A 56,652-nucleotide genomic window follows, 5' to 3' on the forward strand; every position below is an offset into this window, starting at 1 on the left:
CGCCCGGTTTACATTCCGAACCCGGAAGCTAAGCCTTTCAGCGCCGATGGTACTGCAGGGGGGACCCTGTGGGAGAGTAGGACGCCGCCGAACAACCCGCCCTTTTAGCTCAGTCGGTAGAGCGTCTCCATGGTAAGGAGAAGGTCAACGGTTCGATTCCGTTAAAGGGCTCCAAAGAAAAGGCCCCCGCCTCTTGGCGGGGGCCTTTTTGCGTTTCCGGGGGCCCTCTCGGCCACCGGACGGGCGGGCTGTGCCACGACTCTCTAACATGGGCGGCAAGGGGTGAACCCCTGGGAGGCGTGATGACCGTTCCCTTCGACGCGGCGCCGAAGCACACGCAGAGCGACCCCGAGGACGTCCTCAAGCAGGTAGGAGGCTCCTGGCACTGGGCACTCGGCTTCGCCCTCGCGACCCTGATTCCCGGCATTCTGATTCTGGTGTGGCCCGACGAGACGCTGCACATCCTGGCCGTCATCATCGGCCTGCAGCTTCTCGTGGCGGGTGTCTTCCGCTTCGTCACCGCCTTCTCGCACGGCAACGACGGCAGCAGCAGACTGGCGGGCGTCCTGGTCGCCGTGCTCGCGCTCCTGGCCGGCGTCCTCGTCCTGCGGCATCCGATGCAGACGATCGGCGCGCTGTCCCTGATCCTCGGGGTGTTCTGGTTGGTGAGCGGAGTGCTCACGGCCTACACCGCGATCGCGGATCACACGCTCGTGCACCGGGGCCTGCTCTTCGGCCTGGGCGCACTCGCCACCGTCGCCGGCATCGTCGTGCTCTGCTTCCCGGTGGATTCCGCGGTCGCGCTCACCCGGCTGCTGGGACTCTGGCTGGTCCTGCTGGGCGTGTTCGAAGTGGTGATGGCGTTCGCACTGCGCTCCTCGATCCGCCACACCGGGTCCGGCTAGTCGCCCTTGCGCGGCTGGGGGACGCGGAACGCCAAGATGGCCATGTCGTCCGAGGCGGGTTCGGCCGCGAAGCGTTCCACCGCGCGCAGGACACGGGCGGCGACGGCGCCTGCGGTGAGACCCGTGCAGGTGGTCAGGACCTCCGTCAGGCCGTCGTCGCCCAGCATGCGGGTGCCCTCGCGGCGCTCCGTGACGCCGTCCGTGACGCAGAGCAGCACGTCGCCCGGGTCCAGGGTGAGGGTCTGTTCGTAGAGATCGAGGTCGTCGATCACCCCGAGCAGGGGCTGCGGGTCCGCGGCCGGGGTGACCCGGCCGTCCGGCCGCAGGCGCAGCGGGAGCGGGTGGCCGGCGCAGACGACCTTCATGAGGGCGCCGCCGTCCGGCTGCGGGTGGAGTTCCCCGTAAAGGAGGGTGAGGAAGCGGCTGCGGGCGCCCTCGTCGAGGATGGCCGCGTTCAGCCGCTCCAGGACGGCCGGGCCGCCGAGTCCCTCGCGGGCCAGCAGGCGCAGGGCGTGCCGGGCGAGGCCGGTGACGGCGGCCGCCTCGGGGCCCGTACCGCAGACGTCGCCGATGGCGAAGCCGTACGCGCCGTCGCGGATCGGGAAGACGTCGTAGAAGTCACCGCCCACCTCGTTGCCCTCGCCGGCCGCGCGGTAGATGACCTCGACCTCCATGCCGGGGATGGCGGGGGAGCCGGGCGGGAGCAGGCTGCGCTGCAGGGAGCGGCTGATCGCCGTGCGCTCGGAGTAGAGGCGGGCATTGTCGAGGGCGAGGGCGGCCCGGCGGGAGAGGTCCTCGGCGAGTTCGAGGATCTCCTGGCGGAAATGCTCCTCGGACGGCTTGCCGAGGGTCAGCATGCCGATGACGCGGTTGCGTGCCAGGAGCGGGAGGACGACGGTCTCCCCGCCGACGGCCTGGGCCGTCGCCGGCCAGGGGCGGGCGCCGGCCTCGCGGACCGGGTCGGGCGGGCTGACGCGGGAGAGCAGGGCCTTGAGGCCGTCGATGCGCTCCTCGTCCTCGTGCAGCACGTACGCGAGGTACGGGTCCGAGGACTGGTCGGCGATCGTGTAGACGGCGCACCAGGTGGCCAGGGTCGGGACGGTCATCTGGGCCATGAGGGCCAGGGTCTGGTCCCTGTCGAGGGTGCCGGCGAGCAGGTCGGAGGCCTCGACGAGGAAGGAGAGGGAGCCGCGGCGCAGTCGTTCCAGCTCGCCGAGGCGGGCGGACTCGACGGCGAGCGCGATGCGGTCGGCGGCGAACTGGAGGCGCAGGGCCTCGGCGTTCGAGTAACGGCCGGGGCTCTCGGCGGCGACGCCGAGCGATCCGGTGAGCCGGCCTTCGACCTTGAGCGGGACGGTGATCACCGAGCGCATGCCGGTGGCCTCCAGGAGCGGTACGGCTCCCGGGACGGCCGAGAGGTCGTCGTGGACGGCGGGCATGCGGGCGGAACCGTACCGGTTGGTGCCGGCTTCGACGGGGACGCGGGCGAAGCGCTGGCGGGTGGAGGGGAGGCCGGTCGTCGCGCGGACCTCCAGCTCGGTCTCGTCGTCGGTGGCCAGCAGCAGAAAGGCGGAGTCGGCGTCGAGCATGTCGCGGGCGCGTTCGACGGTGCGCTGGAGGAGTCCGTCGAGGTCGTCGGGGGCGGGGGAGCCGATGAAGACCTCGAAGGGGTCCGCGGGACGGGGCTCGGTGAGCTGGAGGCTGTCGGCCGAGGCGACCCGGACGGGGGTCTGGAGCAGGGCCCGCTCGTCGTCGTGGACCAGCAGGCAGACGATGGACGGTTCTCCGTGGGCATCGCGGACGCGCAGGTGGGAGGCGTACACGGGGATCACGCGGCCGTCGGCGCCGCGGATGCCGTAGCTGCCCTCCCAGCGGGACAGGCGCAGGGCCTCGGCGATGCCGGTGCCCGTGCCGGGGGTCTGGGGCCAGGCGGCGAGCTCGGCCAGGGGGCGCCCGATGACCTTCTCGGCGGCGTAGCCGAAGACGTGCTCGGCGTCATCGTTCCAGGCGGAGATCGCGTCCGAGGCGTCGATCTGGAGGACGGCGACGCGGACGCGGCTGTCGGCGAGGGGCAGGAGGCGGTCCGGTACGACGGGTCCGGCGGACCGGGTACCGACCGGCCGGTCCGGGAGGTCGAGCCGGAACCACACGTGTTTGTGGGTGGCGGTGTACTCGACTCCCCAGCGGGTGGCGAGGGCGGCGCAGAGCATCAGCCCGCGGCCGTTCTCGCGGTCGGGGTCGGCGTACGGGCGCTCGCCGGGATGTTGGAGAGGAAGCTCACGTTCCGGGTATCGGTCGGCGATCTCGACCCGTACCCCGTCCCCGGAGCGCAGGCACAGGACCTCGGCCTTGGTGCCGGCGTGGACCACGGCGTTGGTGACGAGCTCGCTGGTGAGGACCACGGCGTCGTCGACGATGTCCGCGAAGCCCCATCCCTGCAGGGTGTCGCGGACGAACGCCCGGGCCGCGGCGACCGAGCGCCCGAGGGGGTCGAAGCTGGCAGCCGCCCGAGCCGTGATCACGAATCTCCTTCGACGCGGTTGGACATCGGGTGCCAGGTTACTTACCTTCGCGGTCGGCATGGTGCCGTCGTCCGGGATTCCACTCGCAGGGTGCGGCCGGTGTGCGATGGTGCCGAAGTGTTATGGCCGGGTTCGGCCGGGGTGAAACACTGGGCAGGATGGGATAGCCGGGCGTCGACTCGCCGGGTGTCGGTGGAACAGCGGTCGACCCTTTCGGGAGGGACACGGTGGAGTCTGGCGCAGCGGTGCGGCGTACGGGAACGCGCCCGAAGGGCGGGAGGTCCCGCCGCAACGGCACGACGGAAGTCGATACCGCGGCCCTGAACCGGCTGCTCACGGCCCTGGTGTCGATGCGGGACGGGAACTTCCGCAAGCGGCTGACGGTGTCCGGCGACGGTGTGATGGCGGAGATCGCCGCCGTCTACAACGAGGTCGCCGACCGCAATCTCCATCTGACGGGAGAGCTCTCGCGGGTGCGGCGGATGGTGGGCCGCGAGGGGAAGCTGAGCGAACGGCTGGAAACAGGCGCCTGTGAGGGCTCCTGGGCGGCCGCGATCGACGCCTCGAACCAGTTGGTCGACGATCTGGCCCGGCCGGTGTCCGAGGTGGGCCGGGTGCTGTCGGCGGTCGCCGAGGGTGATCTCGACCAGCGGATGGACCTGCGGACGCAGGCCGCGGACGGGGCCGGGCATCCGCTGCGCGGTGAGTTCCTGAAGGTCGGGCGCACGGTCAACAACCTGGTCGACCAGCTGTCCGCGTTCACCGACGAGGTGACGCGGGTCGCGCTGGAGGTGGGTACCGAGGGCAAGCTGGGCGGTCAGGCCCAGGTGCGCGGGATGTCGGGCTCCTGGAAGGACCTGACCGACTCCGTCAACACGATGGCCTACCGGCTCACCGCTCAGGTGCGTGACATCGCTCTCGTCACGACGGCGGTGGCGAAGGGCGATCTGTCGCGCAAGGTCACGGTGCACGTGGCCGGCGAGATGCTCCAGCTGAAGAACACCGTGAACACGATGGTGGACCAGCTGTCCTCGTTCTCCTCCGAGGTGACGCGGGTCGCCCGTGAGGTGGGCACGGAGGGTGAGCTCGGCGGTCAGGCGAAGGTGCCCGGGGTCGCGGGTGTCTGGAAGGACCTGACCGACTCCGTCAACACGATGGCGGGCAACCTGACGGCCCAGGTGCGTGGGATCGCGCAGGTCACGACGGCTGTGGCCAATGGTGACCTGTCGCAGAAGGTACGGGTCAGCGCGCGCGGCGAGGTGGCGCAGCTGGCCGAAACGATCAACCAGATGACCGAGACGCTGCGGACCTTCGCGGACGAGGTCACGCGGGTGGCCAGCGAGGTCGGGGCGAAGGGCCTGCTGGGCGGTCAGGCGCAGGTGCCGGGTGCGGCGGGTACGTGGAAGGACCTCACCGATTCGGTGAACACGGTCTTCCGCAACCTGACCACGCAGGTGCGGGACATCGCGCAGGTGACGACGGCGGTGGCCAACGGCGACCTGTCGCAGAAGGTCACGGTCGACGTGGCCGGCGAGATGCTGGAGCTGAAGAACACCGTCAACACGATGGTGGACCAGCTCCAGTCCTTCGGTGCGGAAGTGACGCGCGTGGCCCGCGAGGTCGGCGTCGAGGGTGAGCTGGGCGGTCAGGCGCAGGTGCCGGGTGCGGCGGGTACGTGGAAGGACCTCACCGATTCGGTGAACACCGCCTTCCGCAACCTCACCGGCCAGGTGCGCAACATCGCGCAGGTGACGACGGCGGTGGCCAACGGCGACCTGTCGCAGAAGGTCACCGTGGACGTCTCCGGCGAGATGCTCCAGCTGAAGAACACCGTGAACACGATGGTGGACCAGCTGTCCAGCTTCGCCGACCAGGTCACGCGGATGGCGCGGGACGTGGGTACGGAGGGCCGCCTCGGCGGCCAGGCCCGGGTCGAGGGGGTGTCCGGGACGTGGAAGGAACTCACCGACTCCGTCAACTTCATGGCCGGCAACCTGACCTCGCAGGTGCGGCAGATCGCCCAGGTGACCACGGCGGTGGCCCGCGGCGACCTGTCGCAGAAGATCGATGTGGACGCGCGCGGCGAGATCCTGGAGCTGAAGAACACCATCAACACGATGGTGGACCAGCTCTCCGCGTTCGCGGAGCAGGTGACCCGGGTGGCCCGGGACGTGGGTACGGAGGGCCGCCTCGGCGGTCAGGCGCAGGTGCCCGGTGTGGCCGGCGTATGGCGCGACCTGACGGACTCGGTGAACGGCATGGCCGGGAACCTGACCTCGCAGGTGCGCAACATCGCCCAGGTCGCGACGGCGGTGGCCCGCGGCGACCTGTCGCAGAAGATCGACGTGGACGCGCGCGGCGAGATCCTGGAGCTGAAGAACACCCTCAACACGATGGTGGACCAGCTCTCGAACTTCGCCGAGCAGGTGACCCGGGTGGCCCGTGAGGTGGGCACCGAGGGGATCCTGGGGGGCCAGGCGGAGGTGAAGGGGGTCTCCGGCACCTGGAAGGACCTCACGCAGTCCGTCAACTTCATGGCGAACAACCTGACCTCGCAGGTGCGCAACATTGCCGAGGTGACGACGGCGGTCGCGATGGGCGACCTGTCCAAGAAGATCACCGTGGACGCGAAGGGCGAGATCCTCGAACTCGTCACCACCGTCAACACGATGGTCGACCAGCTGTCCTCGTTCGCGGAGCAGGTGACGCGGGTCGCGCGTGAGGTGGGCTCCGAAGGCATCCTGGGCGGTCAGGCCCGGGTCCGCGGGGTGACGGGCATCTGGAAGGACCTGACCGACAACGTCAACCTGATGGCCAACAACCTGACCTCGCAGGTGCGCAACATCTCGCAGGTCTCGGCGGCGGTGGCCAACGGCGATCTGACGAAGAAGGTCACGGTGGAGGCGCGCGGCGAGGTCGCGCAGCTCGCCGACACGGTCAACACGATGGTGAAGACGCTGTCCTCGTTCGCGGACGAGGTCACGCGCGTGGCCCGCGAGGTGGGCACGGAGGGCCGCCTGGGCGGTCAGGCGCACGTGCCGGGTGTGTCGGGCACGTGGAAGGACCTGACCGATTCGGTGAATTTCATGGCCTCCAACCTCACCGGACAGGTGCGGCAGATCGCCATGGTCACGACCGCCATCGCCAAGGGCGACATGACCAAGAAGATCGACATCGACGCGCGCGGGGAGATCCTGGCGCTCAAGACGACGATCAACACGATGGTCGACCAGTTGTCCTCCTTCGCCGACCAGGTCACGCGGGTGGCCCGCGAGGTGGGTACCGAGGGGATCCTGGGCGGTCAGGCGCGGGTCCGGGACGTGGACGGCACCTGGCGCGACCTGACGGAGTCCGTGAACGAGATGGCCGGGAACCTGACCCGGCAGGTGCGCGCGATCGCGGCCGTGGCCACCGCGGTGACCCGCGGCGACCTCAATCTGAAGATCGACGTGGACGCGGCGGGCGAGATCCAGGTCCTCCAGGACAACATCAACACGATGATCGCGAACCTGCGCGACACCACCTTGGCCAACAAGGAGCAGGACTGGCTCAAGGGCAACCTCGCCCGGATCTCCGCCCTGATGCAGGGCCGCCGCGAGCTGGACGACGTGGCCTCGCTGATCATGAGCGAGCTGACGCCGGTGGTCTCCGCCCAGCACGGGGCGTTCTTCCTGGCGCTGCCTTCGGGCGGCACCGCGGAGTTCGGGACCGAGGGCGGTCCCGACGGTTCGTACGAGCTGCGGATGCGCGGGAGTTACGCGTACGCGGGCGGCGCGCTGCCCACCTCCTTCCGGCCGGGGGAGGGGCTGATCGGGACCGTCGCCGAGGAGAAGCGGACGATCCTGGTGGAGAACACACCGCCGGGCTACCTGAAGATCTCCTCGGGGCTCGGGGAGGCGCCGCCGGCCCATGTGATCGTGCTGCCGGTGCTGTTCGAGGGGAAGGTGCTCGGCGTCATCGAGCTGGCGTCGTTCCAGCCCTTCACGCAGATCCAGAAGGACTTCCTGAGCCAGATCGCCGAGATGATCGGCACGAGCGTCAACACGATCAGCGTCAACTCCAGGACGGAGACGCTGCTCAAGCAGTCGCAGGAGATGACCGAGCAGCTTCGAGAGCGCTCCGACGAGCTGGAGAACCGCCAGAAGGCCCTCCAGGCCGCCAACGCAGAGCTGGAGGAGAAGGCGGAGCTGCTGGCCCAGCAGAACCGGGACATCGAGGTGAAGAACACCGAGATCGAGGAGGCCCGGCAGGTCCTGGAGGAGCGTGCCGAGCAGCTCGCGGTCTCGATGCGCTACAAGTCCGAGTTCCTGGCGAACATGTCGCACGAGCTGCGGACGCCGCTCAACTCGCTGCTGATCCTGGCCAAGCTGCTCGCCGACAACGCGGACGAGAACCTGTCGCCGAAGCAGGTGGAGTTCGCGGAGACCATCCACGGGGCGGGCTCGGACCTGCTCCAGCTGATCAACGACATCCTGGACCTGTCGAAGGTCGAGGCCGGGAAGATGGACGTCTCGCCGACGCGGATCGCGCTCGTGCAGCTCGTGGACTACGTGGAGGCCACCTTCCGGCCGCTGACCGCGGAGAAGGGCCTGGACTTCTCGGTACGGGTCTCCCCGGAGCTGCCCGCGACCCTGCACACGGACGAGCAGCGGCTGCTCCAGGTACTGCGCAACCTGCTGTCGAACGCGGTGAAGTTCACCGACACCGGTGCCGTCGAGCTGGTGATCCGGCCCGCCGGCTCCGATGTGCCGGCGGCGATCCGGGAGCAGTTGCTGGAGGCCGGTTCGCTGCGGGAGGCGGACGCGGACCTGATCGCCTTCTCGGTGACGGACACCGGGATCGGTATCGCGGCGAGCAAGATGCTGGTGATCTTCGAGGCGTTCAAGCAGGCCGACGGGACGACCAGCAGGAAGTACGGGGGCACCGGGCTCGGGCTGTCCATCAGCCGGGAGATCGCCCGCTTGCTGGGCGGTGAGATCCACGCGGCGAGCGAGCCGGGCCGCGGCTCCACGTTCACGCTGTACCTGCCGCTGCACCCGAGCGAGCTGCCGCCGCAGGGGTACGCGCCGCCCACGCCCGGCGGCGGGCGCGGCGAGGTGTACCGCAGGCAGGCCGACGGGGCGCGGCCCGCGCTGCCGGCGGCCCCGGCGCCGGTCTCCGCGGCGCAGCCGCAGCACGCGCAGCCCGTACGGCCCGCGCTTCCGGCCGCCGAGCCGGCCGGTCAGGGGCAGGGCGGGGCCGCGCTGTTCCGGCGGCGGCGCAAGGCGCTGAGCGACCTGGAGCCGCGTACGGCGGTGCCGGGGCAGCCGAACGCGCTGGGGCCCGAGGACGATTGGGTCAACCCGGAGGAGGAACTTCCGGTGCTGCCGAGGTCGTACGACTTCCACGGCGAGAAGGTGCTCATCGTGGACGACGACGTGCGCAACGTGTTCGCGCTGACGAGCGTGCTGGAGCAGCACGGACTGGCGGTGCTGTACGCGGAGAACGGACGGGAGGGCATCGAAGTCCTGGAGCAGCACGACGATGTGACGGTCGTACTGATGGACATCATGATGCCCGAGATGGACGGGTACGCGACGACCTCCGCGATCCGGCGGATGCCGCAGTTCGCGGGGCTGCCGATCATCGCGCTGACGGCGAAGGCGATGAAGGGGGACCGGGAGAAGGCGATCGACTCCGGCGCTTCCGACTATGTCACCAAGCCGGTCGACCCCGACTATCTGCTGTCGGTCATGGAACAGTGGATGCGGGGCAAGTGATCGACGGGCGAGCACTCTGATACCAATTGCTGACTGACTGTGGCGAAAACGGTGTGAAAGGGCGGGAGGCGGGGAACCTTCTGCTCTCCCACACCGTTTCTGCTTCGTGCACAGTGACATCTTGGTGACAGGGTGTGGCGATCTCGGGACTGGGGCTACGATGACCGGCACAAGGACGGACGGCGCAAGGATGCCGTCCTCTTCTGGGGCGGGGCCCGGCGTACAGGCCGGTGCCAGGAGCCGGGGAGGCCCCATGCCGGGGCGAGGAGGACAGGGCATGGTGCAGAAGGCCAAGATCCTCCTGGTCGACGACCGGCCGGAGAATCTGCTGGCGCTGGAGGCCATCCTCTCCGCGCTCGATCAGACACTGGTCCGGGCGTCGTCGGGGGAGGAAGCGCTCAAGGCGCTGCTGACGGACGATTTCGCGGTCATCCTGCTGGATGTGCAGATGCCCGGGATGGACGGTTTCGAGACCGCCGCGCACATCAAGCGGCGTGAACGGACCCGGGACATTCCGATCATCTTCCTCACCGCGATCAATCACGGTCCGCACCACACGTTCCGCGGCTACGCCGCGGGCGCGGTGGACTACATCTCCAAGCCCTTCGACCCGTGGGTGCTGCGGGCCAAGGTCTCGGTGTTCGTGGAGCTCTACACGAAGAACTGCCAGCTGCGGGAGCAGGCGGCGCTGCTGCGGCTCCAGCTGGAGGGCGGCGGCTCCAACGGCGACGGCAGCAAGGAGACGGCCGGCCTGCTGGCCGAGCTCTCCGCACGGCTCGCCGCGGTCGAGGAGCAGGCGGAGGCGCTGACCAAGCAGCTCGGCGAGGAATCGGCCGACGCGGCGGTCGTTGCGACCGCGGCCCATCTGGAGCGCAAGCTCACCGGACTGCGGCGGGCGCTCGACGCGCTGGAGCCCGGGACCGGCGGGGGTGCGCCGGTACTGCCCGCGCAGGGCTGAGCCCGTCGAGGGGCCCGGCGGCCTGGCCGCCCGCGGCGCCGCGGTGTCTGGCGGTGCGTCAAAGCACTGACGCGGCGCGCGACACGAACGGGTGAAGGGGTGGGCACGCGTGTCCACCGGCGCGCGCACCGGTAACCTCGGGCCCATGGCCTCACGTACGTCCGGCAAGGGTTCCCAGAGCGCAGCGGGCACCGCGAAGGGCCGCACCGGCCGGACGACGGCGCCGGCGAAGAAAGCGGCCGCCGCGCGCGGTTCCGCCGCGAAGAAGACCGCGGCGCCCCGGCGAGTCCCCGCCAAGAAGGCGCCGCCGAAGCCCGCGCCGTCCCCCACCGGGGGAGTGGTGCGGCTGGTGCGCGCCCTGTGGCTGGGCTGCGCGCACGCGGTGGGCGCGGTGTTCCGCGGGGTGGGCCAGGGGGCCAAGAACCTCGACCCCGCCCATCGCAAGGACGGCGTCGCGCTGCTCCTCCTCGCTCTCGCGCTGATCGTCGCGGCCGGTACCTGGTCGAACCTGAGCGGTCCGGTCGGGGATCTGGTCACCATGCTGGTCACCGGCGCCTTCGGACGACTGGATCTGCTCGTGCCGATCCTGCTGGGCGTCATGGCGGTACGTTTCATCCGCCACCCCGAGCAGCCCGACGCCAACGGCCGGATCGGCGTCGGCCTCTCCGCGCTCGCCATCGGCGTCCTCGGCCTCGTGCACATCGCCTGCGGGGCGCCGGGCCGCGACGAGGGCACCACCGCCATGCAGAACGCGGGCGGGCTGATCGGCTGGGCCGCCTCGAAGCCGCTGATCTTCACCATGGGCGCGCCGCTCGCCGTGCCGATGCTGGTGCTGCTGACGGTCTTCGGGCTGCTCGTGGTCACGGCGACCCCGGTGAACGCGATCCCGCAGCGGCTGCGGCGGCTCGGCATCCGGCTGGGGATCATCGCCCCGAACGAATACGACGAGGGGTACGGGGAGGGCGGCGCGGCCGAGCGGCACGACCCCGAGCAGTGGCGGGCCCGGTCGGGCGGCGCCGGCGGCGGCGCGGGTGCCCCGGCGGATCCCGCCGGTTCCGCCGATCCCGCCGACGCCGCCGAGGAGCAGGCGCTCGCGCGGCGGCGGCGCCCGCGCCGGACCCCGGCCCGGCCGGCCGCAGAGCGGGAGATGGACGCCGTCGACGTGGCCGCGGCCGCGGCCGCCGCGCTGGACGGGGTGGTCTACGGCGGAATGCCGCCTTCCCCGCTGGTGGCCGACCTGACGCAGGGCATCTCGGCGGAGCGCGAGGGGCGCGAGGGCCGCGAGGGCGCGGAGCTCACCGCTCCGGTGCCGCCGGCGCGGGCGGAGCGGCCCAGGGCCGCGGGTGCGGACGCGGACCGGGGCGCGGGCGCCGAGCCGGCGGCCCGGCCGTCCGAAGGACCGCACGACACCACCGCCGCGGCCTCCGGGACCCTGTCCGTCCCGGACCTCACCAAGGCCCCGCCGCCGGCCCAGCCGCTGCCGCCCCGCGCCGAGCAGCTCCAGCTGCGCGGGGACATCACGTACGCCCTTCCCTCGCTCGACCTGCTGGAGAAGGGCGGGCCCGGCAAGACCCGCAGCGCCGCCAACGACGCGGTCGTCGCCTCGCTGCGCAACGTGTTCACCGAGTTCAAGGTCGACGCGGACGTCACCGGCTTCACCCGCGGCCCGACGGTCACCCGGTACGAGGTCACCCTGGGCGCGGCGGTCAAGGTCGAGCGGATCACGGCGCTGACCAAGAACATCGCGTACGCCGTGGCCTCGCCGGACGTCCGGATCATCAGCCCGATCCCCGGCAAGTCGGCCGTCGGCATCGAGATCCCGAACACCGACCGCGAGATGGTCAACCTGGGCGACGTCCTGCGGCTGGCCGACGCGGCCGAGGACGACCACCCGATGCTGGTGGCGCTCGGCAAGGACGTCGAGGGCGGCTACGTCATGGCCAACCTCGCGAAGATGCCGCACGTGCTGGTCGCCGGCGCCACCGGCTCCGGCAAGTCCTCCTGCATCAACTGCCTCATCACCTCGGTGATGGTGCGGGCCACCCCGGAGGACGTCCGGATGGTGCTCGTGGACCCCAAGCGCGTCGAGCTGACCGCGTACGAGGGCATCCCGCACCTGATCACACCGATCATCACCAACCCCAAGCGGGCCGCCGAGGCGCTCCAGTGGGTCGTGCGCGAGATGGACCTGCGCTACGACGACCTGGCCGCCTTCGGCTACCGGCACATCGACGACTTCAACCAGGCGATCCGGGACGGCAAGGTCAAACTGCCGCCGGGCAGCGAGCGGGAGCTCAGCCCGTACCCGTACCTGCTGGTGATCGTCGACGAGCTCGCCGACCTGATGATGGTGGCCCCGCGCGACGTCGAGGACTCGATCGTCCGCATCACCCAGCTGGCCCGCGCGGCCGGCATCCACCTGGTGCTCGCCACCCAGCGCCCCTCGGTGGACGTGGTCACCGGTCTGATCAAGGCGAACGTGCCCTCGCGGCTCGCCTTCGCCACCTCCTCGCTCGCCGACAGCCGGGTCATCCTCGACCAGCCGGGCGCCGAGAAGCTGATCGGCAAGGGCGACGGGCTGTTCCTGCCGATGGGCGCGAACAAGCCGGTCCGCCTCCAGGGCGCCTTCGTCACCGAGGACGAGATCGCCGGGATCGTGCAGCACTGCAAGGACCAGATGGCGCCCGTCTTCCGGGACGACGTCACCGTCGGGCAGAAGCAGAAGAAGGAGGTCGACGAGGAGATCGGCGACGACCTGGACCTGCTGTGCCAGGCGGCCGAGCTCGTGGTCTCCACCCAGTTCGGGTCGACCTCGATGCTCCAGCGCAAGCTGCGGGTGGGTTTCGCGAAGGCGGGCCGGCTCATGGACCTGATGGAGTCGCGGGGAATCGTCGGCCCCAGCGAGGGGTCGAAGGCGCGCGACGTCCTGGTGAAGGCGGACGAGCTGGACGGGGTCCTCGCCGTCATCCGGGGAGAGACCCAACCGTGATTCACGGGCGGGCAACCGTTTCCCCCGGGCCCGCGTCAAGTTGAGGGAGATGGCGGCGCCGTGCCCCGGCACGGGGGCGCCACAGCACCCGGACTTCCCACACTGTTCGGTTTGCCATTCGGATGGCGTAGGAACTCCACCCTCCGGTTGCTCCACCCTTTCGTCACCCCCCTAGACTGGACATCCAGCAGGTGGCTACACGCTCGAAAGGCGCCCTCGTGTCCATCGGCAACTCCAACTCCCCCGAAGATGAGCGTCCTTCGACCGACGACCGGTCCGAGGACCGCATCATCGAACGCAAGGCCGAAGGACCGTCCATCGGGACGGCCCTGAAGAAGGCCCGGATCGCCGCCGGGCTCACTGTCGACGAGGTCAGTTCCACCACCCGCGTGCGCATCCCGATCGTGCACGCGATCGAAGCTGACGATTTCACGCGGTGCGGCGGCGACGTCTACGCCCGCGGTCACATCCGTACGCTCGCCCGCGCCGTCCACATCGACCCGGAACCCCTGGTCGACGCCTACGACGCGGCCCACGGCGGCCGGCCGGCCCCCACGCCCGCCGCGCCGATGTTCGACGCCGAGCGCATCCGTCCCGAGCGGCAGCGGCCCAACTGGACCGCGGCCATGGTCGCCGCCATCGTCGCCGTGATCGGCTTCGTGGGCTTCACCGCCTTCAGCGGCGGCGACGCCAAGGAGAAGCGGCCGGTGGCGGACGCCTCCGCCGCCCCGCAGGCGGCGCCCAAGCAGTCGGCCGGGAAGCCGGCCGCCCAGCCGCAGCAGCCCGCGAAGCCCGCCAAGCCCGAACCCTCGGACAGCGCGATCGCCGCCGCGCCCAAGGACGTCGTCACGGTCGTCCTGACCGCCAACGACGGCGAGAGCTGGATCTCCGCGAAGGACCACAGCGGCCGGCTGCTGTTCGACGGCACGCTGACCCCCGGCCAGTCCAAGACGTTCACGGACAAGGAGTCCATCGACCTCGTCCTCGGTGACGCCGGGGTCGTGAAGCTCTTCGTGAACGGCAAGGAGATCAAGGACGACTTCCAGCCGGGTCAGGTGGAACGCCTCACATACACGAAGGACGACCCCCGCCAGGGACCCGCCCAGGCAGGCTGATATGGCGCTGAATCCGTGATTCCGGGTCCCCGGGGTGCTGCGCCGCACCCCGGGGATCTTGGTTTACCGGGACTTGGGGCGGGGGTCGGCGTTTGGACAAAGTAGTCTTGAGTCCATGCCCGAACGCCGTACCGTCGCCCTTGTCACTCTTGGCTGCGCCCGTAACGAGGTGGACTCGGAGGAGCTCGCAGGCCGCTTGGCGGCGGATGGCTGGGAGCTCGTCGAGGACGCCGCCGATGCGGACGTAGCCGTCGTCAACACCTGTGGCTTCGTCGAAGCCGCCAAAAAGGACTCCGTAGACGCCCTGCTGGAAGCCAACGATCTCAAGGATCACGGCAAGACCCAGGCCGTCGTCGCCGTCGGCTGCATGGCCGAGCGCTACGGCAAGGAGCTCGCCGAGGCGCTCCCCGAAGCCGACGGAGTGCTCGGCTTCGACGACTACGCCGACATCTCCGACCGCCTCCAGACCATTCTGAACGGCGGCATCCACGCCTCCCACACCCCGCGCGACCGGCGCAAGCTGCTGCCGATCAGCCCCGCTGACCGCCAGGAGAGCGCGGTCGCGCTGCCCGGCCACGCGCAGGAGCCGGTGGCCGAGGCCCCCGCCGACCTGCCGGACGGGGTCGCGCCCGCCTCCGGGCCGCGCGCGCCGCTGCGCCGCCGCCTGGACAAGAGCCCGGTCGCCTCGGTCAAGCTCGCCTCCGGCTGCGACCGGCGCTGCTCCTTCTGCGCCATCCCGTCCTTCCGCGGCTCCTTCATCTCGCGCCGCCCCAGCGACGTGCTGGGCGAGACGCGCTGGCTCGCCGAGCAGGGCGTCAAGGAGATCATGCTGGTCTCCGAGAACAACACCTCGTACGGCAAGGACCTCGGCGACATCCGTCTGCTGGAGACCCTGCTGCCCGAGCTGGCCGAGGTGGAGGGCATCGAGCGCGTCCGCGTCAGCTACCTCCAGCCGGCCGAGATGCGGCCCGGCCTGATCGACGTACTGACCTCGACCCCCAAGGTCGTGCCGTACTTCGACCTGTCCTTCCAGCACTCGGCCCCCGACGTGCTGCGCTCCATGCGCCGCTTCGGTGACACCGACCGCTTCCTGGAGCTGCTGGACACCATCCGCTCCAAGGCCCCGCTGGCCGGCGTCCGGTCCAACTTCATCGTCGGCTTCCCGGGTGAGACCGAAGCCGACTTCAAGGAGCTGGAGCGCTTCCTCACCCACGCGCGGCTCGACGCGATCGGCGTGTTCGGCTACTCGGACGAGGACGGCACCGAGGCCGTCACGTACGAGAACAAGCTGGACGAGGACACGATCGCCGAGCGGCTCGCGCACATGCAGCGGCTCGCCGAGGAGCTCACCTCGCAGCGCGCGGAGGAGCGGATCGGGGAGACCCTGGAGGTGCTCGTCGAATCCGTCGAGGCGGTCGGCGGGGCCGATGAGGACGAGGTCGGTGCCTACGGGCGGGCCGCGCACCAGGCGCCCGAGACCGACGGCCAGGTCGTCTTCACGGACAGCACGGGCCTGGTGCCCGGCCGCATCGTGACGGCCAAGGTGGTCGGCACGCTCGGCGTCGACCTGGTGGCCGAGCCCCTGCACCTCGACGAGGAGGCGGCCGGATGACCGGAGCCCCGGCATCTGCGGCGGGCGGGACCGGCCGCCGGCCCGTGCCCGGCGCGAAGCTGGGAGCCGCGGCGGTCAATCAGGCCAGCCTGTGGAACATCGCGAACATCCTGACCATGGTCCGGCTCGTCCTGGTGCCGGGCTTCGTCCTGCTGCTGCTCGCCGACGGGGGCTATGACCCCGTCTGGCGGGCGTGGGCGTGGGCGGCCTTCGCCGTCGCCATGATCACGGACATCTTCGACGGGCACCTGGCCCGTACGTACAACCTGGTCACGGACTTCGGGAAGATCGCCGACCCCATCGCCGACAAGGCGATCATGGGGTCGGCGTTGATCTGTCTGTCCTGGCTGGGCGACCTGCCCTGGTGGGTGACCGGGGTGATCCTCGGCCGGGAACTCGGGATCACGCTCATGCGTTTCTGGGTCATCCGGTACGGAGTGATTCCCGCCAGCCGGGGCGGCAAGCTCAAGACCCTGGTGCAGGGAACGGCGGTGGGGATGTACGTGCTCGCGCTGACCGGGCCGCTGGCCTCCTTGCGCTTCTGGGTGATGGCGGCCGCCGTCGTGCTGACCGTGGTCACCGGTTTGGATTACATCCGTCAGGCCGTGGTGCTGCGTCGCCAGGGCCTGGAAGCGGAGCGGGCCGCGAGGTGACATACGCGGTGGGGGAATCTCCGGAGGTCGGCGGGGCGTCTTCGGGCGCCGCGGAGCCGGCGCCGGAGACGGGGACCACCGCCGCGCTGGCCGCAGAAGTGCTGCGCCTGCTTGCGGAGAGTGACCAGACCCTCGCCGTCGCGGAGTCGCTGACCGGTGGGATGGTCGCCGCGGAGCTCACGGGCATCGCCGGGGCCTCCCGGTCGTTCCGCGGTTCGGTCACGGCGTACGCCACCGAGCTCAAGCACCGGGTCCTGGGGGTGGACGCCGGGCTGCTGGCCGCGGAAGGTGCGGTGAACGCGCAGGTCGCGGCCGAGATGGCGGCGGGCGTACGGCGCGTGCTGGGGGCATCGTGGGGGATCGCGACCACCGGGGTGGCCGGACCGGGCCCGCAGGACGGGCAGCCGGTGGGCACCGTTTTCATCGCCGTGGCGGGTCCGGCGGGCAGGAAAACCGTCCCGCTGAGGTTGAACGGCTCCCGTGCGGAAATTCGTAGGGAGAGTGCACGGACAGTGCTCGAACTGCTCTCGAGCGAACTCCGCGAGAATGTGCGGGGGCAGGATACGGAACAGAACGGGGGGATTTGATGTTTGCAGCCCTGAGTGAACACGACATAGCTCCCCGCACGGCCGCGGCGCGAGGCGGTACGGTGGGGCGTGAAGGATGCGGCTACACGGTCAGAGGAGGGAGCCACCGATGATTCTGCTCCGTCGCCTGCTGGGTGACGTGCTGCGTCGGCAGCGCCAGCGCCAGGGCCGTACTCTGCGCGAAGTCTCCTCGTCCGCCCGAGTTTCTCTCGGCTATCTTTCCGAGGTGGAGCGGGGGCAGAAGGAGGCATCCTCCGAGCTGCTCTCCGCGATCTGCGACGCGTTGGACGTACGGATGTCCGAGCTGATGCGCGAGGTCAGCGACGAGCTGTCGCTGGCTGAGCTGGCGCAGTCGGCAAGCGAACCGGTCACGGTGCCGGTCCGCCCGATGCTCAATTCGGTCTCCGTGGCTTCGGTCACGGGTGGCCCGGAGCGGGTGACCATCAAGGCGCCTGCGGAAGCGGTGAATGTCGTAGCCGCGTGAGCCCCATGCGCGAGCTGTGAAGAAATGAGCGTGGCCGGAGCCCCGGCCGGTGCATCACGCACCGGCCGGGGCTCCGGGCCGTTCTGGGTGCGCTGCCGGGGGGTGTACGGGAGGATGGGGGCTCCGGCGGAGTCCGGATCGCGGCCTTGATCCCGGGAGGCAGCCGTGCGGCGTCACCTACGCATACCCCCGGTACCGGGCATACCCCCGGCGGCGGCCCTCGCGGTGGCCCTGGGCGCGCTGTGGTGGTGGGCGGTGCTGCGCCTGGCCCTGGCGCCGGGCGACTCGGGCCCGGTGGAGGGCGCGGTGGCCGTGGGCGGCTGGGGGCTGGGGCTGCTGCCGGTGCACTGCACGCCGGGGCCCCTGCGCAGGGCCCGGCGGGCGGCAGCGGAGCCGGACGACGGGGCGGGGGCCGAGCCGGCGGACGTGGTGCCGGGTGATGAGGCGCTCACCAGGGCATCGACACTCCGCCGTTCGGGCGGAGGATCTGGCCCGTCATGAAGGACGAGGCGTCCGAGGCGAGGTAGAGCACCGCCTGGGCGATGTCCTCGGGCTCGCCGACGCGGCGCAGCGGGGACATCCGGACCATCGCGGCCTCGGTCTGCTCCTGGACCTCGGGGCCGTGCCGGCCGGTCATGGGGGTGCGGATCCATCCCGGGGCGACGGCGTTGACGCGGATGCCGTGGGGGCCGGCCTCGGTGGCGAGCGTCTTGGTGAGCTGGACGACGGCGGCCTTGGCCGCGCTGTAGCAGAGCAGGCCGGGCTGGGCGGCGTCCACTGCGCCGGAGGCCATCGTGACGATCGATCCGGGTCGGCCGGCCGCGATCATGGCGCGGGCGGCTTCCTGGCAGGTGCGCAGGACCCCTTTGAAGTTGATGTCCAGGACCCGGTCGAGGTCCTCGTCGGTGGTGTCCAGGACGCTGCTGGTGTGCATGATCCCGGCGATGGCGGCGGTGATGTCGAGCGGTCCGGCGGCCGCGGCGGCGGCGCGGAGGGCGGCGCGGTCGGTGACGTCGAGGGGGTGGACGGTGGCGGATCCGCCGGCTTTCGCGACGAGGTCGGCCGTCTCGGCGAGGCCCTGTTCGTCGCGGTCCGCGCAGTGCACGGCGGCGCCCGCCTCGGCGAGGAGGACGGCGGTGGCGCGGCCTATGCCGCTCGCGGCGCCGGTGATCAGGGCGGTCCGGCCGGTGAGGTCGTACGGGGCTCTGGGTGTGGGCATGCCGGGACGGTACGACCGGATCTGACGGGGCGTCAACTAGTCGGCGGGCGTCGGCGGGTTCGGGCGGCCCGAGGCGGTCGGGTGGTCCGGCGGGGTGGGGCCGGACTGGCAGCGGGGACACCAGTACGTCGGCCGGTCGTCCTGCGGGGCCTCGCGGACGGGGGCGCCGCAGCGCAGGCAGGGGCGGCGGGCGCGGCCGTAGACGAAGAGCTCCTGCCCGCGCCGGCGCAGGCCGGTGGTGTTGCGGACCGCGCCGGCGCCGGTGTTGGCGCGCAGCAGGCGGTGCGCGGCGCCGGCCAGGCGGACGGCGGTGGTCTCGGGGTCGGGCAGGCCGCCGACCGGGGTCCAGGGGGTGACCTGGGCGAGGAAGCAGAGCTCGGACTTGTAGATGTTGCCGATGCCGGCCAGGTTGCGCTGGTCGAGGAGGGCCTCGCCGAGCGGGCGCCCGGGGGTGGCGAGGAGGTTGGCCGCCGCCTGCTGCGCGTCCCAGTCCGGGCCGAGGAGGTCGGGGCCCAGGTGGCCGACGGCCCGGTCCTCCTCGGAGGTGCGCAGCAGCTCGACGACGGGGAGGCGGTAGCCGACGGCCGTCCGCGCGGCGGTGCCGAGGACGGCGCGGATCTCGTAAGGGGGTCCGCCGTGCCACTTCTCGTCCGGGCCGAAGATCCGCCAGGAGCCGTCCATGCCCAGGTGGGTGTGGAGGGTGAGGCCGCCCTCGAAGCGGGCGAGGAGGTGTTTGCCGCGCGGGGTGACGTCCAGGGTGGTGCGGCCGGTGAGGTCGGCGGTGGCGAAGCGGGGGACGCGCAGGTCGCTGCGGGTCAGCTCGTGGCCGGCCAGGGCGGCGTGCAGCCGGGCCGCGGCGCGCCAGACGCTGTCTCCTTCGGGCATGGCGCCATTGTCGCCCCGCGGGGCGGGGCCGGGACGGCCGGAGCCCCCGCCGCGCCGTGGCGCGGGCGGGGGCCCGGTCGTGGGGCGGGCGCAGGCCCTACTTCCAGAAGAGGCCCTTGCCGTCGCTCAGGCTGTTGTACGGGTCGCCCCAGTACTCGGCGCCGACCACCTTCGTCTGGGCGGACGGGGCCAGGGCGATGGCGCAGCTGGTCTGCGTCTGGCCGTTGGTGAAGCCCTTCGGCAGCGACTCGTCCTTGCACTTCTCGAACTTGCCGATGACGGAGACGCCCTGGGCCTCGGAGCCGTCCGGGAGCAGGCCCTTCATGTGGCCGACGGAGGCGTAGGAGAGGTCCACGGTGCCGACGTTCTTGACCGAGTAGCGGACGTAGTAGGGGATCATCCCCTTGACCTTGTCGCCCAGCTTGAGCGAGTCGAGGTCGGCCGGCTGGCCCTGCTCGACGGCGGTGACGGTGAGGGCGATGGTGCCGCCCTTGGTGCTGCCGTAGTTGAACGGCACCTGCGCCGTCTCGCCGATCTTGAAGGTCTGGCCCGGCTTCGCCTGGCCCGCCGCGGGGGCCTGGCCGCCGCCGGCGGAGGGGCTGGCCGGGGTGCTGGGCTGCGCGGTGTCCTGCCCGCCCTGGCTGGGCTGGGCGGCCGGCGCGCTCGACTGGGCGGGTGCGACCTCTTCGTTGCCGTTCTTGCAGCCGGTCAGGGTCAGGGTGCCGGCAACCGCCAGACCGATGACGCCCGTTGTCGCTCGCCGCATGGTGTTGGTGCTCACTTTTCCGGTCCCCCATGAGTGTGATCTTTTGACGTGGCATCGTCAGGACTGATGCCTGCGGTGATCTTGATAGTCCAGAAGCGGGCGGGGGTGCCAGCTGAGAAGGGGTTCGTGACGTGCTCAAGACATAAGCGCAACATAAGCGGGATGGTCGAGACCGGAATGCCGGATTCCGTCACAGGATCCCCGCACCGGATTCACGAGCGCATGCGCAGCCCCCGAGGGGTGGCGTGGAATCCGGCCGCCTCCAGGACCGGACCCAGCGGGGAGGTCAACGCGGGGGCGGCGTTGATCCGTTCCACCGTGAGCGCCGGGAGCGTGCCGATCCGGGAGGCGGCCGCCAGGGCCGCGGTGGCCGCCGCGAGCCGGGGATCCTCCGCCGGGGGCCAGGCCAGCAGCGTCTTGCCGCCCCGCTCCAGGTACAGGACGAGCTCGCCGTCGACCAGCACCACCAGCGAGCCCGCCTTGCGGCCCGGCTTGTGCGTGGCCCCGGCCGGGGGCTCCGGCCAGGGCAGGGCCGCCCCGTACGCGTTCGCCGGATCGGCGGCCGCCAGGACCACCGCCGCCAGCGGGGGCGGATTCCGCTCGGCCGAGCGCAGCCGGTCCACCGCGCCGTCCATCGCGAACTGGGCCGCGCCCAGGCCCTCCACCACATAGCCGCGGCGTGCCTGACCGCTGTCCTCGAAAGCCGACAGGACCCGGTACACGGCGCTGAAGCCGCCCTCCACGCCCTCGGCGGCCACCGCGCCCCGCGTGACCACCCCGTGCCGGTCCAGCAGGGTCCGGGCCAGCGCGTGCGCCCGGTGCGTGGGGTCGGGGGACCGCGCGGGCAGCAGGGACCAGCGGCCGGAGACCGTGGGCGGGCCCGGACGCGACACCTGGGCGCTGAGCGTCCCGTACCGGCCGCGCGGGACGGTGCGCCGGGCCCGGTGGGCGGTCGCACCCGCCGTGCGGCCCGAGCCGAGCAGGGAGCGCAGGGGGGAGAGCGTGTCATTGGTGAGCCGGCCCGACCAGGCCAGGTCCCAGACGGCATCGGAGAGTTCGAGGTCGGTGGCCTCGGACCACTTGGCGCGCACCGACTCCGCGAGCTGGCGGAAGAACAGCCCGTAACCGCCGGACAGGGTGTCGAGGACCGACTGGTGAAGGGGCGTCAGCTCCAGCGGGTGCGCCGGGGGCAGCAGCAGCGGCGCCGCGTCCGCCAGGTAGAGCGAGACCCAGCCGTCCTTGCCCGGGAGGGCCCCGGCGCCCGCCCAGACCACCTCCCCGCTGGTGGTGAGCTCGTCCAGCAGGGTCGGGGAGTACCCCGAGACCCGCGAGGGGAGGACCAGCCGCTCCAGCGCCGAGGCGGGCACCGGGGCGCCCTGGAGCTGCTCGATCGCCCTGGCCAGGCCGTCGATGCCGCGCAGGGAGCCGCCCAGGTGCTGCCACTGCGGCAGGAAGGTGGCCAGGGAGGTCGGCGGGACCGGCTCCAGCTCCTGGCGCAGCGCCGCCAGCGAGCGGCGGCGCAGCCTGCGCAGCACGGTCGCGTCGCACCACTCCTGGCCGATGCCGGCCGGATGGAACTCGCCCTGCACCACCCGGCCCGCCGCCGCGAGCCGGTGCAGGGCGCCCTCGGTCACCGCCGCGCCCAGGCCGAAGCGGGCGGCGACGGCGGCCGTGGTGAACGGCCCGTGGGTGCGGGCGTACCGGGCCAGCAGATCACCGAGCGGATCCTTGACCGGTTCGGTGAACGCCTCCGGGACCCCGACCGGGAGCGCCGTGCCCAGCGCGTCGCGCAGTCGGCCCGCGTCCTCGATCGCCGCCCAGTGGTCCGCGCCGCCGATCCGGACCGCGATGGCCCGGCGGGCCCGGGACAGGGCCTGGGGCCAGGCCGGATCGGCCCCGCGCTCGGCCAGCTCGGCGGTGGTCAGCGGGCCGAGCAGGCGCAGCAGGTCCGCCACGGACTCGGCGTCCTTGGCCCGCCGGTCCTCCGTCCGCCACTGGAGCTCCCGCTCCAGCTCCTCCAGCACCTCGGCGTCGAGCAGTTCGCGCAGCTCCGCCTGGCCCAGCAGCTCCGCCAGCAGGCGGGAGTCCAGCGACAGCGCGGCCGCCCTGCGCTCGGCGAGCGGGGAGTCCCCCTCGTACAGGAACTGGGCCACGTATCCGAACAGCAGCGACCGGGCGAACGGGGACGGCTCGGGAGTGGTGACCTCGACCAGGCGGACCCGGCGCGCCTCGACGTCCCCCATCAGCTCCGTCAGGCCCGGTACGTCGAAGACGTCCTGCAGGCATTCGCGTACGGCTTCCAGCACGATCGGGAACGAACCGAACTCGGAAGCCACCTGGAGCAGTTGGGAGGCGCGCTGGCGCTGCTGCCACAGCGGGGTCCGCTTGCCGGGACTGCGGCGCGGCAGCAGCAGGGCGCGCGCCGCGCACTCGCGGAACCGGGAGGCGAACAGGGCGGAGCCGCCGACCTGGTCGGTGACGATCTGCTGGATCTCGCCCTGGTCGAAGACGACGTCCGCGGCGCCCAGCGGGGCCTGTCCGTCGTCGAACTCGAAGGAGGCGGTGTGCGCGGGGTCGTGGTCCAGCAGGTCCATCGACAGCAGGTCCGCATCGGGCAGCCGCAGCACGATCCCGTCGTCGGCGTGCATGACCTGCGCGTCCATGCCGTACTTCTCGGCGAGGCGGGCGCCGAGCGCCAGTGCCCACGGGGCGTGGACCTGGGCGCCGAAGGGGGAGTGGACCACGACCCGCCAGTCGCCGAGCTCGTCGCGGAAGCGCTCGACCACGATCGTCCGGTCGTCCGGGACGTGGCCGCAGGCCTCGCGCTGCTCCCCGAGGTACGCCAGGACGTTCTCCGCGGCCCAGGCGTCGAGCCCGGCCGCCACCAGGCGCAGCCGGGCGTCCTCCTCGGCCAGGCCGCCGAGCTCGCGCAGGAACGCGCCGACCGCACGCCCCAGTTCGAGGGGGCGGCCCAGCTGGTCGCCCTTCCAGAACGGCAGCCGGCCGGGGACCCCGGGGGCGGGGGAGACCAGGACCCGGTCCCGGGTGATGTCCTCGATCCGCCAGGAGGTGGTGCCCAGCGTGAACACGTCGCCCACGCGGGACTCGTAGACCATCTCCTCGTCGAGCTCGCCGACCCGGCCGCCGCCCTTCTTCGGGTCGGCCCCCGCGAGGAACACGCCGAACAGGCCCCGGTCGGGGATGGTGCCGCCGGAGGTGACCGCGAGGCGCTGCGCCCCCGGCCGGCCGGTGATCGTCCCCGCCACCCGGTCCCACACCACCCGGGGGCGGAGCTCCGCGAACGCGTCGGAGGGATACCGGCCCGCCAGCATGTCCAGCACCGCCGTGAACGCCGACTCCGGCAGCGCCGCGAACGGCGCCGCCCGCCGTACGAGCGCCAGCAGCTCGTCCAGCTGCCAGGTGTCCATCGCGGTCATCGCGACCAGCTGCTGCGCGAGCACGTCCAGCGGGTTCGACGGGATGCGCAGGGACTCGATCGACCCGCTGCGCATCCGCTCGGTGACCACGGCCGCCTGGACCAGGTCCCCGCGGTACTTGGGGAACACGACCCCCGTGGAGACCGCGCCCACCTGGTGCCCGGCACGGCCCACGCGCTGGAGCCCCGACGCCACCGAGGGCGGGGACTCCACCTGCACCACGAGGTCCACCGCGCCCATGTCGATGCCCAGTTCCAGGCTGGAGGTGGCGACGACGGCGGGCAGCCGGCCCGCCTTCAGATCCTCCTCCACCCGCGCCCGCTGCTCCTTGGAGACCGAGCCGTGGTGCGCCCGCGCCAGCAGCGGCGGGGCTCCCCGGGCGGCCCCCGACTGGGCCATGATCTCGGCCGGCGGCGGCGCCCCCTCGGCGAGCTGCTCGCCGGTGGCGCGCTCGTACGCGATCTCGTTCAGCCGGTTGCAGAGGCGCTCGGCGAGGCGGCGGGAGTTGGCGAACACGATCGTGGAGCGGTGGGCCTGGACCAGATCCGCGATCCGCTCCTCCACATGCGGCCAGATCGAGGGCTTGTCCCCGCCCTCCTTGCCCTCCGTGGCCGGCGAGCCGCCCAACTCGCCCATGTCCTGCACGGGTACGACCACCGACAGGTCGAACTCCTTCGCCGAGGGCGGCTGGACGATCTCGGCCCTGCCGCGCGGCGCGAGGTAGCGCGCCACCTCGTCCACCGGCCGGACCGTCGCCGACAGCCCGATCCGGCGGGCAGGACGGGGCAGCAGCTCGTCCAGCCGCTCCAGGGACAGGGCCAGGTGCGCCCCGCGCTTGGTCCCCGCGACCGCGTGCACCTCGTCCAGGATCACCGTCTCGATCCCGGCCAGCGCGTCGCGCGTCGCCGAAGTCAGCATCAGGAACAGCGACTCGGGCGTGGTGATCAGGATGTCCGGCGGCCGGGTGGCCAGCGCCCGCCGCTCCGCCGGCGGGGTGTCCCCGGAGCGGATCCCGACCCGGATCTCCGGCTCGGGCAGGCCCAGGCGGACCGACTCCTGGCGAATCCCGGTCAGCGGACTGCGCAGATTCCGCTCGACGTCGACGGCGAGGGCCTTCAGCGGGGACACGTACAGCACCCGGCAGCGCTTCTTCGGCTCGGCGGGCGGCGGGGTGGAGGCGAGCTGGTCGAGGGCGGCGAGGAAGGCGGCCAGGGTCTTGCCGGAGCCGGTCGGCGCCACGACGAGCACGTCGGAGCCCTCCCGGATGGCCCGCCAGGCCCCCTCCTGCGCGGCGGTGGGCGAGACGAAGGCCCCCGTGAACCAGGAGCGGGTCGCGGGGGAGAACGCGTCGAGCGCGGAGCCGGCCATGCCCCCATCCTGCACCCGGGTACCGACAACGGCCCGGACCTGGGCAAACGCCCGGGCCGGGCGGGGCGCAGAATGGGGGAATGGCGGACAGGGCGCAGGAGTCGGTCGAGCGGGAGTGGGCCCGGCACTGGCAGTACGCGGAACTGCCCGGCCTGGACCTGCTGCGCGCCCACTACGTACGCCACACCTTCCCGCGCCACGCCCACGACGGGTACGTCATCGCGGCCGTCACCGGCGGCATCGAGGAGGTCGGCCTGCCCGGCGGCATCGTGCGGGCCGGGCCGGGCAGCGTGGTCCTGATCAACCCCGAGGTGCCGCACACCGCCCGCGCCGGGGTCCCGGAGGGCTGGGCGTACGCGACCCTCTACCCTTCCCGGGAGCTGATCGCCGAGGTGGCCGCGGAGATCGGCATCCTGCGCGGGACCCCCGGGTTCACCACCGACCACGTCACCGATCCGCAGACCTCCTACGTGATCACCGAGGTGCACCGGGCCGCCGAGGAGGGCAACGCGCTCGCCGCCGACACGCTGCTGCGCGGGGCGGTGGCGAGGATGCTGACCCGGCACGCCGGGCCGCTCCCCGCCCGTACGGTCCGCGGCGCGGGCGCGGTCGACGCGGCGGCGGCCCGGGCGGTGCTCCTGGAGCGGATGGCGCTGCCGCCCTCGCTGGAACAGCTCGCCGCGGAGCTGGGGACCAGCCCGTTCGCCCTGCTGCGGGCCTTCCGGGAGCGGTACGGAATGCCGCCGCACACCTGGCTCACCGACGCCCGCGTCCGCCGGGCCCGGGCGCTGCTGGACGCGGGCACCACGCCGGCGGAGGCGGCCGTCGCCGTCGGCTTCACCGACCAGCCCCACCTGAACCGCCACTTCACCCGGATCGTGGGCGTCCCCCCGGGCGCGTACCGGCGGGAGCGGTCGGGCGGCGGGGGCGCGGCGGGGGGCTGAGCCCGGCGGACGGACGGGCCCGGCGGACGGACGGGCCCGGCGGACGGACGGGCCCCCGACGGCCACGGCCGGCGCCGCCGCGTGCAAGAACGTACAAGACCCGCTCCGGCCCGGCTGCGTACGGTCGCGGGGTGGGAGAACGACAGATGGTGATGCAGGAGAGCCCCGGCGGGTCCGTGGAGCGGCCGCGCGGGGCCGTCGTGCGCGACGCGCTCGGGGTCGGGGTGGCCGTCGGGCTGTCCGGGTTCGCGTTCGGGGTGACCGCCGCCGGAGCCGGGATCAGCGTGATCCAGGCCTGTGTGCTGAGCCTGCTCGTGTTCACCGGGGCCTCGCAGTTCGCGCTCGTCGGAGCGCTCGCCGCGGGCGGCAACCCGTTCACCGCGGCCGCCGGGGCCTTCTTCCTCGGTACGCGCAACGCCTTCTACGGGCTGCGGCTGTCGCAGCTGCTCGCCCTGCCCCGGGCCGTGCGCCCGCTCGCCGCCCACTGGGTGATCGACGAGACCACCGCCGTGGCGCTGGCCCAGCGCGACCGCAGGTCGGCACGGCTCGGGTTCACCGTGACCGGGCTGAGCCTGTACGTCCTGTGGAACCTCACCACCCTGCTCGGGGCCCTCGGCGCCGAGGCCCTCGGGGACACCTCCGCGTGGGGGCTGGACGCCGCCGGGCCGGCCGTCTTCCTGGCCCTGCTCGCGCCGATGCTCAAGACCGCCACCGAGCGGGCCGTCGCCGTGCTCGCCCTCGTCCTCGGGCTGGGCCTGCTGCCCGTACTGCCCGCCGGGCTGCCGGTGCTCGTCGCCGCCCTCGCCGCCCCCGCGGTCCTCTGGCTGAAGGGACGCCGCTCGTGAACGTCTGGATCGCCATCGCGCTCACCGTCGTCGGCTGCTACGCCGTCAAGCTGGCCGGGCTGCTCGTGCCCGCCGGGGTCCTGGAGCGGCCGGCGGTGCGCCGGCTCGCCGCCCTGCTGCCGGTCGCGCTGCTCGCCGCGCTGACCGCCCAGCAGACCTTCAGCACCGGGCACGAGCTCGTGCTCGACGCCCGCGCCGCCGGACTGGCCGCCGCCGGGCTCGCACTGCTGCTGCGGGCGCCGTTCCTGCTCGTGGTCGCCGCCGCGGTGGTCGTCACCGCGGGGGTCCGGGCCCTGGGCGGTTAGGCCGTGTCTTTCGGATCGCGGCGGGGCGGCGGCGCCCTCCGCGTCACGGCCCGGCCGGGTCCGCCGGGGGATCGCCGGTCAGCGGGCGGCCGTACGCGCGCAGGGTCAGCAGGGCCTCCAGGGTCGCGATCGGGCGCCGCTCCAGCGAACTGCCCGGCGCCCACGCGAGGCGCCGGACCGGCCAGCCGCCGTCCTGCTGCTGCCCGGCGGCCAGGAAGTCCAGCGAACGCCGCAGCTCCTCGTCGGTGAACCAGCCGCGCGCCAGCGACTCCGGCCGCCGGGCGACGTCGTGCGGGAACAGCTGCTCGCCCGGCGCGCAGCCGGGGTACGGCGGGTACTCGCGGCGCCGGCGCGGGTCGAGCACCACCAGCCGCTGCTCGCGTACGAGCCGTCCCAGCCGGTCCGCGGCGGCCACCGCCCGTGCCCGGTCGGGGGCGCCGTCGAGGAAGGCCACGGCACTCCGGATCTCGTACGGGTCCGTGCGGCGCAGGTTCTCGACCCGCTCCCAGCAGAAGTCGGTGGCCCGGAACAGCCACGCGTGCCAGATCCGGTTGCGGTGCAGCAGGCCGACCACCGGGCCCGTGGTCAGCAGCGCGCCCGGCGGATCGTCGTACACCGGGTGGTACGGGGCCCTGGGGTAGTCGTGCGGAGCCGGGAGGACCACCGGAAGGGCGCCGTCCGCGGTGGAGACACGGGTCAGGTGGCGGCAGAGCCGCTCGATCCGCTGGCCGGCGCAGCGGCCCAGGCCGTCCAGGATCCGCAGGGCGTGGGCGGTGTGCAGCGGATGGCTGAGCGGACCGCGCAGGTCCGGATCGAGGGCGTGGCCGTAGCCGCCGTCGGCGTTCAGGTACGAGCCGAGCGCGGTGTCCACCGCGTCGGCTTCCCCGCCGAGGAAGTGGAACGCGAACCGCCGCTGCTCCAGGACCCGGGCCGTGAGCCAGATGAACCGCTCGGCGCGGGCCAGGGGGGCCGGCGGTGGTGTCGGTGGGGATGCCGGTGGGGTTGGTCGGGACTGCGGGGTTGGTGGGGTCGATGAGTGTGGTGGGGTCAGCGAGGAAGCGTCGTCTCCAGGCATGCGTGAAACCGTAGGGCGCACTGCGGCGCGGGCGGGAGGCGAACGGCGCCGGTGCACTCTCCCGGGGCGGGATACTGGGCGCATGCGGTTGACGATTTTCTGGGAGCGGATGGCCGAGCACTTCGGCGCGGGCTACGCGGACTCCTTCGCGCGGGACCACGTCATGACGGAGCTCGGCGGACGCACCGTCCACCAGGCGCTGGACGCGGGCTGGGAGGCCAAGGACGTGTGGCGCGCCGTGTGTGCGGCGATGGACGTGCCCGCCTCGCTGCGCTGACGCGGGCGTCCGTTTCCCCGTACGCGGGGCGGGTGGGACAGACTGGGCGGCGTGGCAGCCACCGATGAGACGACCGTGACGACGACCGGCACGACGACGGATACGACGACCGACACCGCCGAGGGGATCGGGACGGCCGAGGCGCCCGGGCCCGCGGGGTCCGCGGCTCCTCCCGGCGGCGCCACCGCACCGCCGGCGGGGGCCGGGGCCCGGATGCCGCGCTGGCTGCCGCGCGCCGTCGTCCTCGTACTCGCCCTCATCGCCTGCTTCCAGCTCGGCAGCTGGGCCTTCCACCAGCTGACCGGGCTGCTCGTCAACATCCTGATCGCGTTCTTCCTCGCGCTCGCCGTCGAGCCCGCGGTGTCCCGGATGGCGGCCCGCGGCATGCGGCGCGGGCTCGCCACCTTCCTTGTGTTCCTGGGCGTGTTCGTCGCCGCCGCCGGCTTCGTCGTGCTGCTCGGCTCGATGCTCGCCGGGCAGATCGTCGAGATGGTGGGGGGCTTCCCGCGCTACCTCGACTCGGTGATCGCCGCGATCAACACCACCTTCCACACCAAGCTGTCCCGGCTGGAGATCCAGGACAGCCTGCTGCACTCCGACTGGCTCCAGAAGTACGTGCAGAACAGCGCGACCGGAGTGCTCGACGTGTCCGCCACCGTGCTCGGCGGGCTCTTCCGGCTGCTGACGGTCGGGCTCTTCTCGTTCTACTTCGCCGCCGACGGGCCGCGACTGCGGCGCGCGCTGTGCTCCGTACTGCCGCCCGCGAAGCAGTCGGAGGTCCTGCGCGCCTGGGAGATCGCCGTCGCCAAGACGGGCGGCTACCTGTACTCGCGGGGGCTGATGGCCCTGGTGTCCGGCATCGCCCACTACGTGGTCTTCGCGATCCTCGACGTGCCGTACGCGCCCGCGCTGGCGGTGTGGGTGGGGCTGGTCTCCCAGTTCATCCCCACCATCGGCACCTACCTGGCGGGCGCGCTGCCGATGCTGATCGCCTTCCCGGACTCGCCCTGGTACGCGCTGTACGTCCTCGGTTTCGTGGTGATCTACCAGCAGTTCGAGAACTACGTCCTGCAGCCGAAGCTGACCTCGAAGACGGTCGACATCCACCCGGCGGTGGCCTTCGGGTCCGTCATCGCGGGCACCGCCCTGCTGGGCGCGGTCGGGGCGCTCATCGCGATCCCGGCCGTCGCCACGCTGCAGGCCTTCCTCGGCGCGTACGTGAAGCGGTACGAACTGACCGAGCGGGCGGCCGGGGACTCCGCTAGGCCTTCCCGGCCCCGCCCTCGGCTTGGTCGAGGAACGCTGCCAGGGCCTCGTTGACGGTCGCCTCGGCGGCGGCCTTGTCGACGCCGAGGCCGCTGAGCGGGCCTTCGCCGTTCTCCAGTTCGAGGAGGGCGAGGAGGATGTGCTCGGTGCCGACGTAGTTGTGGCCCAGGCGCAGGGCCTCGCGGAAGGTGAGCTCCAGGGCCTTCTTGGCGGACGCGTCGAAGGGGATGAGGGCGGGGAGCTCTCCGTCGGCGGCCGGGGGCAGGGCGGCGGTCGCGGCGGTGCGCACGTCCTCCGCGGAGACCTGCTGGGCACGCAGGGCGAGGGAGGCCAGGCCCTCTGGCTCGGCGAGCAGGCCGAGGACGAGGTGCTCGGTGCGGATCTCGGAGTTGCCGGCGGCGCGGGTCTCGTTCTGCGCGGTGACGACGACGTTGCGGGCGCGCGGCGTGAAGCGGCCGAAGCCCTGGCTGGCGTCCATGCCGCCCTCGCCCTCCTTGTCGGCCTTGGGGACGAAGCGCTTCTGGGCGGCCTGGCGGGTGACGCCCATGCTGCGGCCGATGTCGGTCCAGGAGGCGCCGGAGCGGCGGGCCTGGTCCACGAAGTGGCCGATGAGGTGGTCCGCGACGTCACCGAGCGATTCGGCGACGACGACGGCGCCGCTGAGCTGCTCCAGGGTGTCGGTGTGGACCTTCTTGATGGCCTCGATCAGGTCGTCGAGGCGTACCGGGTTGGTCATGCGAACGGGTTCCACGGAAGGGTTCGTCATAGGTGCAACCCTAGGTTGACAGTCGAAGGGGTGTCAACCGTCGGTTGTCAGTCGGGTGCCCGGTGAGCCCGCTTGACAGGGAAATCGAACATCCATTCTGATGAGTTATCCACAGCCGAAACGGGTGTGGAAGCGCATTGTCAGTGGCAGGCGTTAGCGTCAATGGCGTGAAGCGATCGACTCAAGCAAACCGGGTGGAACCCATGGCAGGCACCGACCGCGAGAAGGCTCTCGACGCCGCGCTCGCACAGATTGAACGGCAATTCGGCAAGGGTGCGGTCATGCGCCTCGGCGACAAGCCGAACGACCCCATCGAGGTCATCCCGACCGGGTCGACCGCGCTGGACATCGCGCTCGGCGTCGGCGGGCTGCCCCGCGGCCGTGTGATCGAGGTGTACGGCCCGGAGTCCTCCGGCAAGACGACCCTGACCCTGCACGCCGTGGCCAACGCGCAGAAGGCCGGCGGCACCGTCGCCTTCGTGGACGCCGAGCACGCGCTCGACCCCGAGTACGCGAAGGCCCTCGGCGTCGACACCGACAACCTCATCCTGTCGCAGCCGGACACCGGCGAGCAGGCGCTGGAGATCGTGGACATGCTGGTCCGCTCCGGTGCCCTCGACCTGATCGTCATCGACTCCGTCGCCGCACTCGTGCCGCGCGCGGAGATCGAGGGCGAGATGGGCGACTCGCACGTCGGTCTCCAGGCCCGGCTGATGAGCCAGGCGCTCCGGAAGATCACCGGCGCGCTCAACCAGTCCAAGACCACCGCGATCTTCATCAACCAGCTCCGCGAGAAGATCGGTGTGATGTTCGGCTCGCCGGAGACCACCACCGGTGGCCGCGCGCTGAAGTTCTACGCCTCCGTGCGCCTCGACATCCGCCGTATCGAGACCCTCAAGGACGGCACCGACGCGGTCGGCAACCGTACCCGCGTCAAGGTCGTCAAGAACAAGGTCGCGCCGCCGTTCAAGCAGGCCGAGTTCGACATCCTCTACGGCCAGGGCATCAGCCGTGAGGGCGGCCTGATCGACATGGGCGTGGAGCACGGCTTCGTGCGCAAGGCCGGCGCCTGGTACACGTACGAGGGCGACCAGCTCGGCCAGGGCAAGGAGAACGCCCGCAACTTCCTGAAGGACAACCCCGACCTCGCCAACGAGATCGAGCGGAAGATCAAGGAGAAGCTGGGCGTGGGCGTGCGCAAGGACGCCGCCGCCGAGGCGGCCGCCGGTGCGCCTGCCGCCGAGGCAGCGGCCGTGCCCGCCCCCGCGTCGAAGGCCAAGACGACGGCCAAGTCCGCCGTCGCCAAGAGCTGACCCGTGCGGGAGCAGGAAAGGGGCGGCGGGAGCGGCGGCCGGGAGGGCCGTCGCGGAGGCGGTCGCGAACGCCGTCGTGAAGACGGCCTCGAAGACCGTCGTGACGGCGGCCGGGAAGACCGCCGGGAACTGCCGCCCCAGAGTCCCGAGGAGCAGGCGCGGGCGATCTGCCTGCGCCTGCTCACCGGGATGCCGCGCACCCGGCGGCAGCTCGCGGACGCCCTGGAGAAGCGGGGCATCCCCGAGGAGGTGTCGCAGGAGGTCCTCTCCCGGTACGAAGAGGTCGGCCTGATCGACGACGCCGCGTTCGCCGGGGCCTGGGTCGAGTCCCGGCACCGCGGCCGGGGCCTCGCCCGCCGGGCGCTCGCGCAGGAGCTGCGGACCAAGGGGGTGCACGCCACCCTCGTCCAGGAGGCACTGGAACAGCTGGACTCCGACCAGGAGGAGCAGACCGCCCGGGAGCTCGTGGAGCGCAAGCTCCGCTCCACCCGGGGCCTGGAGCGGGACAAGCGGCTGCGGCGCCTCGCCGGGATGCTCGCCCGCAAGGGGTACCCGGAGGGCATGGCCCTGCGGGTGGTCCGGCGCGCGCTGGAGCAGGAGGGCGCCGAAGGCGCGGACGAGGACGAAGACGGCCCGGGGTACTCGGGGTTCTGAGGGACGCGGGTTCTGGGGCCGGCCTCCGGGCTGCGGGGCCGCCGACAGTGCCCGGGGGTGGGGGTAGCCCCCGGGTCGAGACGCCGGGGTGCGTCACTGTCAACCAGCGGGCCCGGCGGCAGAGTTGGCCGCATGATGCTGCGTTACGCCCTCCAGACCGTCAGGGACCGCAAGGCCGGCTTCCTCGGCGCCTTCGTCGCGCTGCTGTGTGCGGCCGCCCTCGTCACCGCCTGCGGCACCCTCCTGGAAACCGGACTCCGCGGAAAGATCGCCACCGAGCGCTACGCGGCCACGCCGGTCGTCGTCTCCGCCGACCAGAACGTGCACCAGACCACGGTCACGGAGAAGAAGGGCAAGACCAAAACGAAGCACAAGGCCAAGCCCGTGGCCGAACGGGCCTGGCTCCCCGCCGCCACCGTGGACACCGTCCGGTCCGTGGCGGGCGTCGCTCGGGCGGTGCCGGAGCTCAGCTTCCAGGCCGTCCCGCTGGTCAAGGCCCCGGGCGGCGCGAAGCCCTCGTACGGGCACGCCTGGACCTCCGCCGCACTCACCCCCTTCACGCTCGCCGAGGGCCGCGCCCCCCGGAACGGCGACGAAGTCGTCGTCGACCGCGAACTGGCCGCCCGCGCGGGGCTGAAGACCGGCGCCCCGCTCACCGTGCAGGCCACCGGCGAGCCGAAGACGTACACCGTGAGCGGGATCGCACAGAGCGCCCGCGGCGACCTCGCCCGGCAGAACGCGCTGTTCTTCGGGGACTCCGAGGCGCAGCGGCTGGCCGCCCGCGACGGACAGGTCACCGCCATCGGGGTCCTGCCGGCTCCCGGGGCCGACCCGGGTGAACTGGCCGGGCGGCTCCGGCAGGCGCTCCGGAGTGCGGACGGCGATGGGGGCGGCGATGGGGGCGGCGCACAGGTCGCTGCGGGCGACGCACGCGGGCCCGTGGAGTTCCTCGACGCGTCCGGCGCACGCATCAAGCTCGTCTCCATGGGCGGGGCCATGGGCGGCACCTCGCTCCTCGTCGCGATCCTCGTGGTCGTCGGCACCTTCGCCCTCTCCGTCCAGCAGCGCTACCGCGAGCTCGCCCTGCTGCGGGCCATCGCCGCCACGCCGAAGCAGCTGCGCCGCATGATCGGCCGAGAGGCCCTGCTCGTGGGCCTGGCCGCCGGTGTCGCGGGGGCGCTCGCCGGACTCCCGCTCGCCGCCTGGCTCCACGGCCGGTTCGTCGCGAGCGGGGTCGTCCCCGCCAACCTGGAGCGCACGGCCGGGATCTTCCCGATGTTCGCCGCGGTCGGAGCGAGCCTGCTCGGAGCCTGGGCCGCGGCCAGGATCACCGGGCGGCGGATCGCCCGGATCCGCCCGGCCGAGGCGCTCGCGGAATCCGCCGTGGAGCGGGGGCGCCCCGCGTGGATCCGGATCGCCACCGGGGTGCTGCTGCTGGCCGGCGGGGCGGTGCTGGTCGCCGTACTCAGTGCGCTGCGCACCGAGCCCGCGTCGACCCCGGTGACCTTCCTCGCGGTCGTCGTGTTCGCCGCGGCGGTCTCGCTGCTCGGCCCGCTGCTGGTCCGGGGCGCGGCGGCGGTCCTCGCCGGGCCGCTTCGGCTGGCCGGCCCGGGCGGGTACCTGGCCACCGCGAACCTGCGCGGCAACGCCACCCGCATGGCGTCCGCCGTCACCCCGCTCGCGCTGCTGATCGGCATGACCTGCACCGTTGTGTTCATCACGCCGACGCTGGGCGACGCCGCCCGGGCGCAGGCCCGCGACGGGGTCCGGGCCGGCTGGGTGCTGGCCGCGCAGGGCCCGGGTGTCACCGGCGGCGCCGCGGAGCGGATCCGCCGGACCCCCGGGGTCACGGCGGCCACCGAGATCGTGCACACGTCCGTACGGGTGGGGCTGACGAAGTACGGCGCGCAGGGGGTCACCCCGGCCGGGCTGACCCGGACCTGGGACCCCGGCGTCACGGCCGGGAGCCTGGACGGGTTCGGCGAGAAGAGCGTGGCTGTGAGCGAACTGGCCGCCGATCAGCTGGGGCTGAAGCCGGGGAGCCCGCTGGAGCTCGCACTGGGCGACGGAACACCGGTCACCCTGACCGTCTCGGCCGTGTACGCGCGAGGGCTGGGCTTCGGTGACCTGACGCTGCCGCACGATCTCGTCGCCGCGCACGCGGACAACCCGCTGGCGGACAGCGTGCTGGTGGCGGCCGAGCCGGGGACGGGGCGGGAAAGGCTGGCCGCGGCGGTCGCGGGGTTCGCGGGGGTCGGGGTGCTGTCGGCGCGGGACGCGGACGCGGTGCGGGCGGAGCGGCAGCAGGCGGGTGCCGAGATCAACCTGCTGGCGATGGGACTGGTCCTGGCGTTCACCGCGATCGCGGTGGTCAACACCCTCGCCATGTCGACGTCGGAGCGGCTGCGGGAGTTCGCGATGCTGAGGCTGGCGGGGGCGAAGCGTCGGCAGGTGCTGCGGATGCTGCGGGCGGAGGCGGTGGCGGTGGTGCTGATCGGGGCGGTGCTGGGGTCGGGCATCGCGCTGGCCGTGCTGACCGCGTTCAGCGTGGGGATGACGGGGGCGGCTGCGCCGGCGGTGCTGCCGGTGGTGTACGTGGGGGTGGTGGGTGTGGCGGGGCTGCTGGCGCTCGCCGCGACCGCCCTGCCGGGGCGGGTCGCGCTGCGCGTGCCGCCGGTCGAGGTGGCCACCTCGCGGTAGCGGGCCGCTGCCGCCCGTGACCCGGGCCCGGGGCTCTTTCCGCCGAAGCGGTGGGGCCCCGGGCTAGGCCGGGCCGGGCTAAGAGGCGGGGGTGACGGGAAGCCCCGCGGACTTCCAGGACTGGAAGCCGCCCGTGAGGTCCGTGGCGCGGTGGAGGCCCAGGGCGTGGAGGGAGGCCGCCGCCAGGGAGGAGGCGTAGCCCTCGTTGCAGATCACCACCACCCGCAGGTCGTGCGAGGTGGCTTCGGGGGCGCGGTGGGAGCCCTGTGGGTCCAGGCGCCATTCCAGTTCGTTGCGCTCCACGACCAGCGCCCCCGGGATCAGGCCGTCCCTCTCGCGCAGTGCCTGGTAGCGGATGTCCACCAGCAGCGCGTCGCCTGCGCGAAACGCCTCGTACGCCTGTGCCGGGCCGATCCGCGCGTACGTGGAACGGACCCGCTCCAGCAGGGCGTCGATGCCGACCGGGGCGCTCACTGCCAGTCCGCCGGACGCTCGACCTGCTCCAGAGTGAGCACCTGCCCGGTGCGGCTGAAGCGGCGGATCAGGGGCAGCGGCGGGTAGTACGCGTGCACGGAGACCGCGTGCTCCGCCTGAGAGTCGTTCAGCACCTCGTGTACGTGGTGCTCGCCGAACGCCCGGCCCGTCCCCGCGCCCAGGCTGCGGCTGCGGTCGAGGTCCGGGGCGAGTTCCAGGCTCCGCCAGCCCTCCGAGGGGAGCCGGACCGCCAGCGAGTGCTCCTTCAGCCGGCCCCGGGCGGTGGCGAACGCGCCCTGCGACTCGGCGTGGTCGTGCCAGCCGGTGCCGGCGCCCGGGGGCCAGCCGATCACCCAGGCCTCGCTGCCGCCCGGTCCGTCGAGGCGGATCCAGGTGCGGCCCTCGGGGTCGAGGGGGAGGGAGTCGATGACCGCCGGGTCGGCGGCGGTGCGCAGCGCGAAGTCGAGGAGTTCCGCCGCCGTCACCGGGGGCGCGGCGGCGCGTACGGGGGCGTGCGGAGGTGCGGGGGGCGCAGTGGATGCACTGGGGGCAAGGGGCGCAGACATGGGGGCGTGACCGTCCTGGGGGTTCGCGAAAGTGCGCGCGGAGCGCGCGAGGGGAGGCGAATCAGCAGGAAGGGCGACACACGCAGCCCGCGTAGCGGAGCAGGTCCATATGGACCCTCCGCCACAGGCGCACGTCATTGCCGGTCATGTCCGCGAGTGAAGCACGCCGACCGGAGACCGGTCAATCGATCACGGCCGGATGTGTCGGGGCCGTAGGCGTCGTTGAGGACGGGTCGAGCGCCGCGCGAGCGCCCTCGGGCGCCCCGCACCTGAGCGTGTCCGCAGCCTCGTACAGCTCGGCCGGCCGCACGCCAGCGAAGGTCGCCGCCAGGTGCCCGTCCGGCCTGACCAGCAGGACCGTGTGCGCGGGCGCCCCCGGGTAGCCGTCCGCGACCAGCAGTTCGGTACGGACCGGCAGCGCGCTGACCGCCGCCGCGAGCCGCGGCATCAGCCCGGCGCCCAGCCAGTGGCGCCGGTCCCAGACCCCGGTGCCGGGGGCGACCAGGACCACCAGCGGCCGGCCCCGCCCGAGGAGGTCGCGCAGCGGCACCGTCGACCCGTCGGGCGCGGTGACGGGAATGTTGGCGACCTGACCGCCGGGCTCCGTGTCGGTGGGCACCTCGCGCACGGCCACCGGCGGGGCGTACGTCGGCGCCGCACCCAGCGGGCCCCGGCCCAAGTGGCCGTCGGTCAGCAGCAGTTCACCGGAGCGGGTGGCGCCGGGCAGGTACGTCCGCAGCCCGCCGCCCCCGCGCAGTACGGGCATCGCCTGGTCGGCGGCGCGCAGCCGGGCCGCGACCGCCGTGCGGCGCTCGCCCTCGTAGCTGTCGAGGAGGGCCTCGGAAGCGCCCTGGTGCCAGGCCAGGGACAGCTTCCAGGCCAGGTTCTCGGCGTCCCGCAGCCCCTCGTCGACCCCCTGCGTGCCGAGCGCGCCCAGCAGGTGCGCGGCGTCCCCGGCGAGGAAGGCGCGCCGGTCGCGCCAGCGCCGGGCCAGCCGGTGGTGCAGGGTGTGCACGCCGGTGTCGAGGAGCTCGTACGGAGGTGTCGTGCCCCCGCACCACGCGGCCAGGGTGTCCCGGATCAGGGTGACGAGCGCGTCGGGCGTGACCAGCTCGCCGCGGGCCGGGAGCAGCCAGTCCAGGCGCCACACCCCGTCGGGCAGCGGCCGGGCGGTGGTCTCCTGCGGCGGATCGCGGTGCAGCAGGGCTTCGCCGGGCCAGGGGAGATCGGTGCGCAGCGCGGCCACGGCGTGCCGCTCGACGGCGGTGCGGCCGGGGAAGCGGATGCCGAGCAGCTTGCGCACGGTGGAGCGGGCCCCGTCGCAGCCGACCAGGTAACTCCCGCGCCACCACGTGGTCTCGGCGCCCCGGGTGTGCGCGGTGATCCCGCGGTCGTCCTGTTCGAGGGAGTCCAGTTTGCTGTCGGTGACCAGCTGGATCAGCGGATGCGTGCCCGCGGCGTCGCGCAGCCCGCGCGCGAGGGCGTGCTGCGGCAGGTGCAGGGGAGCCTGGCGGTCCTCGAAGGTGACGCGCCGGGCGTCGTCGGCCCGGCCGCGGCGCCGCAGGGTGCGCCAGGCGGCGAACAGCGCGCCCTCGTCGCGCAGGGTCGTACAGCCGAGCCGGTGGACCATGGCCGAGGTGTCCTCGTGCAGGACGACCGTCCGGGCAGGCCGGGGCAGGTCCTTGCCCGGTCCCTCGTCGAGCACGACGCTGGGCACGCCCGAGCCGGCCAGGGCCAGGGCCAGCGACAGTCCGACGGGCCCCGCGCCGACGACGATCACCGGGTCCATGATGCGGCTCCCGATGTCCGGTATGTGATCACAGAACGTATGCAACCCATTGGAGGTGCCTGCGTCAAGTGACACCCGGCCCCGCCAACGCCGTGTGGTGCGGCGGATGAGTTCCGCCGCACCACAGGTGTCACACAAGTGTACTGACCGGGCGTCAGCCGCCCGAACCGGGGAGAGCCGTCAGGGAGCCTGTCCCACGCCGGCGGCGCCGCCCGCGTCGACCTCGGCCACGTCCCCGGCGACGACCGCGCCGGAGCCCTTCCGCGACTTGCGCAGCCGGCCTTCGAGCCAGGAGGCGAAGGTGGTGAGCGCGAAGTTCATGATGATGTACAGCAGTGCGATCACGACGAGCGTCGGGATGGTGTTGCTGTAGTTCGCCGAGATCTGCCGGTTCATGGACAGCAGCTCGGCCAGGCCCAGTACCGCACCACCGATCGCGGTGTCCTTGAGGATCACGACGAGCTGGCTGACCAGCGCGGGCAGCATGGCGGTGACGGCCTGCGGGATCAGCACGTGCTGCATGATCTGGCCCTTGCGCATGCCGATCGCCTTGGCCGCGTCGGTCTGGCCGCGCGGCAGCGACTGGATGCCGGCGACGACGATCTCGGCGATGACGGCGGAGTTGTACAGCACCAGGCCGGTGACGACCGCGTACAGCGGTCGCAGTTCGGAGCTGACGGTGCTGTAGCGCACGTACAGCGCGGAGCCGAAGAGCATCAGCATCAGCACCGGGACGGCACGGAAGAACTCGACCCAGGCGCCCACGGGGATCCGTACCCACCGGTGGTCGGAGAGCCGGCCTATGCCGAGCAGCGCGCCCAGCGGCAGCGCGATGACCATGGCGATGAGTCCGGCGCGCAGCGTCTCGCCGATGCCCGGCAGCAGGAACGTCGTCCAGACGTCGCCTTCGGTGACGAACGGGCTCCACTTGTCGGCGTCGAGCTGGCCCTTGTCGGCCATGGTGCCGAGCACCCACCACAGGACCAGTGCGACCACGACGACGAAGACGGCCGTGTAGATCCAGTTGCGGGCCTTGGCCTTGGGGCCGGGGGTGTCGTACAGAACGGAGCTCATCGCTTCACCGCCACTCGCTTGGCCACCCAGCCCAGCAGCAGGCCGGTGGGCAGGGTCAGCAGGACGAAGCCGAGGGCGAAGACCCCGAAGACAGCGAAGAGCGCGTCCGCTTCGTTCTCGGTCATTTCCTTCATCAGCAGTGCCGCCTCGGCGACACCGGCGGCCACGGCCACCGTGGTGTTCTTGGTGAGGGCGATGAGCACGTTCGTGAGCGGTGCGATGACCGCCCGGAAGGCCTGGGGGAGCACGATCAGGGTGAGCACCTGGAAGAAGCTCAGACCCAGTGCGCGAGCGGCTTCGGCCTGGCCCACGGGCACCGTGTTGATGCCCGAGCGGATCGCCTCGCAGACGAAGGTGCCGGTGTAGGCGATCAGGCCGAGGACGGCGAGCCGGAAGCCGATCTCCTTGAAGGTGCCGCCGCCGAGCGTGACGCCGAGGGTCTGGTTCAGACCCAGCGAGCAGCCGATGATCAGGACGGTCAGGGGGGTGTTGCGCACGATGTCGACGTACGCGGTTCCGAAGGCCCGCATCAGGGGGACCGGGCTGACCCGCATCCCCGCGAGGGCGGTGCCCCAGATCAGGGATCCGGCCGCCGAATAGAGGGTGAGCTGAACCGTCACCCAGAAGGCTCCGAGCACGTCATATTGCCCGGAATTGAGAAAGTCGAACACGTTGCCCTGCGCTCCCCAGGATGGCCGGTGAGGCGCGCCGCCGCCCGTGGCAGGCGGGCGGCGACGCGCCTCACCGAGGAATCAGCTGCCTTCGGTGATCTGCGGGGCCGGCTCGGCCTTGTAGCCGGCGGGGCCGAGGTTCGAGTCCACGGCCTTCTGCCAGGAACCGTCCTCGACCATCTTCTTGAGCGCGGCGTTGACCTTCGTCTGGAGGTCCTTGTCGCCCTTCTTCAGGCCGATGCCGTAGGGCTCGTTGCTCAGGTTCAGGCCGACCAGCTTGAACTTGCCCTTGTTCTTCTCCTGCGCGGCGTAGCCGGCGAGGATCGAGTTGTCCGTGGTCAGCGCGTCGACGGCCTTGTTCTCAAGACCGGTCAGGCACTCGGAGTAACCCGGGTTCTCCTTCAGGTCCGCCTCGGGGGCCAGCTTGGTCTTGACGTTCTGGGCGGAGGTGGAGCCCGCGACCGAGCAGAGCTTCTTCTTGTTGAGGTCCTCGGCCTTGGTGATCGAGCTGTCGTCGGCGCGGACCAGCAGGTCCTGGTGGGCCAGGAAGTACGGGCCGGCGAAGTCGACCTTCGCCTTGCGCTTGTCGTTGATCGTGTAGGTCGCGACGACCAGCTTCACGTCGCCGTTGGCGATCAGGTTCTCGCGCTCGGCGCTGATGGCCTGCTTGAACTCGATCTGCTCGGGCTTGTAGCCGAGCTCCTTGGCGACGTAGGTCGCGACATCGACGTCGAAGCCGGTGTACTTGCCGTCCGGGGTCTTGAGGCCCAGACCGGGCTGGTCGAACTTGATGCCGATGACGATCTTGTCCTTGGCGCCGCCGGACGCGCCGCCGTCACCGCTCGCCTTGTCGCTGCTGCCGCCACAGGCGGTCGCCGTCAGGGCGAGGACCGCGGCAACGGCTGCGGCCGCACCGGCCTTGAAAACCTTCATGGTGAACTTCCCTCGGATGAGACGTTGTTGGGCGAGGAGCGGCGACATGTGCGTCGCGCTGCCACGGGATCACTACCAGAGCAAGACCGTCAGTGGTGCAGGATCTTCGAAAGGAAGTCCTTCGCACGGTCACTGCGCGGGTTGCTGAAGAACTGCTCGGGTGCGGCCTCTTCGACGATCTTTCCGTCGGCCATGAAGACGACCCGGTTGGCCGCGGACCGCGCGAAGCCCATCTCGTGCGTGACGACCACCATCGTCATGCCCTCCCGGGCGAGCTGCTGCATGACTTCCAGCACCTCGTTGATCATCTCCGGGTCGAGCGCCGAGGTCGGCTCGTCGAACAGCATCACCTTCGGGTCCATCGCCAGCGCGCGGGCGATCGCCACGCGCTGCTGCTGGCCGCCGGACAGCTGCGCCGGGTACTTGTCGGCCTGCGAGCCGACACCCACCCGGTCCAGCAGGGACTTGGCCTTCTCCAGCGCGGCGGCCTGGTCCGTCTTGCGGACCTTGAGCTGGCCGAGCATCACGTTCTGCAGCACCGTCTTGTGCGCGAACAGGTTGAACGACTGGAAGACCATGCCCACATCGGCGCGCAGCCGGGCCAGCTCCCGTCCCTCCGACGGCAGTTCCTTGCCGTCGACCGTGATGGTGCCCGAGTCGATCGTCTCCAGGCGGTTGATGGTCCGGCACAGCGTGGACTTGCCCGATCCCGAGGGACCGATCACGACCACGACCTCACCGCGGGCAATGCTCAGATCGATGTCCTGAAGCACGTGCAGCGCGCCGAAGTGCTTGTTGACGTTGCTCAGTACGACCAGGTCGTCCGCGGCCGGGGCCGCATCCTGCGCGTCCTTGGTCACTGATACTCCGCTCATCGGCTTCTTGCTCCGTCCTCCTCGGTTGGGAGGACAGTAGTGACGTGGCGCGCACACCGTCATTACATCTGAGGGAGAATTGAGCATAACGAAACGGCCTCGCTCCGATACGCTCCGTGCGCACCTGGCTGCCGGGGCCGGATCGCCCGTACCGGGTGCATAACGGAAGACTCGCCGGAGCGGAACCCCCTTGACGTGGGCCTCTTCATCGGCGTGGATGCAGGGTGGCCCTGACCGCGGGCCCTGATCAGGAAAACAGGAAACAGGAAAGGGGGACGCCATGAGACTGCTGCTCGTCGAGGACGACGACCACGTCGCCGCCGCCCTGTCCGCGATCCTCGCCCGGCACGGCTTCCAGGTGACCCACGCCCGCAGCGGCGAGGAGGCCCTGCAGGCCCTGCTGCCGGCCGGAGCTCCCCCCTTCGGCGTCGTCCTCCTGGACCTCGGCCTGCCCGACCAGGACGGGTACGAGGTGTGCGGCAAGATCCGCAAGCGCACCTCGACGCCCGTGATCATGGTGACGGCGCGCGGCGACGTGCGCTCCCGCATCCACGGCCTCAACATGGGCGCGGACGACTACGTCGTCAAGCCATACGACACGGGTGAACTCCTCGCACGCATCCACGCCGTCGCCCGGCGCACCGGCGCCTCCGAGGAGGCCGCCGCCACCGGGGCGAGCGCCCCCGACGTGGTCCGGATCGGCCCGGTCAGCATCGAACTGCCCACCCGCAGGGTCAGCGTGGACGGAGTCGACGTACCCCTCACCCGCAAGGAGTTCGACCTCCTCGCGCTGCTCGCCCAGCGCCCCGGAGTCGTCTTCCGGCGCGAGCAGATCATCAGCGAGGTGTGGCGCACCAGCTGGGAGGGGACCGGCCGGACCCTGGAGGTCCACGTCGCCTCGCTGCGCTCCAAGCTGCGCATGCCCGCCCTCATCGAGACCGTCCGCGGGGTGGGCTACCGGCTCGTCACCCCGGCCGCGCCCTAGCGGAGGCCCGTCGTGCGCGCCCGCCTGCTCCCCCTGCTCGTCGTCCTGATGGCGGGAGTGCTCCTCGCCCTCGGCTTCCCGCTCGCCGTGAGCCTGGCCGCCGGGCAGCAGCAGCGCGTGGTGGTCGACCGGATCGACGACAGCGCCCGCTTCGCCGCCCTCGCCCAGTTCGTCATCGACGCCGAGGGTTCCGGCTCCGCCGGCGCCACCGAGCGCCTGGAGACGCTCCAGCTGGAACTCGCCCGCTACCAGCAGCTGTACGGCATCCGCGTCGGCATCTTCCTGCGCGACGACAACGCCATGGCCCGCGCCCCCGGCTGGTGGGAGCTCCCGGAGGCGGGCGAGGGCCGCCGCGCCTTCCTGGAGGCCCTCGCCGGGCGCCGCAGCCACGACCCGGCCCAGGTGTGGCCCTGGCAGACGCACGGCAAGCTGCTCGTCGCCTCCCCGGTCGTCCTCGACGGCGACGTGGTCGCGGTCGTCGTCACCGAATCGCCCACCGACCAGATGCGGGCCCGCATCCTGGACGGCTGGCTGATCATCATCGCCGGGCTCGCCGCGGCGATGCTCGTCGCGTTCGGCGCCGCCCTCGTACTCACCCGCTGGGTGCTCAAGCCGGTGTGGACCCTCGACGCGGCCGCCCACGGCATCGCCACCGGGCGGATGAACTCACGGGTCGCGGCGGCCGGCGGGCCCCCGGAACTCCAACGCCTGGCCCATTCGTTCAACGAGATGGCCGACAACGTGGAAGAGGTCCTGGAGCAGCAGCGGGCGTTCGTCGCCGACGCCTCCCACCAGCTGCGCAACCCGCTCGCCGCGCTGCTCCTGCGGATCGAGCTGCTCGCCCTCGAACTGCCCGAGGGCAACGAGGAGATCGCTTCCGTGCGGGCCGAGGGCAAGCGCCTGACCCAGGTCCTGGACGATCTGCTGGACCTGGCGCTGGCCGAGCACACCTCCGCCGAGCTCAGCCTCACCGACATCGGCGAGCTGACCGCGGAGCGGGTCGCCTCCTGGCGCCCGTACGCCGAGGAGAAGGGCGTACGGCTGACGGAGACGGGCCGTACCGCCGTGACGGGCTGGGCCGACCCGATCGCGCTCTCCAGCGCGCTCGACGCCGTCATCGACAACGCCCTCAAGTTCACCCCGGAGGGCGAGGAGGTCGAGGTGTCGGTCGCCGCGGCCGGGCCCTTCGTCCACGTCGTCGTCGCCGACCGCGGGCCCGGCCTGACCGACGAGGAGCTGCTGCGCGTCGGCGACCGGTTCTGGCGCAGCGGCCGCCACCAGAACGTCAAGGGCTCCGGGCTCGGCCTGTCGATCTCCCGGGCGCTGCTCGCCGCGGGCGGCGGGTCCCTCGCCTACGAGAAGAACCCGCCGCACGGGCTGCGGGTGACGGTGGCCGTCCCGCGCAGCGATCCGCACACGGCCTGAGGGACGGGACCCCGCAAGGGGGCCGTCAGCTCCAGGGGAGCGTGGCGGCGGCCGGGGCGGAGGCCGCGTACAGCTCGTCCACGGCCCGGACCTCGAAGCCGGCCGCCGGCTCCTGTCCTGCCCGGGTCACCGCCGGGAGGTACAGGGCCGTGCCGCAGGTGCCGCCGAGGAAGCGGCGGGTGCCGTCCGGGAGCAGGCGGTACAGCTCGTAGTGCCGGACCGGCCCGGCCGCCGGGCGCCAGGACAGCCGTACGGCGGCCTTGCCGTCCTGCTGTGCCGAGGCGTCGACGGTCAGGGCGCCCGGGGCCGCCGGAAGCCGCCGCGCGGTGTCCTCGCGTACCGACAGGGCGCCGAGCCGCCAGGACACGGCTCTGGTCCCGCGGGCGGTGACCCGTACGGCTATCCCGTACGCGGTCCTGCCGCCCAGGGCCGCCAGAGCGACCCGGGAGGTGTGCCAGGCCCCGGCGGCGGAGCCCTGGGCCGGGACCTTCAGCCAGGTGTACGGGACCGGCTCGCCCGGGGCGGCCGGCTCGCGCGTGGCCACGCCCACCTCGACGGTGACCGTGCCCGACTCGGTCGCGTGCACCAGCTCCAGCACGGCGGAGGCGGTCAGCGGCAGCCGCGTGCTGTGCAGCCCGACGACGGCGGGGGCGGTCAGGGAGCCGGCCACCAGGAGGCTGGATCCGCCGCGCCAGGCCCTCGCGAAGTCCAGGGTGACGGAGGGGCGCGCCCCCGTGGTCTGGACGGCCCAGCGGCGGCCCGGGAGCCGGTCCTGGAGCCCGAGGTGGTTCCACGGGGTGTCGGAGGTGACCCGGCCGTCCTCGTACCAGCGCTCCCCGTGCCCGGTGTTGAAGGCGCAGGCGAAGGGCAGCGCGCTGACGGTGGACCGGTCCGCGACGGCGGTGGCGGGCGCCCGCCAGGTGCCCTCGGGGGCCGGGTGGGCCGGGTCGAGGGACTCGCCCGTCCAGAACCGGTCGTCGGCGCGGTGGAAGGCGCCGGGGGAGCGGTCGGTGAGGTGGTTTCGGGTCCACTCGGGCCGGTAGAAGCCGAAGCTGACGACGTGGGAGCGGTCGCGCGGGATGAACGCGTCCCAGCGGACGCCGGAATTCCAGCCGGCCGACTCCACGTCCAGGGCCGCCCACAGCTCGTGGCGGGAGCGGCCCAGCCGGTCGGCGAGCGCGCCGGAGGCGGCCAGGGTCTGCGCGGTCCAGCGGAAGTCGACGAACACCGTGTCCGCGACCCGGCCCGCCCGGTCCTCGAAGAACTCCTGGTTGAGCGCGTTGAGGGCGCCCTGCCAGCCGACCCGGCCGGTGCTGTTCATCGCGTCGTACCAGGTGATCCGCAGCCCGTACGGGGCGCCCGCCGCCCGCAGGGCGCGCAGGAACTCCCGCATCCGGGCGGCGAGCGCGCTGTCCCCGCCGTCGGTCTCGGCGTTCACGAACCAGCCGTCGAACCCGTACGTCCGCGCCACCAGTACGAGCTTCTCGGCGATGGGGAACCCGCCGAGCGGGTCCCGCTGGACGAGGTCCCGGGTCCACTGGAGGTCGCCGCCGTACACGACGGGCGGCAGGAAGATGTTGCCGAGCACCGGGACGCCGTGGCGGTGGGCGGCGTCGACGACGGGCGCGTTCGGGGCCAGCACGATGCCCTCGCCCGAGGAGCCGCCCCAGAACACCAGCTCGTCGAGGTACGCCCAGTGCGTGAGGGCGTAGTGGTCGGCGGTGGCGGAGCCCTGGGAGGGGTTCTGGGCGGTGGGCCCGAAGGAGACCAGCGAGGAGATCCGGGCCTGGCCGCTGCGGGCGCCCGCGTTCGGGGGCACGGGGGTGAAGCGGGGCGCGAGCGGCACGGCCGCGGTGTTGTACGCGAGGTCCGGATCGGACTCGGGGGTCCACTGCTTGAGGGAGCGCCAGGTGATGCCGGGGCCGGGTGCGCCCTGGGGGAGGGAGTCGGGGAACCAGTACGAGGCGTACGGCGCCAGGTCGGGGGCGGCGGCCGGCGGACCCGCAGCCGGCGCGGCCTGGGCCTCGGTGGCGGCGCCGATGCCGCCGAGCAGCGCCGCGGCGCCCGCTCCGGCACCGGCGGCGAGGACGTGGCGGCGGGTCGGCGGGATCGTGCGCGGCCGGCGTAACGGGCGGGAGGTGCGAGGGTCGGCGCCGTTGTCGGTCTCGGACATGCGGGGCTCCTCGGTGACGGTGACGGTGACGGTGACGGTGACTATGACTATGACGGGGAGGGGGCCTGTGACGGGGACAGGGGCTGTGACGGGGACGGGCGGTCAGCGTGCGGGCGGTCGGATGACCTCGGGGACGCGCAGCACCTCCGTGATGCCGCGCGCCGACAGGTGGGCGGGGTCCTCGGCGAGCTCGGCCAGAACCACCGCGGGGCGCACCCCCTGGGCCGTCAGCGCGGCCCAGGCCTCGAAGAAGGCGCCGCCCGGGGCGCACACCGAGCGCCCCGGCGCCCCCTGCGCCCCGCCGACGTCCACCACCAGCGCGGTGGACCGTACGGCCGGGCGGTGTTCGCGGCCCCGCCAGCGCGCGGCGATCCGGGCGACGGCCGCGCCGGCGGGCTTGACCCGGCGGTCGTTGGTGAGCAGGCCGAGCCCGTACTCCAGCTCCGGGAAGTCCGCGAGCTCCCGGGACACGTCGTGCGAGCACCACCAGGTCACGCCCCACAGGTCCGGGCAGTCCAGCACGTTCGCCACGGTCGCCTCGGTGAAGGCGGCCGCGTGCTCGGCCGGGATCAGCGGCGCGGGCGCACCGACCTCCTGGAGCCACACCGGCCGGTGCGCATCGCGCGCCCAGGCCTTCGACAGCTCGACCAGGTACGCGGCGTGGTGCTCGGTGGCCGTGCCGGTGCGGCCGTGGAGCTGGGCGGTGCCGTTGAACACCCAGGAGTGCACGGCCGTGGCGGCGCCCAGCCGGGCCGCCTGGGCCGGAGTGAAGGGGTGGCCGTCCCGGTACCAGGCGGCGTCGTACTCGGCGTGCACGTGGAGCCGGCCCGGCGCGCCCTTCGCGCACGCGGCGAGCATCCGTTCCAGCCAGCGGCCGGCCTGCTCCCCGGTGATCCGGTCGGGGTCCGGATGCGGGCCGTCGGAGAACTGGTTGACCTCGTTGCCGACCGTCATGCCGAGGAAGTTGGGCCGGTCGGCGAGGGCCGCGGCCAGCGTGCGCAGGTACTCCTCCTGCGCGGCGACGACGTCCGGATCGGTGAAGATGCCGCGCCGGTGCCAGGTCCCGGTCCACGCGGGCAGGAAGTCGAAGCTCGACAAGTGTCCTTGCAGACCGTCCACGCTGACGTCGAGTCCGCGCTCGGCGGCCGTGTCGGCGAGCGCGACGAGCTGCTCGACGGCGCGCGGCCGGATGAGCGTCCGGTTCGGCTGGAACACGGGCCACAGCGGGAAGACCCGTACGTGGTCCAGTCCGAGCGCGGCGATCGAGTCGAGGTCGGCCCTGACCTCGTCGAGGTCGAAGTCGAGCCAGTGGTGGAACCAGCCGCGGGACGGGGTGTAGTTGGCGCCGAAACGGAGCGGGCGAGGGGAGGCTTCGTCGTGCATAAGGCGTCCTGGAGTTCTCGGGAATTCGCCGGGTGGGCACAACCTGCCGGGTGCGGGGAGTGAAGTCAACAGGGCCTCGGACGGCTGTACTTAAGCGCTTCAGTACCGTTGACAGAAGGGTTTCGGCCTCTCAAGCTGGTCCGAACTAATGCGGTTTAGTTCCGGCTTCCGAATGCGTACGGAAATGGCCGGAGGGAAGGGGCAGGCACGTCATGGCCCGCAGGCCCACCATCAAGGACATCGCCCGCCGGGCCGGGGTGTCCGAGAGCGCCGTGTCCTTCGCGCTCAACGACCGGCCCGGCGTCTCCCAGAACACCCGCGCCCGGATCCGCCGCGTCGCCGAGGAGCTGGGCTGGCAGCCCAACAGCGCCGCGCGCGCCCTGTCGGGCGAGCGCTCCGGCGCGGTCGGACTCGTTCTCGCCCGGCCCGCGCAGACCCTCGGCGTCGAATCGTTCTTCCTCCAACTGGTCTCCGGCATCCAGGAGGTGCTCTCCGCGGACCGGGTCGCACTGCTCTTCCAGGTCGTGGACGGCATCGACGCCGAATGCGCCGTGTACCGCCGCTGGTGGGCCGAGCGGCGCGTCGACGGTGTCCTCGTCGTGGACGCGCGTACGGACGACCCGCGGCCGGAGCTCCTCGCGCTGCTCGGGCTCCCGGCCGTGATGATCGGAGGGACGGGCGCGGGCGGGGAGTCGTCTTCCGTCTGGGCCGACGACGCCCGCGCCATGGCCCAGGTCGTGGACCATCTGCACGGGCTGGGCCACCGGCGGATCACCCACATCGCCGGGCTGCCCGGCCTCGCCCACACCGCCCGCCGCATCGCCTCGCTGCGCGCCGAGGCCGAGGCGCGCGGCCTCGACCCGGAGCACGTGCGCTCGGTGGTCACGGACTACTCCGACACCGAGGGGGCGGCCGCCACCCGCAGGGTCCTCGCCGAGCCCGAACCGCCGACCGCACTCGTCTACGACAACGACGTGATGGCGGTCGCCGGCGTCGCCGTCGCCGCCGAGCTGGGCATCGCGGTCCCCGGCCGGATCTCCGTGGTCGCCTGGGACGACTCGGCGCTGTGCCGGGTCACCCACCCCCGGCTCACCGCCCTCGTGCGCGATACCGCGGGGTTCGGCCGGCTCGCCGCCGAGGAGCTGCTCGCCGTGCTGGCCGGGAGCCCCCCGAGGGCCCGGGAGAGCGAGCGGCCGCGGCTGGAGCCCCGGGAGAGTACGGCCCCGCCGGCGGCCGCATACTGATTCCGACCCCTTCCTGGAGCCGCTTCCGTGACGAGTCCCACCTCCGCCCTGCCCGCACCGCACGCCACCGCCGCCGCCCCCGATCCGGCGGCCGGCCTGACCGTGGCCATCGACATCGGCGGTACGAAGATCGCCGGGGCGCTGGTGCACCCCGACGGCGCGATGACGGCCACCACCCGCCGGCCGACCCCGCGCGCAGCGGACGGCGACGGGGTCTTCGCCGCCGTGGCCGAGGTCGTCGCCGAGCTGGCGGGCTCCCCGCTGTGGTCCGCGGCGGTCCGCTGCGGCATCGGCAGCGCGGGACCCGTGGACACCTCGCGCGGCACGGTGAGCCCGGTGAACATCGGGGCGTGGCGGGAGTTCCCGGTCCAGGCGCGGGTCGAGGCCGAACTGGCCCGGCACGGAGCGGCCCTGCCGACCGTACTCGCCGGTGACGGCGTGGCGATGACCGCAGCCGAGCACTGGCTGGGCGCGGCCCGGGGGCACGCGAACGCCCTGTGCATGGTGGTCTCCACCGGGGTGGGCGGCGGGCTGATCCTGAACAACCAGCTCCACCCGGGTCCCACGGGCAACGCGGGCCACATCGGGCACATCAGCGTGGCTTTCGACGGTGAGCCGTGCGTCTGCGGGAGCCGCGGATGCGTGGAGTCCATCGCCTCCGGGACCGCCATCGCCCGGTGGGCCCTGGCCCAGGGCTGGACCCCGGCGGATCCGGACGGGGACGCTTCCGCGGCGGGCGTGGCCGCGGCCGCCGAGGCCGGGGACCCGGTCGCCGTGGCGGCCTTCGACCGGGCGGGGCGGGCGCTGGCGGCGGCCATCGCGGCCACCGCGACGCTGGTGGAGACGGACATCGCGGTCATCGGCGGGGGCGTCGCCACGTCGGGGGACACGCTGTTCGCGCCGATCCGCGCGCACCTGGCGGACTACGCCACGCTCTCGTTCGTACGGGGCCTGCGGGTGGTCCCGGCGGCCCTGGGGACGCACGCGGGGCTGATCGGGGCGGCCGCGGCGGCGCTGATGCTGCTGCCGGGCAGCTGACCGGGGCTACCCGCCCCGATCCGAAGGACACGGCCTACGGCTTGACCGAGCGGTAGTACAGCTGGGCGCCCTCGTGCAGGTCCAGCGGTTCCGTGTAGATCGCCGTCCGCAGGTCCACCAGCTGCGCGGCGTGCACCGCGTGCCCGATCTTGTCGCGGCTGGCGATCACCGTGCGCGTGAACCGCTCCGTCAGCTCCGGGTCCGTCTCCTCGGTGGTGACCAGCAGGTTAGGCACGGCCAGGGTGGCCACCGACGAGGTGTTCCGGGCCCGCGCGTACGCGTCCTGCGGCATCACCGCCGCCCGGTAGTACCGCGCCGGGGTCCCGCTCGCCTGGAGCGACTGCACCAGGTCGCCGAGCTGCACGAGCCGGATCTCGTACCGGTCCGCCAGATCGCGCACCGCCTGCGTCGGCAGTCCGCCGGACCAGAAGAACGCGTCGATCCGGCCGGCCTCCAGCTCCGCCGGCATGGTGTCGATGCCTATCGACACCGGGGTGATGTCCCGCGCGGGGTCCAGCTTGGCGGCCCTCAGCAGCCGTTCCGAGATCAGCCGCACCCCGGATCCCGGCTGGCCGATCGCGACCCGCTTGCCCTTCAGGTCCCGCGCCGACTGCACGCTCGACCCGGCCGGGACCACGAGCTGTACGTAATCGTCGTAGAGGCGGGCCACGCCGCGCAGCCGCTCCGCGCCCGGCTTTCCGTCGGCCCGGTACTTGGAGACGGCGTCCGCCGTGGCGATCGTGAAATCGGCCTTCCCGGTGGCCACGCGCTGGAGGTTCTCCTGCGAGCCCTCGCTGGGCTGCAGCCGCACCTTCACATCGGGCATGTCCTGGGCGAGGGCCTGCTCCAGCAGCTGGCCGTAGCGGTGGTAGACGCCGGTGCGGACCCCCGTGCTGAAGGTCAGTTCGCCCTTGATCTCCGGCTCCCCGAAGGGCCTGAGCCACCAGGCGAGCACCCCGAGCACCGCCAGTACGGCCACCAGCCCCCACAGGGCGGTGCGCCTGCGGATGCGGGGCGGTACGTGAGCCATGCCGCGATCCTGCCACCGGGCGCGGCCGGTGTCACGGCCCGCCCGCGGCGGAGGGGGCCGGAGGGGTTCCGGGTACCGCCTACCCTTGTCGTATGACCAGCAGCAGCGACCGGAGCACGGCAGTGGACGTCAAGGGAACATACGAGGTGCGCACCTACGGGTGCCAGATGAACGTGCACGACTCCGAGCGGCTGTCCGGTCTGCTGGAGGGCGCGGGCTACACGCGGGCGCCCGAGGGGTCCGACGGTGACGCCGACGTCGTGGTGTTCAACACCTGCGCCGTGCGGGAGAACGCCGACAACAAGCTGTACGGCAACCTCGGCCGGCTCGCCCCGATGAAGACCAAGCGCCCCGGCATGCAGATCGCCGTCGGCGGCTGCCTCGCGCAGAAGGACCGGGACACGATCGTCCGGCGGGCCCCGTGGGTCGACGTGGTCTTCGGCACGCACAACATCGGCAAGCTGCCGGTCCTGCTGGAGCGCGCCCGCGTCCAGGAAGAGGCGCAGGTCGAGATCGCCGAGTCGCTGGAGGCGTTCCCGTCCACGCTGCCGACCCGGCGCGAGTCCGCGTACGCCGCGTGGGTCTCGATCTCCGTCGGCTGCAACAACACCTGCACCTTCTGCATCGTCCCGGCCCTGCGCGGCAAGGAGGAGGACCGCCGGCCCGGCGACATCCTCGCCGAGGTGGAGGCACTGGTCGCCGAGGGCGTGTCCGAGATCACGCTGCTCGGCCAGAACGTGAACGCGTACGGATCGGACCTGGGCGACCGCGAGGCCTTCAGCAAGCTGCTGCGCGCCTGCGGCCTGATCGAGGGGCTGGAGCGGGTCCGCTTCACCTCCCCGCACCCGCGGGACTTCACGGACGACGTGATCGCGGCGATGGCCGAGACGCCGAACGTGATGCCGCAGCTGCACATGCCGATGCAGTCCGGTTCGGACACCATCTTGCGCGCGATGCGCCGCTCGTACCGCCAGGAGCGCTTCCTCGGCATCATCGAGAAGGTCCGCGCCGCGATTCCGCACGCCGCGATCTCCACCGACATCATCGTGGGCTTCCCCGGTGAGACGGAGGAGGACTTCGAGCAGACGATGCACGCCGTGCGCGAGGCCCGCTTCGCCAACGCCTTCACCTTCCAGTACTCCAAGCGCCCCGGGACCCCGGCGGCGGACATGGAGGGGCAGATCCCGAAGGAGGTCGTCCAGGAGCGGTACATGCGGCTGGTCGCCCTCCAGGAGGAGATCTCCTGGGAGGAGAACAAGAAGCAGGTCGGCCGGACGCTGGAGGTCATGGTCGCCGAGGGCGAGGGCCGCAAGGACGGCGCGACGCACCGGTTGTCCGGGCGGGCGCCCGACAACCGCCTGGTGCACTTCACGAAGCCGGCGGACGAGGTCCGTCCCGGTGACGTGGTGACCGTGGACATCACGTACGCGGCCCCGCACCACCTCCTGGCGGAGGGCCCCACCCTGTCCGTGCGCCGCACCCGCGCGGGCGACGCCTGGGAGAAGCGCAACGCGGCTCCGGCGCAGCCGCAGGGCGTCATGCTGGGCATCCCCACCCTGGGCGTCCCGGCCCCGCTCCCCGAGACGGCCTCGGGCTGCGCGCTCCCCGCGTCTTCCTGACGTGCCGGCACGGCCCCCGCCCGCGGAGCGCGGGGGCTAGGGTCGGATCATGCTTGTAGCCGCCGCCGTGTGTCCCGCCCCGCCCCTGCTCGTGCCCGACGTCGCCGCGGGCGCCGCCCCCGAGCTCGCGGACGCCCGTACCGCCTGCTCGGACGCGCTCGCGGTGCTCGCCGCCTCCCGCCCCGACCTGCTCGTCGTCGTCGGCGCCGCCGACCAGGACCACCGCGGGCCTTATCCGCAGGGCTCCCGCGGCAGCTTCCACGGCTTCGGGGTCGAGGCCGGAGTACAGCTCGGGGAAGGCGAGGAGGGGCCGCGCCTGCTGCCGCCGTCCCTGGCCGTCGGTGCCTGGCTGCTGCGCCACGCCCGCTGGGGCGCCGCCCCGGTCGAAGGCCTCGGCGTCGGGGAGCCCCTCGAAGCCGCGCGGTGCCTGGAGGCGGGCCGGGGGCTCGCCGCGCGCGAGGAGCGCGTCGCGCTCCTCGTCATGGGCGACGGCAGCGCCTGCCGCACCCTGAAGGCCCCCGGCTACCTCGACGAACGCGCCGCCGCCTTCGACGCCGCTGCGGGCCGCGCGCTGGGCGCCGCCGACGTGGCGGCGCTCGCCGCCCTCGACACCGGGCTCGCGTACGAGCTCAAGGCCGCCGGCCGGGCGCCCTGGCAGGTGCTGGCCGGGGCGGCAGAGGGCGCGGGGCTCGACGGGCGGCTGCTGTACGAGGACGCCCCGTACGGGGTCGGCTACTTCGTCGCCGCCTGGTCCTGACCGGCGGGACCCCCGGCGGGAACGGAGACGGGAACGTCGGCCGGGACACCGGCGCGAAGCTCGGCGAGGCCATCGGCGGGCACGGGGAAGGGGCGCGGGTTCCGGTGAACCCGCGCCCCTTCCGCCGCACCCGTCAGGAAGACGCCGGCGGCGGAGTCGGTCCGCCGGGAGCGTCCTTGTGCGCGATCTTGCCCAGGGCGTCCTTCGCCTTGCTCGTACCGGTCTCGATGTGACCGTGGTACTTGCCCTTGGTCTTGGAGTCCACGGCCTTGGCCACCTTGTCGAGGTTCTGGCCGATCTTCCCCTCGTGCTGCTGCGCGAGGTCTCCGACCTTCTCCTTCGCCGGTGCGAGCTTGGCCTTCAGCGTGTCCAGCAGGCCCATGGGTCACCTTCCAGTGGCGGTGGCTACGTGCGGGCGCCCTCGCCGGTCTCGCTGTCCGCGGCCTTCTCCGCCGACTGCTGCTTCGGGATCTCCACGCTCTCCGGCGCGGCTCCCTCCGACTCGGCCGACGAGGCCTCGACCGCGGACTCCGCCGTGCCGCCGGCGACCGCGTCCTCGGACTCCGTCGTCAGCGTCGCGGCCGCGGCTTCCTCCGCGCCCGCTTCTGCGGCCTTGCGGCGAAACCGACTAAAAACGCCCATGTCTACTCCCATAACGTTACTCGTGCGGGTGAAGTTCCGCCGTGTACGGCCCGGCCTCCGCCGGGCGTGCGCCCGGCGGAACCTCGCCAGGGCAACGACCCCGCCACCACCCCGTCACGTAGCTCGATCGGGTACATGCCGCGGTGTTTGCGAGACTGGGGCGGTGAGCAATGCAGCCCCCGCTCCGCGGGTCATCGCCGTCGTCGGTCCCACCGCGGCCGGAAAGTCAGATCTGGGCGTAGCCCTGGCCCGTCGTTTCGACGGGGAAGTCGTCAACGCCGACTCCATGCAGCTGTACCGGGGGATGGACATCGGCACCGCGAAGCTGACGACCGAGGAGCGCGGCGGGGTCCCGCACCACCTCCTCGACATCTGGGACGTGACCGAGACCGCGAGCGTCGCCGAATACCAGCGCCTGGCCCGCGCAGAGATCGACAAGCTGCTCGCCCAGGGCCGTACGCCCGTCCTCGTCGGCGGATCGGGCCTGTACGTGCGCGGCGCCCTCGACGCCATGGAGTTCCCCGGCACCGACCCCGAGGTCCGGGCCCGGCTGGAGGCGGAGGTCACGCTGCGCGGCCCCGGCGCCCTGCACGCCCGCCTCGCCGCCGCCGACCCGGCCGCCGCCCAGGCGATCCTGCCCAGCAACGGCCGCCGCATCGTCCGCGCCCTGGAGGTCATCGAGATCACCGGGAAGCCCTTCACCGCGAACCTGCCCGGCCACGAGTCGGTGTACGAGACCGTGCAGATCGGCGTGGACGTGGGCAGGCCGGAGCTCGACGAGCGCATCGCGCTGCGCGTGGACCGGATGTGGGAGGCCGGGCTGGTCGAGGAGGTCCGCGCCCTGGAGGCCCTGGGCCTGCGCGACGGAGTCACCGCCTCCAGGGCGCTCGGCTACCAGCAGGTGCTGGCCGCCCTGGCCGGCGAGTGCACCGAGGACGAGGCCCGGGCCGAGACCGTACGGGCCACCAAGCGCTTCGCCCGCCGCCAGGACTCCTGGTTCCGCAGGGACCCCCGTGTGCACTGGCTCAGCGGCGCCGTGGCCGACCGGGGAGAACTCGTCGGACTCGCGCAGTCGTTGGTCGAACGAGCGGTCACAGCCTGATCACGTGATGGCATCGGGACGCCCCTCGCGCCCGTTCGGGGCCCTGAGCCGTGCCATCATCAAATTCCGCGGGTGCGGTCACCGGCGGTGAACAGCGGCGTACGAAGTCCGAGTGGGGAGGGCGCGTGGCGATGGAGGCCGGCCCTCGCGACACCGGGCAGGACGGCACGAGGCGGGACGCCGACCTCTGGGACGGCGATCCCGTGGTCGCCGAGCCGGATGCCCTCGGCCTGCCCGCCGATCCCGCACGGCTGACCCCCGACGGCCCGGACGCGCCGGACACCGCCGAGGCGGAGGCCGCCGCCGGACCCGAGTTCGAGGTCGAGCTGCGCCCGCAGCGCCGGCTGCGCATCTGGCAGATCGCCCCGATCGTGATGCTGGCCGCCGCCGGCTCCCTGATGTTCGCCTTCCCGCTCGCCTTCGAGTTCGGCGACGGCGGAGCCGTGGTCGCCATGCTCGGCTTCCTCATCTGCTGCTGCGCCGGCGGCTGGGGCATGATGGCCGCCCGCCGCGTCGGATACACCTGGCCCGGACTGCCGGCCCGGGGCAGCGGCCGCCGGCCCGACTGGCGCATGGCCGGGCTGTACGCCCTGATCGCGCTGACCGTCGTGGCACTGGCCGTCTACCGGGTCGCGCGGCTGCGCTAGCCGCCGGCCGCGGCCTCCGACCGTGCCGCCGACCTGCTCGAACGCCCCGCTCGGTACCATGGGCGCGTGACGCAGACGAGCCTCTCCTTCCTCAAGGGCCACGGCACCGAGAACGACTTCGTGATCGTCCCGGACCCGGACAACGCCGTCGAGCTGCCCGCGACCGCCGTCGCGAAGCTGTGCGACCGGCGCGCCGGCATCGGCGCGGACGGGGTGCTGCACGTCGTCCGGTCCGCCGCGCACCCCGAGGCCGCGCACCTGGCCGGCGAGGCCGAGTGGTTCATGGACTACCGCAACAGCGACGGCTCCATCGCCGAGATGTGCGGCAACGGCGTGCGCGTCTTCGCCCGCTACCTCCAGTACGCCGGCCACGTCGAGCCCGGCGACCTCGCCGTCGCCACCCGCGGCGGCGTCAAGCGGGTGCACCTCGACAAGAGCGGCGACGTGACGGTCTCCATGGGACGCGCCGTCCTCCCCGAGGAGCAGGTCACCGTGACCGTCGGCGAGCGCGCCTGGCCCGCCCGCAACGTCAACATGGGGAACCCGCACGCCGTCGCGTTCGTTGACAGCCTGGACCACGCCGGAAAGCTGCTCGACCCGCCCCCGTTCAGCCCGGCCGGGGTCTACCCGACGGGTGTCAACGTGGAGTTCGTCGTCGACCGCGGCCCGCGGCACGTCGCCATGCGCGTCCACGAGCGCGGCTCCGGCGAGACCCGCTCCTGCGGCACCGGCGCCTGCGCCGTCGCCGTGGCCGCCATCCGCCGCGACGGCGCCGACCCCGCCGTCACCGGTCAGTCCGTCACGTACACCGTCGACCTCCC

At 72.7% G+C, this 56,652-nt stretch carries 47 protein-coding genes, 1 tRNA gene and 1 rRNA gene (1 of these 49 only partly in view); 29 read left to right on the plus strand and 20 right to left on the minus strand.

The features are described from left to right. The 3 genes from rrf to ACFYXV_RS17405 form a co-directional block, all read left to right on the plus strand. Positions 1 to 93, plus strand: a 5S ribosomal RNA gene (gene rrf / locus ACFYXV_RS17395); the annotation flags it as partial. A gap of 5 nt (positions 94 to 98) precedes the next feature. After that, positions 99 to 174 (plus strand) — tRNA-Thr (locus ACFYXV_RS17400). Between the two features lie 128 nt (positions 175 to 302). Next, positions 303 to 905: an HdeD family acid-resistance protein gene (locus ACFYXV_RS17405; RefSeq protein WP_385476473.1), complete on the plus strand. Its 603-nt coding sequence runs from the start codon at positions 303 to 305 to the stop codon at positions 903 to 905. Here the strand turns inward: ACFYXV_RS17405 and ACFYXV_RS17410 are convergent. Continuing rightward, positions 902 to 3,487, minus strand: a complete 2,586-nt coding sequence (locus ACFYXV_RS17410) for a SpoIIE family protein phosphatase (protein WP_385476471.1) — start codon at positions 3,485 to 3,487, stop codon at positions 902 to 904. The two genes, ACFYXV_RS17405 and ACFYXV_RS17410, sit on opposite strands and share 4 nt — an antisense overlap. A 167-nt stretch (positions 3,488 to 3,654) precedes the next feature. Here ACFYXV_RS17410 and ACFYXV_RS17415 point away from each other — a divergent pair, with 167 nt between their 5' ends. From ACFYXV_RS17415 to ACFYXV_RS17455, 9 genes are all read left to right on the plus strand, one after another. Further along, positions 3,655 to 9,186 carry a HAMP domain-containing protein gene (locus ACFYXV_RS17415; protein WP_389383330.1) on the plus strand — a complete coding sequence of 1,844 codons (5,532 nt, stop codon included), beginning with the start codon at positions 3,655 to 3,657 and terminating at the stop codon, positions 9,184 to 9,186. Positions 9,187 to 9,463: 277 nt separating this feature from the next. After that, a complete protein-coding gene (locus ACFYXV_RS17420) occupies positions 9,464 to 10,144 on the plus strand; it encodes a response regulator (RefSeq protein ID WP_327278866.1) in 681 nt (226 codons plus the stop codon). A 145-nt stretch (positions 10,145 to 10,289) separates the two neighbouring features. Beyond that, on the plus strand, positions 10,290 to 13,133 hold the full coding sequence (locus ACFYXV_RS17425; RefSeq protein ID WP_389383331.1) for a DNA translocase FtsK: 2,844 nt from the start codon (positions 10,290 to 10,292) through the stop codon (positions 13,131 to 13,133). Positions 13,134 to 13,351: 218 nt separating this feature from the next. Continuing rightward, positions 13,352 to 14,248, plus strand: a complete 897-nt coding sequence (locus tag ACFYXV_RS17430; RefSeq protein ID WP_385476461.1) for a helix-turn-helix domain-containing protein — start codon at positions 13,352 to 13,354, stop codon at positions 14,246 to 14,248. A gap of 115 nt (positions 14,249 to 14,363) precedes the next feature. Further along, a complete protein-coding gene (rimO, locus tag ACFYXV_RS17435) occupies positions 14,364 to 15,860 on the plus strand; it encodes a 30S ribosomal protein S12 methylthiotransferase RimO (RefSeq protein ID WP_383502164.1) in 1,497 nt (498 codons plus the stop codon). After that, a complete protein-coding gene (gene pgsA / locus ACFYXV_RS17440; protein ID WP_383351391.1) occupies positions 15,857 to 16,513 on the plus strand; it encodes a CDP-diacylglycerol--glycerol-3-phosphate 3-phosphatidyltransferase in 657 nt (218 codons plus the stop codon). The genes rimO and pgsA overlap by 4 nt, the downstream gene beginning before the upstream one ends. 98 nt (positions 16,514 to 16,611) lie before the next feature. Further along, positions 16,612 to 17,100 (plus strand): CinA family protein, encoded by a 489-nt coding sequence (locus ACFYXV_RS17445; RefSeq protein WP_389383332.1) that lies wholly within the window; start codon positions 16,612 to 16,614, stop codon positions 17,098 to 17,100. 109 nt (positions 17,101 to 17,209) lie between these two features. After that, positions 17,210 to 17,584, plus strand: coding sequence for a helix-turn-helix domain-containing protein (locus tag ACFYXV_RS17450; protein WP_030859700.1), 375 nt, complete (start codon positions 17,210 to 17,212; stop codon positions 17,582 to 17,584). Positions 17,585 to 17,749: 165 nt separating this feature from the next. Next, the gene (locus tag ACFYXV_RS17455) at positions 17,750 to 18,085 is read left to right on the plus strand and encodes a hypothetical protein (protein WP_385469896.1); all 336 of its coding nucleotides are present in this window, start codon (positions 17,750 to 17,752) and stop codon (positions 18,083 to 18,085) included. On the opposite strand, the gene ACFYXV_RS17460 is transcribed toward ACFYXV_RS17455, so the two are convergent. The 4 genes from ACFYXV_RS17460 to ACFYXV_RS17475 all read right to left on the minus strand — a co-directional run bounded on the left by ACFYXV_RS17460 (position 18,033) and on the right by ACFYXV_RS17475 (position 25,259). Next, positions 18,033 to 18,803, minus strand: coding sequence for an SDR family NAD(P)-dependent oxidoreductase (locus ACFYXV_RS17460; protein WP_389383333.1), 771 nt, complete (start codon positions 18,801 to 18,803; stop codon positions 18,033 to 18,035). The genes ACFYXV_RS17455 and ACFYXV_RS17460 overlap by 53 nt on opposite strands. 36 nt (positions 18,804 to 18,839) lie before the next feature. Continuing rightward, on the minus strand, positions 18,840 to 19,688 hold the full coding sequence (locus ACFYXV_RS17465; protein WP_389383335.1) for an Fpg/Nei family DNA glycosylase: 849 nt from the start codon (positions 19,686 to 19,688) through the stop codon (positions 18,840 to 18,842). Between the two features lie 97 nt (positions 19,689 to 19,785). Then, positions 19,786 to 20,469, minus strand: a complete 684-nt coding sequence (locus tag ACFYXV_RS17470) for a hypothetical protein (protein ID WP_389383336.1) — start codon at positions 20,467 to 20,469, stop codon at positions 19,786 to 19,788. Between the two features lie 197 nt (positions 20,470 to 20,666). Next, positions 20,667 to 25,259, minus strand: a complete 4,593-nt coding sequence (locus ACFYXV_RS17475) for an ATP-dependent helicase (protein ID WP_389383337.1) — start codon at positions 25,257 to 25,259, stop codon at positions 20,667 to 20,669. Positions 25,260 to 25,339: 80 nt separating this feature from the next. On the opposite strand from ACFYXV_RS17475, the gene ACFYXV_RS17480 reads away from it, so the two are divergent. From ACFYXV_RS17480 to ACFYXV_RS17490, 3 genes are all read left to right on the plus strand, one after another. Beyond that, positions 25,340 to 26,203, plus strand: coding sequence for an AraC family transcriptional regulator (locus ACFYXV_RS17480; protein WP_389383338.1), 864 nt, complete (start codon positions 25,340 to 25,342; stop codon positions 26,201 to 26,203). Positions 26,204 to 26,349: 146 nt separating this feature from the next. Continuing rightward, entirely contained in the window at positions 26,350 to 27,048 is a 699-nt protein-coding gene (locus tag ACFYXV_RS17485; protein ID WP_383350015.1) for an AzlC family ABC transporter permease, read from the plus strand. Next, positions 27,045 to 27,353, plus strand: coding sequence for an AzlD domain-containing protein (locus ACFYXV_RS17490; RefSeq protein ID WP_030859690.1), 309 nt, complete (start codon positions 27,045 to 27,047; stop codon positions 27,351 to 27,353). The genes ACFYXV_RS17485 and ACFYXV_RS17490 overlap by 4 nt, the downstream gene beginning before the upstream one ends. Before the next feature lie 43 nt (positions 27,354 to 27,396). On the opposite strand, the gene ACFYXV_RS17495 is transcribed toward ACFYXV_RS17490, so the two are convergent. Further along, entirely contained in the window at positions 27,397 to 28,428 is a 1,032-nt protein-coding gene (locus ACFYXV_RS17495) for a hypothetical protein (RefSeq protein WP_389383339.1), read from the minus strand. 82 nt (positions 28,429 to 28,510) lie between these two features. On the opposite strand from ACFYXV_RS17495, the gene ACFYXV_RS17500 reads away from it, so the two are divergent. Both ACFYXV_RS17500 and ACFYXV_RS17505 read left to right on the plus strand, forming a co-directional pair. Next, positions 28,511 to 28,705 carry a DUF3046 domain-containing protein gene (locus ACFYXV_RS17500; protein ID WP_053682254.1) on the plus strand — a complete coding sequence of 65 codons (195 nt, stop codon included), beginning with the start codon at positions 28,511 to 28,513 and terminating at the stop codon, positions 28,703 to 28,705. A gap of 213 nt (positions 28,706 to 28,918) precedes the next feature. Continuing rightward, entirely contained in the window at positions 28,919 to 30,025 is a 1,107-nt protein-coding gene (locus ACFYXV_RS17505) for an AI-2E family transporter (protein ID WP_385469906.1), read from the plus strand. Here ACFYXV_RS17505 and ACFYXV_RS17510 read toward each other — a convergent pair. After that, positions 29,967 to 30,737, minus strand: coding sequence for a Clp protease N-terminal domain-containing protein (locus tag ACFYXV_RS17510; RefSeq protein WP_385469881.1), 771 nt, complete (start codon positions 30,735 to 30,737; stop codon positions 29,967 to 29,969). The two genes, ACFYXV_RS17505 and ACFYXV_RS17510, sit on opposite strands and share 59 nt — an antisense overlap. Before the next feature lie 203 nt (positions 30,738 to 30,940). Between ACFYXV_RS17510 and recA the strand changes: the two genes are divergently transcribed. The 3 genes from recA (at position 30,941) to ACFYXV_RS17525 (ending at position 35,404) form a co-directional block, all read left to right on the plus strand. Then, entirely contained in the window at positions 30,941 to 32,050 is a 1,110-nt protein-coding gene (gene recA / locus ACFYXV_RS17515) for a recombinase RecA (protein WP_383349991.1), read from the plus strand. Positions 32,051 to 32,053: 3 nt separating this feature from the next. After that, positions 32,054 to 32,704 (plus strand): recombination regulator RecX, encoded by a 651-nt coding sequence (gene recX, locus ACFYXV_RS17520; RefSeq protein ID WP_389383341.1) that lies wholly within the window; start codon positions 32,054 to 32,056, stop codon positions 32,702 to 32,704. A gap of 132 nt (positions 32,705 to 32,836) precedes the next feature. Beyond that, the gene (locus tag ACFYXV_RS17525) at positions 32,837 to 35,404 is read left to right on the plus strand and encodes an FtsX-like permease family protein (protein ID WP_389383342.1); all 2,568 of its coding nucleotides are present in this window, start codon (positions 32,837 to 32,839) and stop codon (positions 35,402 to 35,404) included. 78 nt (positions 35,405 to 35,482) lie between these two features. Here ACFYXV_RS17525 and ACFYXV_RS17530 read toward each other — a convergent pair whose 3' ends face one another. The 8 genes from ACFYXV_RS17530 to ACFYXV_RS17565 all read right to left on the minus strand — a co-directional run bounded on the left by ACFYXV_RS17530 (position 35,483) and on the right by ACFYXV_RS17565 (position 41,786). Then, positions 35,483 to 35,884, minus strand: a complete 402-nt coding sequence (locus tag ACFYXV_RS17530; RefSeq protein ID WP_385469904.1) for a rhodanese-like domain-containing protein — start codon at positions 35,882 to 35,884, stop codon at positions 35,483 to 35,485. Further along, positions 35,875 to 36,444: a cysteine dioxygenase gene (locus tag ACFYXV_RS17535; protein ID WP_389383344.1), complete on the minus strand. Its 570-nt coding sequence runs from the start codon at positions 36,442 to 36,444 to the stop codon at positions 35,875 to 35,877. The genes ACFYXV_RS17530 and ACFYXV_RS17535 overlap by 10 nt, the downstream gene beginning before the upstream one ends. A gap of 61 nt (positions 36,445 to 36,505) precedes the next feature. Next, the gene (locus tag ACFYXV_RS17540; RefSeq protein ID WP_311318651.1) at positions 36,506 to 36,592 is read right to left on the minus strand and encodes a putative leader peptide; all 87 of its coding nucleotides are present in this window, start codon (positions 36,590 to 36,592) and stop codon (positions 36,506 to 36,508) included. 33 nt (positions 36,593 to 36,625) lie between these two features. After that, on the minus strand, positions 36,626 to 38,233 hold the full coding sequence (locus ACFYXV_RS17545; protein ID WP_389383345.1) for an FAD-dependent monooxygenase: 1,608 nt from the start codon (positions 38,231 to 38,233) through the stop codon (positions 36,626 to 36,628). 180 nt (positions 38,234 to 38,413) lie between these two features. Continuing rightward, positions 38,414 to 39,307, minus strand: coding sequence for an amino acid ABC transporter permease (locus ACFYXV_RS17550; protein ID WP_389383346.1), 894 nt, complete (start codon positions 39,305 to 39,307; stop codon positions 38,414 to 38,416). After that, positions 39,304 to 39,978, minus strand: coding sequence for an amino acid ABC transporter permease (locus ACFYXV_RS17555; RefSeq protein ID WP_389383348.1), 675 nt, complete (start codon positions 39,976 to 39,978; stop codon positions 39,304 to 39,306). Before ACFYXV_RS17555 ends, ACFYXV_RS17550 begins: the two co-directional genes overlap by 4 nt. A gap of 81 nt (positions 39,979 to 40,059) precedes the next feature. Continuing rightward, positions 40,060 to 40,911: a glutamate ABC transporter substrate-binding protein gene (locus ACFYXV_RS17560; protein WP_389383350.1), complete on the minus strand. Its 852-nt coding sequence runs from the start codon at positions 40,909 to 40,911 to the stop codon at positions 40,060 to 40,062. 89 nt (positions 40,912 to 41,000) lie between these two features. Then, complete coding sequence (locus ACFYXV_RS17565; protein WP_383501332.1) at positions 41,001 to 41,786, minus strand: amino acid ABC transporter ATP-binding protein; 786 nt, start codon at positions 41,784 to 41,786, stop codon at positions 41,001 to 41,003. A gap of 280 nt (positions 41,787 to 42,066) precedes the next feature. Here ACFYXV_RS17565 and ACFYXV_RS17570 point away from each other — a divergent pair, with 280 nt between their 5' ends. Then, a complete protein-coding gene (locus ACFYXV_RS17570; RefSeq protein ID WP_385469866.1) occupies positions 42,067 to 42,771 on the plus strand; it encodes a response regulator transcription factor in 705 nt (234 codons plus the stop codon). Between the two features lie 12 nt (positions 42,772 to 42,783). After that, positions 42,784 to 44,196: an ATP-binding protein gene (locus tag ACFYXV_RS17575; RefSeq protein WP_389383351.1), complete on the plus strand. Its 1,413-nt coding sequence runs from the start codon at positions 42,784 to 42,786 to the stop codon at positions 44,194 to 44,196. Positions 44,197 to 44,221: 25 nt separating this feature from the next. Here the strand turns inward: ACFYXV_RS17575 and ACFYXV_RS17580 are convergent, their stop codons facing one another. Both ACFYXV_RS17580 and ACFYXV_RS17585 read right to left on the minus strand, forming a co-directional pair. Then, positions 44,222 to 46,369 (minus strand): endo-beta-N-acetylglucosaminidase, encoded by a 2,148-nt coding sequence (locus tag ACFYXV_RS17580; RefSeq protein WP_389383352.1) that lies wholly within the window; start codon positions 46,367 to 46,369, stop codon positions 44,222 to 44,224. 102 nt (positions 46,370 to 46,471) lie between these two features. Continuing rightward, positions 46,472 to 47,752, minus strand: coding sequence for a glycosyl hydrolase (locus ACFYXV_RS17585; RefSeq protein ID WP_385469860.1), 1,281 nt, complete (start codon positions 47,750 to 47,752; stop codon positions 46,472 to 46,474). Between the two features lie 212 nt (positions 47,753 to 47,964). Here ACFYXV_RS17585 and ACFYXV_RS17590 point away from each other — a divergent pair, with 212 nt between their 5' ends. Then, positions 47,965 to 48,996: a LacI family DNA-binding transcriptional regulator gene (locus tag ACFYXV_RS17590; RefSeq protein ID WP_385469858.1), complete on the plus strand. Its 1,032-nt coding sequence runs from the start codon at positions 47,965 to 47,967 to the stop codon at positions 48,994 to 48,996. 96 nt (positions 48,997 to 49,092) lie between these two features. Further along, entirely contained in the window at positions 49,093 to 50,034 is a 942-nt protein-coding gene (locus ACFYXV_RS17595) for an ROK family protein (protein ID WP_383501351.1), read from the plus strand. A 34-nt stretch (positions 50,035 to 50,068) separates the two neighbouring features. On the opposite strand, the gene ACFYXV_RS17600 is transcribed toward ACFYXV_RS17595, so the two are convergent. After that, positions 50,069 to 51,064, minus strand: a complete 996-nt coding sequence (locus tag ACFYXV_RS17600) for a TAXI family TRAP transporter solute-binding subunit (RefSeq protein WP_385469856.1) — start codon at positions 51,062 to 51,064, stop codon at positions 50,069 to 50,071. A 92-nt stretch (positions 51,065 to 51,156) separates the two neighbouring features. On the opposite strand from ACFYXV_RS17600, the gene miaB reads away from it, so the two are divergent. Both miaB and ACFYXV_RS17610 read left to right on the plus strand, forming a co-directional pair. Beyond that, a complete protein-coding gene (gene miaB, locus ACFYXV_RS17605; protein WP_389383354.1) occupies positions 51,157 to 52,683 on the plus strand; it encodes a tRNA (N6-isopentenyl adenosine(37)-C2)-methylthiotransferase MiaB in 1,527 nt (508 codons plus the stop codon). Positions 52,684 to 52,732: 49 nt separating this feature from the next. After that, a complete protein-coding gene (locus ACFYXV_RS17610) occupies positions 52,733 to 53,440 on the plus strand; it encodes a class III extradiol dioxygenase subunit B-like domain-containing protein (RefSeq protein WP_385469817.1) in 708 nt (235 codons plus the stop codon). Positions 53,441 to 53,573: 133 nt separating this feature from the next. Here ACFYXV_RS17610 and ACFYXV_RS17615 read toward each other — a convergent pair whose 3' ends face one another. Together ACFYXV_RS17615 and ACFYXV_RS17620 are read right to left on the minus strand one after the other, a co-directional pair. Continuing rightward, positions 53,574 to 53,822 (minus strand): antitoxin, encoded by a 249-nt coding sequence (locus ACFYXV_RS17615; RefSeq protein WP_366104613.1) that lies wholly within the window; start codon positions 53,820 to 53,822, stop codon positions 53,574 to 53,576. Between the two features lie 23 nt (positions 53,823 to 53,845). Then, positions 53,846 to 54,082, minus strand: a complete 237-nt coding sequence (locus tag ACFYXV_RS17620; RefSeq protein ID WP_389383356.1) for a hypothetical protein — start codon at positions 54,080 to 54,082, stop codon at positions 53,846 to 53,848. Between the two features lie 163 nt (positions 54,083 to 54,245). Here ACFYXV_RS17620 and miaA point away from each other — a divergent pair, with 163 nt between their 5' ends. From miaA to dapF, 3 genes are all read left to right on the plus strand, one after another. After that, complete coding sequence (gene miaA / locus ACFYXV_RS17625) at positions 54,246 to 55,184, plus strand: tRNA (adenosine(37)-N6)-dimethylallyltransferase MiaA (RefSeq protein WP_389383358.1); 939 nt, start codon at positions 54,246 to 54,248, stop codon at positions 55,182 to 55,184. Positions 55,185 to 55,315: 131 nt separating this feature from the next. Then, positions 55,316 to 55,831, plus strand: a complete 516-nt coding sequence (locus ACFYXV_RS17630; RefSeq protein ID WP_385469900.1) for a hypothetical protein — start codon at positions 55,316 to 55,318, stop codon at positions 55,829 to 55,831. 66 nt (positions 55,832 to 55,897) lie between these two features. Continuing rightward, positions 55,898 to 56,652, plus strand: the 5' portion of a protein-coding gene (gene dapF / locus ACFYXV_RS17635) for a diaminopimelate epimerase (RefSeq protein WP_389383360.1). 121 nt of this gene lie beyond the right edge of the window; only the first 755 of its 876 coding nucleotides appear in the window; the start codon lies at positions 55,898 to 55,900; its stop codon lies off the right edge, out of view.

This window comes from Streptomyces sp. NPDC002181, assembly GCF_042890485.1.
GTDB lineage: Bacteria > Actinomycetota > Actinomycetes > Streptomycetales > Streptomycetaceae > Streptomyces.

What these genes read in the sequence shown, in the direction of transcription:
- ACFYXV_RS17405 (WP_385476473.1), top strand. Translation starts at nt 303, where the DNA reads ATGACCGTTCCCTTCGACGCGGCGCCGAAGCACACGCAGAGCGACCCC.
- ACFYXV_RS17410 (WP_385476471.1), bottom strand. Translation starts at nt 3,487, where the DNA reads ATGCCGACCGCGAAGGTAAGTAACCTGGCACCCGATGTCCAACCGCGT.
- ACFYXV_RS17420 (WP_327278866.1), top strand. Translation starts at nt 9,464, where the DNA reads ATGGTGCAGAAGGCCAAGATCCTCCTGGTCGACGACCGGCCGGAGAAT.
- ACFYXV_RS17425 (WP_389383331.1), top strand. Translation starts at nt 10,290, where the DNA reads ATGGCCTCACGTACGTCCGGCAAGGGTTCCCAGAGCGCAGCGGGCACC.
- rimO (WP_383502164.1), top strand. Translation starts at nt 14,364, where the DNA reads ATGCCCGAACGCCGTACCGTCGCCCTTGTCACTCTTGGCTGCGCCCGT.
- pgsA (WP_383351391.1), top strand. Translation starts at nt 15,857, where the DNA reads ATGACCGGAGCCCCGGCATCTGCGGCGGGCGGGACCGGCCGCCGGCCC.
- ACFYXV_RS17450 (WP_030859700.1), top strand. Translation starts at nt 17,210, where the DNA reads ATGATTCTGCTCCGTCGCCTGCTGGGTGACGTGCTGCGTCGGCAGCGC.
- ACFYXV_RS17460 (WP_389383333.1), bottom strand. Translation starts at nt 18,803, where the DNA reads ATGCCCACACCCAGAGCCCCGTACGACCTCACCGGCCGGACCGCCCTG.
- ACFYXV_RS17465 (WP_389383335.1), bottom strand. Translation starts at nt 19,688, where the DNA reads ATGCCCGAAGGAGACAGCGTCTGGCGCGCCGCGGCCCGGCTGCACGCC.
- ACFYXV_RS17475 (WP_389383337.1), bottom strand. Translation starts at nt 25,259, where the DNA reads ATGGCCGGCTCCGCGCTCGACGCGTTCTCCCCCGCGACCCGCTCCTGG.
- ACFYXV_RS17480 (WP_389383338.1), top strand. Translation starts at nt 25,340, where the DNA reads ATGGCGGACAGGGCGCAGGAGTCGGTCGAGCGGGAGTGGGCCCGGCAC.
- ACFYXV_RS17485 (WP_383350015.1), top strand. Translation starts at nt 26,350, where the DNA reads ATGGTGATGCAGGAGAGCCCCGGCGGGTCCGTGGAGCGGCCGCGCGGG.
- ACFYXV_RS17495 (WP_389383339.1), bottom strand. Translation starts at nt 28,428, where the DNA reads ATGCCTGGAGACGACGCTTCCTCGCTGACCCCACCACACTCATCGACC.
- ACFYXV_RS17500 (WP_053682254.1), top strand. Translation starts at nt 28,511, where the DNA reads ATGCGGTTGACGATTTTCTGGGAGCGGATGGCCGAGCACTTCGGCGCG.
- ACFYXV_RS17505 (WP_385469906.1), top strand. Translation starts at nt 28,919, where the DNA reads ATGCCGCGCTGGCTGCCGCGCGCCGTCGTCCTCGTACTCGCCCTCATC.
- ACFYXV_RS17510 (WP_385469881.1), bottom strand. Translation starts at nt 30,737, where the DNA reads ATGACGAACCCTTCCGTGGAACCCGTTCGCATGACCAACCCGGTACGC.
- recA (WP_383349991.1), top strand. Translation starts at nt 30,941, where the DNA reads ATGGCAGGCACCGACCGCGAGAAGGCTCTCGACGCCGCGCTCGCACAG.
- ACFYXV_RS17525 (WP_389383342.1), top strand. Translation starts at nt 32,837, where the DNA reads ATGATGCTGCGTTACGCCCTCCAGACCGTCAGGGACCGCAAGGCCGGC.
- ACFYXV_RS17535 (WP_389383344.1), bottom strand. Translation starts at nt 36,444, where the DNA reads ATGTCTGCGCCCCTTGCCCCCAGTGCATCCACTGCGCCCCCCGCACCT.
- ACFYXV_RS17540 (WP_311318651.1), bottom strand. Translation starts at nt 36,592, where the DNA reads ATGACCGGCAATGACGTGCGCCTGTGGCGGAGGGTCCATATGGACCTG.
- ACFYXV_RS17545 (WP_389383345.1), bottom strand. Translation starts at nt 38,233, where the DNA reads ATGGACCCGGTGATCGTCGTCGGCGCGGGGCCCGTCGGACTGTCGCTG.
- ACFYXV_RS17550 (WP_389383346.1), bottom strand. Translation starts at nt 39,307, where the DNA reads ATGAGCTCCGTTCTGTACGACACCCCCGGCCCCAAGGCCAAGGCCCGC.
- ACFYXV_RS17560 (WP_389383350.1), bottom strand. Translation starts at nt 40,911, where the DNA reads ATGAAGGTTTTCAAGGCCGGTGCGGCCGCAGCCGTTGCCGCGGTCCTC.
- ACFYXV_RS17565 (WP_383501332.1), bottom strand. Translation starts at nt 41,786, where the DNA reads ATGAGCGGAGTATCAGTGACCAAGGACGCGCAGGATGCGGCCCCGGCC.
- ACFYXV_RS17570 (WP_385469866.1), top strand. Translation starts at nt 42,067, where the DNA reads ATGAGACTGCTGCTCGTCGAGGACGACGACCACGTCGCCGCCGCCCTG.
- ACFYXV_RS17580 (WP_389383352.1), bottom strand. Translation starts at nt 46,369, where the DNA reads ATGTCCGAGACCGACAACGGCGCCGACCCTCGCACCTCCCGCCCGTTA.
- ACFYXV_RS17585 (WP_385469860.1), bottom strand. Translation starts at nt 47,752, where the DNA reads ATGCACGACGAAGCCTCCCCTCGCCCGCTCCGTTTCGGCGCCAACTAC.
- ACFYXV_RS17590 (WP_385469858.1), top strand. Translation starts at nt 47,965, where the DNA reads ATGGCCCGCAGGCCCACCATCAAGGACATCGCCCGCCGGGCCGGGGTG.
- ACFYXV_RS17600 (WP_385469856.1), bottom strand. Translation starts at nt 51,064, where the DNA reads ATGGCTCACGTACCGCCCCGCATCCGCAGGCGCACCGCCCTGTGGGGG.
- miaB (WP_389383354.1), top strand. Translation starts at nt 51,157, where the DNA reads ATGACCAGCAGCAGCGACCGGAGCACGGCAGTGGACGTCAAGGGAACA.
- ACFYXV_RS17610 (WP_385469817.1), top strand. Translation starts at nt 52,733, where the DNA reads ATGCTTGTAGCCGCCGCCGTGTGTCCCGCCCCGCCCCTGCTCGTGCCC.
- ACFYXV_RS17615 (WP_366104613.1), bottom strand. Translation starts at nt 53,822, where the DNA reads ATGGGCCTGCTGGACACGCTGAAGGCCAAGCTCGCACCGGCGAAGGAG.
- ACFYXV_RS17620 (WP_389383356.1), bottom strand. Translation starts at nt 54,082, where the DNA reads ATGGGCGTTTTTAGTCGGTTTCGCCGCAAGGCCGCAGAAGCGGGCGCG.
- ACFYXV_RS17630 (WP_385469900.1), top strand. Translation starts at nt 55,316, where the DNA reads ATGGAGGCCGGCCCTCGCGACACCGGGCAGGACGGCACGAGGCGGGAC.